Here is a 57671-nt window from a genome sequence, read left to right as displayed (position 1 = left end):
TTGTTTTAAGATACCATCTTTTGACGCTTTAATACTTACATGACCACGTGGTGGTTCGATACCATTTGTTGCGTTAGAAATCTGTGAAGAGGTTTCTGACGGCATTAATGCAGTTAAGGTTGAGTTACGTAAACCGAATTCTTTGATTTCTTGACGTAATGTTTCCCAATCATAATGTAATGGTTCTTGCGTTAAGTTATCGATATCTTTCTTATAGGTATCGATTGGTAAAATACCTTTCGCATAATTGGTTTCATTGAAGTATTCGCATGCACCTAATTCTTTCGCCAAGTTCATGGAGGCTTTCAGTAGATAGTATTGAATCGCTTCAAATGTACGGTGAGTTAAATCGTTCGCTGAACCATCAGAATAACGCACACCATTTTTCGCTAAATAATACGCATAGTTAATCACACCGATACCAAGTGAACGACGTCCTAATGAAGAGCGTTTCGCCGCAGGAACAGGGTAGCCTTGGTAATCAAGTAATGCATCTAATGCACGTACTGCAAGATCTGCCAAGTTATCTAACTCATCTAAATTATCTAATTTACCTAAGTTAAATGCAGAAAGCGTACAAAGGGCAATTTCACCATTTTCATCATGGAAATGTTGTAATGGTTTAGTTGGTAATGCAATTTCTAAACATAAGTTAGATTGACGCACCGGTGCAACAAGCGGATCAAACGGTGAGTGAGTATTACAGTGATCCACGTTTTGGATATAAATACGACCAGTTGATGCACGTTCTTGCATTAATAAAGAGAATAATTCAACGGCTTTTACAGAACGTTTGCGGATATTTGGATCCTGTTCGTATTTCACGTAAAGTTCTTCAAATTTATCTTGATCAGCAAAGAAAGCTTCATAAAGTCCAGGTACGTCTGAAGGGCTGAATAAAGTAATGTCTTCGCCTTTAATTAAGCGTTGATACATTAATTTGTTTAATTGTACGCCATAATCCATATGACGAACACGGTTATCTTCCACACCACGGTTATTTTTCAATACTAATAGGCTTTCAACTTCTAAGTGCCAAATCGGGTAGTAAACTGTAGCCGCACCACCACGTACGCCACCTTGTGAACAAGATTTTACGGCACTTTGGAAGTGTTTATAGAATGGAATACAGCCAGTATGGAATGCTTCACCGCCACGAATCGGGCTACCTAATGCACGGATGGCACCCGCATTTACCCCGATACCTGCACGTTGTGAAACGTATTTCACGATTGCTGCAGAGGTAGCGTTGATAGAGTCTAAGCTGTCACCACATTCAATCAATACACAAGAGCTGAATTGACGCGTAGGCGTACGAACCCCCGCCATGATAGGTGTAGGTAAAGAAATTTTGAAGGTTGATGTCGCATCATAGAAACGACGAATGTAATCCAAACGGGTTTCTTGCGGATATTTTGAGAATAAGCTTGCCGCAACTAATAAATAAAGGAATTGCGCAGATTCATAGATTTCACCGGTTACACGGTTTTGAACTAAGTATTTCCCTTCTAATTGTTTTACTGCGGCATAAGAAAAGGTCATATCACGCCAGTGATCAATAAACCCATCCATTTCATCCCATTCTTCACGAGTATAGTCGGCTAAAAGTGCAGGATCATATTTGCCCATACGCACTAATTTTTTCACATGATCGTATAAACGAGGTGGATCAAAATGGCCATACGCTTTTTTGCGCAAATGGAAAACCGCAAGACGTGCAGCAAGATATTGATAATCAGGGGTATCTTTGCTGATTAGATCTGCTGCTGCTTTAATAATGGTCTCATGAATATCAGAGGTACGAATGCCTTCATAAAATTGAATATGAGAACGCAATTCAACTTGAGAAACAGAAACGTTTTCCAAGCCTTCAGCCGCCCAAGTAATCACTCGGTGAATTTTGTCTAAATTGATTTGTTCAAGCGTACCATCGCGCTTTGTAACCATTAATCCTTTGTTCATGGGAGATAAAACCTGCTAGAGAGATGACTTTTAAAAAAACACAATATATAGTGTTATAAAAAATAACGATACACAAGATAGAGTGTTTTAAAATTGAATTCAAGCGGTAAATTTTTTACTTACATTATTGACAAAAGATAAGTCATTTAAAATAAATGACTTATCTTTCAAGTGATGTTTTTTTAGGCAGGATCTTTTTTGTAAATCTTTTGTAAAGAAAAAAGTGCGGTTAAAAACGAGATGATTTTTGACCGCACTTTAAGAGTTAAAAAATTAATTAATTCAAATATTTAAATACTTTGACAACTTTTTGAACACCAGTAACTTTACTTGCAATTTCTGCAGCTGAGTCACCTTGTGATTGTGTGACGTTTCCGAGTAAGAATACTTCACCATTTTCGGTGATCACTTTCACATCTGTTGCTTTTACATTATCGCCTACAAAGAGTTTAGATTTAATTTGTGTCGTAATCCAACTATCTTTTGTAATTTGCCCAAAAGTAATTTTTGGCCCAATACGTAATTCATTGTATACGTCGTTTACACCTTCTACACCTTTTGCAAGACTAGTTGCGGTTTCTTTTACACTTCCATTAGGAACTTGACCAATTAACAGTACGCGACCACTGTAAGAAACGGCATTTACACGACCTTCAGACTTAATTTGTGCATCTTTATCTAATGCATTTTCAACTTTTATTTCTAGAGTTTCATCATCTACTTGCGTACCCATCGTGCGAGGATCTGTTGCAACTTTTGCGCCCGCAGCAGCGCCACCAACAACCGCAGCAGCACAGCCTTGTAATATAATTGATGTGCCAAGTATGAAGGCTAATTTTTTAAATTGGGTTAGTTTCATATTAATAATCTCCTTATTTATTAAAATGAGTTGGGTCAACTAATTTGTCAATTAGTCTAAGAAACACTCTAGTTAGAAAATCTTTTAATGTCAAGCTGTTGGGAAAAGTGTGCTATCAACAAGCTCACAAAGTGCATTAATCACGAATAAATGATTTTCTAAAATTCGTGTTTCTTTAGTGGCAGGAATGGAGATTTCTAAATCTGTTTCAGCCAATACACCTTGAATAGCATCGTTATTTGAACCCGTTAAAGCAATCACCTGAATTTCTTTATTGACTGCATTAGAAATCGTATTTAGCACCGCTTTTTCTGTCCCTAAAGGGGAAAAAGCGAGCAATAAATCGCCAGGTTTAGCGATAGCGTTAAATTGATGTTGATAAAGTTGATCGGTTGGTTGATCAAAAACCAGTGAAGAACCAACCGCACTTTCAAGGCTAAGTAGTACAGAAGGCAAGCTAGGGCGTTCAAAATCATAGCGATTAAGCAGATTTGATACTAAAAATTGTGCATTAGCGTAAGAGCGAGAGACCCCACAAGCAATGACCTTATTACTACTCAGTAAACATTGCATCACCATTTGTGCGGCAGTAGCAATATTTTCCGACAGCATGCTAGACGCAGCAATTTGAATTTGAATACTTTCGCTATAAATATCTTTTACTTTTTGTAACATTATAAAAAGCCATTAATCGAGAAAATTAGGAATCCATTGAATATCTTGTGGCGTTTTGCCAAAGGCGATTAAATCAAAACGACAATCGGCGTCTTCTAAACTCATGTTTTGTTTCATCAGCCATAAATTTGCCGCATCCAACCATTTTTGTTGTTTTTGCCAATCTACGCTTTCAACAGCGGATCCAAATGTTGAGCTAGATCGTTGACGTACCTCAACAAAAACGATCGTTTGACCGTCTTGCATAATAAGATCCAATTCACCGCATTTGAAATATTGATTCGCAGCGATGAATTTGAGGCCTTTGGTTTCTAAGAAAAGGCGGGCTTGATGTTCAAAGCTCGCCCCTTGTTGACGTTTTAAAGAAAACATTAGTTTGCTACTGGTACAATTGCACCATCTTGATATTGATACCAAGTCATATCTCGTTCAACATTACAATTTGTACCCGCACTTAAAATACCAGTTAAACCACTTAAGCGATATCCTGGTACTTGGCGTAATTCATTAAATTGATTGATGAGTAACCAAGCATCCGCCCCCATTGCATATAAACGCATTAATTGATATTCACCGCCAGTTGTTTTAGCGAGTTTTTGATATTGTGATGAATTGGTTTCTTTAAAAAATGGAATATCACTAAATTGAACACCATTCATTTAATTTTGATATTCCATAGTTCACTAAAAATCCACCAACCACTAGCCATAAATAAATCAGTATCCCTAAAATCAGAGGTTTTAATCCAGCTTTCTTGATTGCGCTTGCTTGCGTAGTTAAGCCAAGGGCAGCCATCGCTGAAATTAATAAGAAAGAATCGATTTCAACTAATAATTTCACGAGTTCTTTTGGTAATAAATCAAAAGAATTAAAAATCGCAACGCCAATAAAAAGTACAGCAAACCAAGGAATTGTAATTTTGTGTGACGTATTTTCTGATACTCCATTACTTCGTGTTAATAACCAAGAAAGCATTAATAAAAATGGTGCAAGCATCATCACTCGGATCATTTTGGAAATGACAGCAGTATTCGCCACGATAGGATCAATATTTTCCCCAATCGCATAAACTTGAGCCACTTCGTGTACACTAGAACCAACATAAATACCAAATTGATGGGCGTTAATTAAATGTTGTGACCACGTGTAGAACAAGGGGTAAGTAAAAATAGCAAGAGTCCCGAAAATGACCACTACGGCAATTGCCACTGAAACTTTATGGGATTCTGCTTTGGTAACAGGCTCTGCCGCCATCACTGCTGCTGCACCGCAAATGCTGCAACCTGCCCCAGTGAGATAAACCAATTGTTTATCCATTTTTAGATAACGAATGCCTAAAAGTGCGGTAAAAAAGAAGGTTGAAATTAGCATGATTGCATCAGTGACGACAGCATTTAATCCGACATCAGCAATATCGCCAAAAGTGAGGCGAAAACCATACAGCACAATGCCAGTGCGAAGAAGCGTGCCTTTCGCAAATAACACGCCTTTTTCCACTTGTGTTGAAAATTGCGGATAAATGGTATTGCCGATTGCCATTCCCAGCAAAATGGCAATAATTAAAGCACTGATATGATAATGATGGGAAAAATCAGTGTTTCCTAAATAGTTAGCAAGTATAGCGATAATCGCGATAAATATAAGTCCGAAATAAAAGGGACGTGTGTTCATTTTTTCTATCCTTAGTGAGTGTTTTTGTCTTTTTACCCAAGCAGTTTCATCTAAAATTTTGCCAAAATAACTTTCCACTAAACGACCAGTTACATCTGTTTGAGGATCGGTAAATAGCGTTTTAGGCGTACCGCTCTTTATCATTTTCCCTTTATCCATCACGATGACTGTGTCTGCAATATGTTTAATCACGCCGAGGTCTTGGCCTACATAAATGTAAGAGATGTCTAAACTTTGCTGCAGATCAAGGGTTAAATTTAGTAATTGAATGCGCACCGAGGCATCTAAATTACCAAGTGCATCATCTATAATAATTATTTCAGGTTCTAAAATCAGCGCGCGTGCCAAAGCGACACGCTGTTTTTGGCTGATAGAAAGATTTTTGAGATTAAATTATTACTAGTTTGAAATTGATTTATTTTGCTGTCAAGCACTTGGGAACAAGGTATGGTCAACTAATTCACAAAGGGCATTGATAACAAAAAGATGGTTTTCTAGGACTCGACTTTCTTTGGTTGCCGGAATCGATATTTCTAAATCACTATCAGCTAAAATTCCTTGAATGGCGTCGTTATTAGAGCCAGTGAGTGCAATGACATTAACTTCTTTATTTACTGCATGAGAAATAGTGTTTAGCACAATTTTCTCTGTTCCCAAAGGTGCAAAAGCGATAAGTAAGTCACCTGGTTTGGCAACAGCATTAAATTGGTGACAATACAATTCTTCAGGCGAGTGTTCAAAAACAAGAGAAGAACCCACCGCACTTTCTAAACTCAAGAGCACAGAGGGAAAACTCGGTCTTGCTAAATCATATCGATTAAGCAAGTTAGATACGAGAAACTGCGCATTGGAATAAGATCGAGAGACGCCACAAGCGATCACTTTATTGCCGCCTAGCAAACATTGCATCACCATTTGGGTAGCGTTAGCAATATTTTCCGACAGCATGCTAGACGCAGCAATTTGAATTTGAATACTTTCGCTATAAATATCTTTTACTTTTTGTAACATTATAAAAAGCCATTAATCGAGAAAATTAGGAATCCATTGAATATCTTGTGGCGTTTTGCCAAAGGCGATTAAATCAAAACGACAATCGGCGTCTTCTAAACTCATGTTTTGTTTCATCAGCCATAAATTTGCCGCATCCAACCATTTTTGTTGTTTTTGCCAATCTACGCTTTCAACAGCGGATCCAAATGTTGAGCTAGATCGTTGACGCACTTCAACAAAAACGATCGTTTGACCGTCTTGCATAATAAGATCCAATTCACCGCATTTGAAATATTGATTCGCCGCGATGAATTTGAGGCCTTTGGCTTCTAAGAAAAGGCGGGCTTGATGTTCAAAGCCCGCCCCTTGTTGACGTTTTAATGAAAACATGGATTAGTTTGCAACCGGCACCACGTTACTATCTTGTACTTGGTACCAAGTCATATCGCGATCCACATTACAGTTTGGACCTGCGCTAAGCTGACCAGTTAAACCGCTTAATGTATAGCCTGGTACTTGGCGTAATTCATTAAAGTGGTTGATGAGCAACCAAGCATCGGCACCCATTGCATATAAACGCATTAATTGGAATTCGCCACCAGTTGAACTTGCCACTTTTTGATATTGTGAAGAATCTGTTTCTTTAAAGAATGGAATATCACTAAATTGAACGCCATTCATTTTTGCATAGTATTCCGCAGTATTGCTTGCCGCATTTGAACGAGAACTTGCATAAATACGAACATTCGGATTGCTTGTATCTAAGTAACCTTTAATTTCCGCTAATTCATCTGGCGATGATACAACATAAAGTCCAGCTGTATCTTGTGAAGCACCTTGGAAGAAGTAGGTAATATCAGCTGGTAAGTTATAGTAGCGAATATTCGCATCTGTACCCGCTAAACTTTGCCAACGTACGTTGAACGCATTCCCCACACGTTGTCCTAAATCATTTTGTGGCATGGCAACGATTGGGTTACGAATACCATCTTTCCACATTTTGTTTGCTGCAGATTCCGCTTCATCTTCAGGTGATAAACCGTAATAGCACACTTGGTTAATCGCTCGTGCATTTGGTGTTGCATTTAAAGCTAACACGTCCATACCTTGCACTTCAGCAGGGTTTGAAATAATGGCATCTACGTTTTGTTTGAGCAATGGTCCTACTAACGCTTTAATACCTGAAGCTTTTGCTTGAGCGATGATCTCGTTAATTGGTGTCGTAGAGGAGTCAAATACTTGTACTGGAATAGTTGAATCGCCTTTTGCTTCATTAAAACCCGATTGAATGGTTGAGCCTAAAATTTGACCATCACCACTTAAAGGTAACACTAAACCAATTTGTGCCACATTAGTTTGTTGGAAATTCAACATACTTTGTAATTCTTTCGGGAATAAGATTGCAGCGGCATGATTTGGATAAGCCGATTTCCAGCTTTGTAACGCTTGGCTTAATTGCACAGGCTGACGAATGTTATCGTTATATGCTTTGATTAAAGCGAGCCAGCCACCTAATGCAACACTGCCTTCATCTGATGTATTATTAATGACACCTGTATTGGCTGAACGCAATAAAGCCCAAGTTTTATCTACATTATCTTGACGGCGTTGTACATCCGTTAAGTTTTCATCCATTTTGATGCGTGCTTTCACTGCTTCAATCACGTCTTTACGATTTTCTGCAGTTTGAGCAAAAGTTTCGTAATAACGAGATTTTTGTGATGGACTTAATTTCGTGAGATCAAGCGCACGTAATTTACTTTCAGCCATTTCATTAGCGCCTTTCGCCGCAGCGATACGTGCTTCAACTAAAGTACGGTCTAATTGTTGCGCTTCGTTTAAGTCAACCAATTCATTTAATAACTCTTCGGCTTGTGGCACTTTATTTTCAGTAATTAATACACGTGCTGCTAAGAGTTTGTAAGTTTGTTGATCTTCTTTATCTTGTGCTTGTCCTAATTTATTCATATAAAATTCAGAACTTGCATTGGCATCACGTTGTAATGTTTGAGTAAAGCTGCTACCAAATAAGTTAGAACAACCCGCTAATGCAATAGACAATAAAATCGGCATTAAACGTTTTTTAAAACGACCGCCTTGTAATAGAATAGACATATTCGCTCCATAATGAATAAATCAATGATGGTCGATCTTACTTATCTCACAATGTAAAAGCAAACAAAAATGAATGATTTAACCGGAATTTTATATATTGTCGCCACGCCAATCGGGAATTTACAAGATATTACACAACGTGCTTTAGAGACCTTTTCACAAGTGGATTTAATTGCTGCAGAAGACACACGCCACAGTGGTTTATTGCTCAGTCATTATGGTATCAAAAAGCCTTTTTTCGCCTTGCATGATCACAATGAACAAGAAAAAGCACATGTGTTGGTAGAAAAGCTAAAACAAGGCACTAATATTGCATTAATTTCTGATGCGGGAACACCCTTAATTAGCGATCCGGGTTTTCATTTAGTGCGTCAATGTCGTGAGGCAGGCATTAAAGTGGTACCGTTACCCGGCGCTTGTGCAGCGATTACTGCATTATGTGCATCGGGCATTGCGTCAGACCGTTTTTGCTTTGAAGGTTTTTTACCTGCGAAAACTAAGGCGCGTAAAGATAAGTTAGAAAACGTCTCAGAAGAAGACCGCACTTTAATCTTCTATGAATCAACCCACCGCATTTTAGATACCCTTGCCGATATGCAAGATGTATTAGGTGGTGAACGCTATGTTGTACTTGCCCGCGAAATTACGAAAACGTGGGAAACTATTGCAGGAGATAAATTAAATGATCTTCGTCAATGGTTAAGTGAAGATCCGAATCGCACGAAAGGTGAGATGGTGTTAATCGTGGAAGGCAAACCCAAATCAGAAGATAGCGAAGAATTTTCTCCGCAAGCGGTTAAAGCCCTCACTCTAATTGCTAAAGAATTACCTTTAAAAAAAGCCGCAGCGATTGTGGCAGAACTTTATGGTTATAAGAAAAATGCCTTATACCAATTTGGATTGGATAATTTAGATTAGTCAAAAAACTACTCCCTCTTTAGCAAAGGGGGGCTAGGGGAGATTTGGCAGAATTAATTTTTATAAATTTCGGAGAACAAATGTTAAAACAGGTTTCAGATACCTTACTTGCACCAAGCAATTTATCTCATCAATCATTGCTTAATATTTTTGATGTGATGTCGCATCGTCATATTGATTATGCGGATCTTTATTTTCAATTAAGCCAAGATGAAAGCTGGGTATTAGAAGACAGTATTATTAAAGAAGGTGGCTTTCATATTGATCGTGGCGTTGGTGTACGCGCAGTTTCTGGAGATAAAACAGGCTTTGCGTATTCCGATCAAATTAACTTAGCGTCATTACAACAATGTGCAGAGGCTGTAAAAGGTATTGCACAAATTAAAGAAGGCAATTTAATTTCGCCTCAAGCATTTAATGCGGTGAATGCAGTTCAGCGTTATGCGGCGATTAACCCGTTAGAAAGTTTAAGTAAAGAGAAAAAGATCGAGTTATTACACTTAGTGGATCGTACAGCGCGATCTGAAGATCCTCGTGTTACACATGTTTCTGCAGCATTAAGTTCGATTTATGAAGAAGTGCTAGTAGTCGCAACAGATGGCACACTTGCCGCAGATATTCGTCCACTTGTGCGTTTATCCATTTCTGTTCTTGTTGAAGAGGGTGGCAAACGTGAGCGCGGTAGTTGCGGTTCAGGTGGACGCTTTGGCTTAGATTGGTTCTTTGAAGTGGTAAATAGGGACATTCGTGCCGTTAATTTTGCCAAAGAAGCGGTTCGCCAAGCCCTTGTGAATTTAAGTGCGGTTGCTGCGCCAGCAGGATTAATGCCTGTGGTATTAGGGGCAGGTTGGCCTGGCGTATTGCTTCATGAAGCAGTGGGGCATGGTTTGGAAGGGGATTTCAATCGCAAAGAAAGTTCCTTATTTACGGGTAAAATTGGTGAGTTAGTGACGTCGCCATTATGTACAATTGTGGATGACGGTACATTACAAAATCGCCGAGGTTCTTTAACCATTGATGATGAAGGTGTGCCTAGTCAATGTAACGTTTTAATCAAAGACGGGATTTTGCAAGGCTATATGCAAGATAAACTCAACGCTCGATTAATGGGTGTGAAACCAACAGGTAATGGTCGCCGTGAGTCTTATGCGCATTTGCCAATGCCACGAATGACGAATACCTATATGTTGGCAGGTCAAAGCAAATTTGAAGATTTAGTAGCCTCTGTGGATCGCGGTATTTATGCACCGCACTTCGGTGGTGGGCAAGTGGATATCACCTCAGGTAAATTTGTGTTCTCGACTTCTGAAGCTTATCTCATTGAAAAAGGTAAAATCACTAAACCCGTTAAAGGCGCGACATTAATTGGCAGCGGTATTGATGTGATGCAAAAAGTTTCGATGGTTGCAGATGAAACTGATTTGGATCTTGGTATCGGTGTATGCGGCAAAGATGGCCAAAGTGTGCCAGTCGGTGTTGGTCAGCCAGCCTTGAAAATAGATGAAATCACCGTTGGTGGAACCAATTAAACATAAGCCCGATAATCATATCGGGCTTTTTATTTCCTTCGTATATAAGTGCGGTCCGTTTTTCATCTATTTTTGATTAGTCAGTTTCTGATGAATAATCATTGCGTTAGGCTAAAAGTTAAACACACCACGCGTTTATCTCGATTCTTTTATGATCCCTATCACAATATCTTGTAAAACCAGTTAAAAAAATTCCCCAAATAACCGTAATAAGTGATACATTTATCGTCGCATGACTTTTTGTCATTTAAGAGACAGGGACAGGCGTGAGTTTGTCTGAAATTTCATCAACCAGAGGGAAACATTTATGTTAATTGGTGTACCTAGAGAACTGCTTGATAGCGAAAATCGTGTGGCGGCGACGCCAAAAACGGTTCAGCAGATCTTAAAACTGGGCTTTGACGTCATCGTAGAACACGATGCAGGATTCAAAGCAAGTTTTGAAGACCAAGCATTTATCGACGCCGGCGCAAAAATTGGCTCAAGTTCAGAAGTGTGGCATTCGGATGTGATTTTTAAAGTGAATCCACCAACGGATGCAGAAATTGATCAAATGAAGGAAGGTGCAACACTTGTGAGCTTCATTTGGCGGGCACAAAATCCGGATTTAATGAAAAAACTCACGTCGAAAAAAATTAATGTATTAGCAATGGATTCTGTGCCACGTATTTCCCGTGCGCAAGCGCTTGATGCATTAAGCTCTATGGCGAATATTTCTGGTTATCGTGCGGTGATTGAAGCGGCTCATGAATTTGGTAGTTTCTTCACCGGACAAATTACTGCAGCAGGTAAAGTACCACCGGCAAAAGTGTTAGTCATTGGTGCGGGTGTTGCAGGTCTAGCGGCGATTGGTGCAGCGAATAGCCTTGGTGCGATTGTACGTGCTTTTGACTCTCGTCCTGAAGTAAAAGAACAAGTACAAAGTATGGGCGCGTCTTTCTTAGAAATTGATTTCAAAGAAGAAGGCGGTAGTGGCGATGGTTACGCGAAAGTAATGTCAGAAGAATTTAACCGTCGTGCGATGGAGCTTTATGCGGAACAAGCTAAAGAAGTGGATATCATTATTACCACTGCAGCGATTCCGGGTAAACCTGCACCTCGCTTAATCACAAAAGAAATGGTTGATTCCATGAAACCAGGTTCTGTGGTGGTGGACTTAGCGGCTGCAACAGGCGGTAACTGTGCTTACACTGAAGCAGGAAAAGTCGTCACCACTGAAAACCAAGTAAAAATCATTGGTTACACCGATTTCCCAAGTCGTTTACCAACACAATCTTCCCAACTTTACGGTACAAACTTAGTTAATTTATTAAAACTACTTTGTAAAGAAAAAGACGGCAAGATCAATATCGATTTTGAAGATGTGGTATTACGCGGTGTGACTGTGGTACGTGATGGAGAAGAAATTCCACCAGCACAAATCCAAGTGTCAGCACAACCAAAACAAGAAGCGAAAGCGGCACAAAGTGCGGTTAAAAAAGAGGAAGAAAAACCAGCTGATCCTCGCATCAAATACGGTGTGATGGCGGGGGTAGGGGTGTTATTCCTCTGGCTTGCATCTGTGGCGCCTGCGGCATTCCTTTCTCACTTCACCGTATTCGTATTGGCTTGTGTAGTCGGTTACTACGTGGTTTGGAACGTCAGCCACGCGTTACACACTCCACTTATGGCGGTAACCAATGCAATTTCAGGTATCATCATTGTGGGTGCATTACTGCAAATTAGACAGCCAACAGGCAACTTCTTTATTGATGCATTAGCCTTTGTGGCAATTTTAGTGGCAAGCATCAACATCTTTGGTGGTTTCCGTGTAACCCAACGTATGTTGGCGATGTTTAGAAAAGGTTAAGGAGAAGACGATGTCTGAAGGTTTAGTACAAGCAGCCTATATTATCGCTGCATTACTTTTCATTATGAGCTTAGCCGGTCTTTCTAAACATGAAACGGCAAAAGCTGGTTGTTGGTATGGTATTGTCGGTATGACAATTGCCCTTATTGCAACCATTTTCGGCCCGCAATCTGAAGGTACATTATGGATCATTATTGCGATGATCGTCGGTGGCGTGATTGGTGTTCAACGTGCATTAAAAGTTGAAATGACTGAAATGCCTGAACTTGTTGCGATCCTTCACAGCTTTGTAGGTTTAGCAGCAGTGCTCGTAGGCTTTAACAGTTACGGTTTAACAAACGAAACTGATCCTGTGTTAATGAATATCCATAACGTTGAAGTATTCTTAGGGATCTTCATCGGTGCGGTAACATTCACGGGTTCTATCGTGGCATTTGGCAAATTAAGCGGCAAAATCAATTCAAAAGCGTTAATGTTGCCACATCGCCATAAATTAAATTTAGCGGCGTTAGTAGTTTCTGCTTTATTGATGGTCGCTTTCTTAAACAACCCAGATAATATCTTCCCAGTGTTACTCATGACCGCGATTGCACTTGCATTCGGCTGGCACTTAGTGGCATCTATCGGTGGTGCGGATATGCCGGTTGTGGTTTCAATGCTTAACTCTTATTCTGGTTGGGCAGCGGCTGCAGCAGGTTTCATGCTAAGCAATGACTTGCTTATCGTCACTGGTGCATTAGTGGGTTCTTCTGGTGCGATTCTTTCTTACATTATGTGTAAAGCGATGAACCGCTCATTTATCAGCGTTATTGCGGGTGGTTTTGGTAATGATGTTCAAGTGTCTTCTGATGAAGAACAAGGTGAACACCGTGAAACAACCGCAGAAGAAGTGGCTGAATTACTTAAAAATGCAAGCTCTGTGATCATCACGCCAGGATATGGTATGGCGGTAGCACAAGCGCAATATCCAGTCGCAGAAATTACGGCGAAATTGCGTGAGCGTGGTATTAACGTTCGTTTTGGTATTCACCCTGTTGCAGGTCGTTTACCGGGTCATATGAACGTACTTTTAGCGGAAGCGAAAGTGCCTTATGACATCGTGCTTGAAATGGATGAAATCAATGATGATTTCGCGGATACCGATGTGGTATTAGTTATCGGTGCAAACGACACCGTAAACCCAGCAGCGATGGAAGATCCAAACAGCCCAATCGCAGGTATGCCGGTGTTAGAAGTATGGAAAGCACAAAACGTTATCGTATTTAAACGCTCTATGGCGGTAGGTTACGCGGGCGTTCAAAACCCATTATTCTTCAAAGAAAACACTCAAATGCTCTTTGGTGATGCAAAAGAACGTGTTGATGACATTCTTACTGCATTAAACAAATAAGCAAAAAACTGAAATAAAACTGACCGCACTTTGAGAGATTAAAGTGCGGTTTTTTATCGATTGAATTTTTCTTGTAATTATTTAGAATCATTCAGTATTTAATTTTTAAAGAGAATTTTATGAATAAATCCTTATTTTTCTTTTTGTTTTTTTCTTTTTCAACTTCTGCTTTCGCATTATTTCCAATTGAGAATGATTGGACAAAGCATCACTTGCAAGGAAAAGTGAAATCAATTAAATCCAAGGATGAAGGTAATTCAGCCTTGCCCGATAATGGGACAGTAAGTTATCTAGATAGCTTTTATAACGAACAAGGCTTTTTGATAAAAGAAAAGGAACAGGGCGTTCTTTTTGATAAAGAAAAGATCACAATTCGTTACTATAAGTATGATGATCAGAATCGATTATTAGAAATTCAAGATGACAATGTAACTGAAACTAATCCAGAGCTCAAAACCTTTAGCAAATTTTATCGTTATTTAGAAAATCAGGATGGTAGTGGTGTGGTGCAGTTTGTGGAATATAAGGACACACCAGATTTTTCATCCTCATATAAAGAACATTTTTATGATAAAGCGGGTACTTTGCTCAAAACTCAAGAGTATGATGTAGAGAATAAAACAACATCAGATATAAAAAAATACGACTATGAGAATGGTAAACTGAGCAAAATATGTCGTATTGAAGATAATGTAGAAAAAGATTGCGATATTTATCATTACGAAAATGATGGTTCATTTACCGAATCTTTAAACGTTTTTATCAATAGTGTGAAAAATTCTTTTGATAAAAATCATCGCTTATTAAAAAGTGAAATGTTTAGCGTTGGAATACGCATCAACTGGATAACCGTATCATACCAATTTGATAAACATGGCAATGTTATTGAAGAGATAATCTATAACAAAGATGGTGTATGGAAAACCAAAAAAACTTATCAATATGAGTATTATGAATAGGATTCAATGTAAGCACTGATAGTAAAATGGAGTTGTTTTTTATCAGATGTGTCTTGCTAAAAAATATAAAAGTGCGGTCAAAATTGACCGCACTTTTTACATTAACGTTGAATCAAATAGCGTAATTTAGTGCCATCTTGTTCCACGCTTAATAGTGTGTAACCGTGGTTTTTAGTATCAACAGGAATGTTGTTGATGGATTGGGCACAGTCACTTAATAGCTCTAAAATTTCGCCTTTTTGTAATTGTGGCATAGTTTCGAGCATCACGATCGCTGGATACGGGCAAGGTTCACCTAGCGTATCTAACGTGTAATCTGGGGTGATGTCTTTTGGATCTTTATCTAATTTTTGAACAACGGTAAATGCCATAATAATGTCCTCTTTTTTTGAATGAATTCGTTAATATTTAATTAGCAACCACAAGCTTGTGGATTTGCTGCAGCGATTTTTGCTTTGGCTTTTTTCAAGAAGTGGTGTTCCCACCAAACAACAGCGATTAAGCAGAGAATAAGCAAGCCGTAATTTACTAATAAACCGCCAACTGGGCCAAAGGATTTCAATAAGTTAAGTTTTTCGTAATCTAACGCAAGGACAGGGGCAAGATCGTCCCAGGCGTAGGCTAAATAGGTTGAACCAACAACATTACCCACACCCACCCACATAAAGTGAACTTGACCTTCCATTGAGCGATACATCCAACCGGTTTCACATCCGCCCGCTAACACAATACCGAAGCCAAATAATAAACCACCGATAATGGCATTTGGACCCGCCCACATGATTTTGGCTGGTACGCCTAATTGAATGTAGCTGAATACGCCAAGCGTACCCACGATAATACCGAAGATGATGGCTTTTGCCATATAAGCACGGCCCGTTACCCATAAATCACGAAAAGCCGATGTAAAGCAGATTTGAGCACGTTCAATTAATAAGCCAAATGCTAAACCACAAAGCATTGCAAAACCCAGTTTGACGGAGTTTGTCATCACATAAAGGGAAGCGATAAGATAGGCAAAAAAGACCACCATGCCAATCCAAAAACGACGATTTGCTTGTTTCGGATCAGTTTCTTGTAATTTTGCTGCGCCTTTTTTCAATTCTAATTTCACGCGGAACATCGGAAGTAAGGTGACTTTTACCCCAGCATAAGTACCTACGGCTGTGGCAATAGTAAAGAACCAGGCGTGAACCGAAAATTGTGGAATACCCGTGAAGAGAGAGGCAAGGTTACAGCCCATTGCTAAACGTGCACCAAAACCGGCTAATGCACCACCAATGAGGGCTTGAACAATGCGACGTTTGTGTGGTTGATTACGCCATTTTACGTTGTTTGCCCAAAGTGCGGCAGAAATACATCCCGCGAACATACCTAAGATCATCACGCCATCAATACGGGTGAAGATCGTGCCTTGCATGCCGATAATTTTATAATAGCTCCAGTCGGACACATCGACGCCAAGTGCTTGCAAAGCATGACCGCCCCAACGGGTAAATTCCCCGGTAACTGCCCAATAAGTGCCAGTTACCCCAAAGTAATAAGCTGAAATGAGCCCTGCAGCAATAACTGCCGCGACAGGATTCCAGTATTTGATCAGATAATTTTGTTTAAATTGCTGCAAAATCTCTTTCATGAGTGAGTAAATCCTTAAAATGAAATGATGATTTGCAAGTGCGGTATAAAATGAAGAGATTTTTGAAGTGTCTGCCATTTTCCTATACACAAAACTTGCGATATAAGACAAATGAATTGTCGAGCAAGATAATAGCATTTGTTTTTTGTTAATGCACGAGGGGAGGGATAATTATTTGTGGGTAATTTTGAATTTTAAGATGATAGAATAAAGTCAATCTATAGCCCTTATTTTTTCCTCAATATCAATTTTTCAATTAAAAAAACGAAGACTAGGGTAATAAGCATCGTAAGTCCACCAGTTAGAATAGCGAATAAACAAATTACCCAAGCAGATTTGTCCATATTAAGGAAAGCAAAGAAATAGAAACCAAATAGTAGGGAAAATACACACCATAATCCCCAACTTAATTTGGAATATTTATTGAATAGGAATTCAAATAATCCTTCAAAAAATAAACGGAAAATACATTCAAAGAGAATATGGCCCATACGTTGTTTCAATGATAAGTCATAATAATGATTCGCTTAGACAAAGTTTCTGCTAGCCTAAATGTTAAGAGAAAACTTAAACAGGCAATTTCATTTCTCGGATACGCATGGTTAATCCATCGATTAACAATAAACGTCCACATAAATTTGAACCGATTTTTAACCGCACTTTGATGGCTTCTAAGGCTTGAATAGAGCCAACAATACCTACAATTGGCGCCAGTACGCCAGCTTCTACGCAGCTTAAAACGTTTTGTCCAAAGAGTTGGCTAAGTTGGCGATAGGTTGGAGTATTGGGTTCGTAAGTAAAGACGGATACTTGTCCTTCTAAACGAATCGCCGCACCTGAAATTAGCGGGATCTTCGCTTTCTCACAACCACTATCGAGCGCATTACGAATATCCACGTTATCGGTACAATCTAATATCACATCAAAGTGCGGTATGATTTCCGCGAGTTTTTCTTCGGAAAGTTGCGCATAGATGGTTTCAATTTCGACATAAGGATTAATCTGTTGTAACGCGATTTTAGCCGATTCCACTTTAGGCATATTTAATCGGCTATCAGTATGTAACACCTGACGTTGCAAATTAGAAAGCGATACAGTGTCAAAATCCAACAAAGTTAAATGACCCACACCAGCGGCGGCAAGATATTGACTTGCCGCACAGCCTAAACCGCCCAGACCGACAATTAACATTCGGCTGTCTTTCAGCTTTTCTTGTCCGTCAAAATCGACTGCTTTTAAGATGATTTGGCGGTTATAGCGTAGTTCTTCTTCGTAGCTTAATTCAGCCATTATTGCCCCAATAGGTGATTAAACGGTTCAATGGTAACGATTTCGCCTGCAGCCACATTGCCGCGATCTTTTTCGAGGCGAATAAAACAGTTACTTTTCACAAAAGAACTGAATAAATGCGAGCCTTGGAAACCCACTGGGTGTACTTCAAGTTGACCATTTTCATTAATTTGATAGAAACCACGTTGGAAATCTAAACGTCCTGGTGATTTCTTTAAATTGGTTTGGGCAATTGCTTGAAAGTGCGGTTGTTTTTTCGGGTGTTTTTTACCGCTTAATTTGGCAATAGCCGGTTGCACTAATTGATAGAATGTCACTAATGCAGAAACGGGATTGCCGGGTAAACCGCAGAACCAAGCATTTTCTAACTTACCGAAAGCAAATGGCTTGCCAGGTTTCATCGCAATTTTCCAGAAATTCACTTGGCCCACTTTTTCTAATACGGTTTTCGTGAAGTCTGCTTCACCCACCGAAACACCACCGCTCGTGATAACAAGATCGGCCTGGGCTTGTGCTTTCACAAAAGCCGCTTCAAATTCTGCTTGGTTATCCGGCAGAATACCGAAATCAAGCACGTCACAATTTAACTTTTCAAGCATTAATTTGACGGTGAAACGGTTGGTATCGTAGATTTGTCCCGCTTCTAATGGTTTGCCAACAGGCACTAATTCATCACCCGTTGAAAGCACGGCTACTTTTAAGCGTGGGAAAGCTTCCACTTCAGCGATGCCTAATGATGCAAGTAAAGGTAAAGAAACGGCATTTAATTCATCCCCTTGATGTAATACCACATCACCTTTTTTCACATCCTCACCAATACGACGGATATTTTGATTGGCTTTTGGTAATGCGGAAAAAGTCACAGAACCATCTTCATTAACGGTGACATCTTCTTGCATAACTACTGCATCAGCACCTTCTGGAATCATCGCACCCGTCATAATTCTGACCGCACTTTGTGCTACCCATTCCCCTTGAAACGGATTACCTGCAAAGGATTTTCCTGCGACAGAAAGCGTCATGGATTGCTGTAAATCGGCTAAACGAACTGCATAGCCATCCATCGCGGAGTTATCAAAAGAAGGCACGTTAATCGGAGAAATCACATCTTCCGCACAGATACGATCAGCAGCTTCAGTTAAAGCCAGTGTTTCAGTTTTTGTTGGGAAGGGAAGTTGGTTGAGCATTTGCGCCAAGGCATCTTCAAGTGGCAACATAATCAATCCTTTGGGTTGAGCGAAATAAAAGTGGATATATTGTAGCCCGAAATACAATATGAAGGAAATTAATAAATTAGGGTGATTTTTCGCATTTTACGAATAATTCATCTTTTGCTAAAATGACGCATTATTTTTTTATAAATGGAAAGTGAATGAACGCTATTTCACCTGATGCGGAAAGTGTCCGCCGCGCCTTGGTAGCCAAAGGCATCGAAACACCAATGATTGATTCGACTCAATGTAAAGATGAGCGCCGTGTGGCGATTGCTTCGCATATGCGTGAAGTGATGAAATTGATTGGATTAGATCTACGTGATGATAGCTTAGAAGAAACGCCAAATCGTTTAGCTAAAATGTTTATTGATGAAATTTTCAGTGGAATGGACTACGCCAATTTCCCGAAAATGACGAAAATCAAAAACCAAATGAAAGTGAGCGAAATGGTGCAAGTGAATGACATCACGTTGACCAGTACTTGCGAACATCATTTTGTGACGATTGATGGTAATGTCGCCGTCGCATATTACCCGAAAGATTGGGTGATTGGCTTGTCTAAAATCAATCGCATTGTGGCGTTTTTTGCGCAACGCCCACAAGTACAAGAGCGTTTAACTGAACAGCTTTTAACGGCATTTCAAACCATTTTAGAAACTGATGATGTGGCAGTTTATGTGAAAGCGACACATTTCTGTGTGAAAGCTCGCGGAGTAAAAGATACCCATAGTTATACCGTGACATCAGCCTATGGAGGGGTCTTTTTAGAAGATCGCGAAACTCGCAAAGAATTTTTATCTTCCATTCAGAAGTAATGAGCAGAAGCACCGAATACTCGGTGCTTTTTTGTTTATTAATTGTACGAATATAATTTAAAATCAGCCTTTTCATTTTTATTTCGATTTTTATTTTTCTTGAGGATTCTCATGATGAAAGCAAATTCAAAACTTTTTCTTGTGTTATTACTCGGTGTCCTTTCAGCCTTTGGTCCGTTTGTGGTGGATCTTTATTTACCTTCTTTGCCACAACTTGCTACCTTTTTTGAAACAAGTGCTTCAATGACACAACTTACGCTCACCACTGCCATGATTGGTCTAGCGGTGGGGCAGTTACTTCTTGGTCCTCTCAGTGACAAATTTGGGCGAAAAATTCCGCTTATTATTTCATTGGTAATTTATATTATCAGCACGATCTTAATCGTTTATGCACCAAATATTGAAGCGATGATTGTCTTGCGTGTGATTCAAGGGCTTTCTTCAGCAGGAAGTGTGGTTATTTCTCGTGCAGTCGCAACGGATCTGTATCGAGGCCGTGAAATGACTCGTTTCTTTGGTTTATTAATGACAATTAACGGACTCGCCCCAATTATTTCACCAATCCTTGGTAGTTTATTGTTGGAATACATCAGTTGGAAAGGCATATTTATTTTCCTTGCATTGATTGGTGTGATTGTTTTGCTTTTCTGCTTCCGTTTAAAAGAAAGCTTAAGTGTTGAAAATCGCTTACAAGGTTCAATATTTTCTACCTTTTTGACGTTTGGTGTGATTATCAAAAATCGCTTATTTATGAGTTACGTAGGAATTCAAAGTTTCTTACTTGGTTCCATGTTCGCCTATATTGCGGCTTCGCCATTTATTTTTCAAAGTTTTTATGGATTGAGTGCATTTGTCTTTAGTTTATGTTTTGGTGCAAATGGCGCAGCGTTAGTCATCGGAGCAAATATTGGCGGTAAATTGCCAAATCGTAAGGCTTTAGCTATTGGCGTATTTACTTTTGTGATGGCTGCACTTTATACCATTGCCGTATTAATTATTCAGCCATACTGGTTGTTTGTTGAAATTGGTTTCTTTGCGATGTTGTTATTAATGGGCATTACTTTCCCGGCTATTTCTTCTTTAGCGATGGAAAGTGAACGTCAATATGCAGGCAGTGCATCAGCTTTATTAGGCTTTACTCCATTCTTTTTAGGTGGAGTGGTTTCACCATTAGTCGGGATAGGCAATATTTTCTATTCAACGGCATTGGTCATTTTGGCTTGTAGTGTATTAGCTTTAGTTATTTATTGGATGGTTCGTCATAAAATTCCAAATTCAGCAGAGTAGTGAAAAGTGCGGTCATTTTTGACGGCGTTTTTGAGAAAGAAAAAGGCAAACTTCAATAGGTTCGCCTTTTGTTATTTTAGCAATTAGTTTCGAATACTTAACTTCTCAAATTCATCGAAGAATGTTGGGAACGTTTTAGCCGTACATTTCGGATCTAAAATCGTGACGGGTGTATCCGATAATGCAATCAATGCAAAGCACATTGCCATACGGTGATCATTATAGGTATCAATTTCGGCATGTTTAAATTGAGAAAGGGCAAGCGGTTGAATGCGAATAAAATCTTCACCTTCTTCAACTTCCGCACCGACTTTTCGTAACTCAGCAGCCATAGCTGAAAGGCGATCAGTTTCTTTCACTCGCCAGTTATAAATATTGCGAATAACGGTTTCACCCTTAGCAAATAAGGCGGTTGTGGCAATCGTCATGGCTGCATCAGGAATTTGGTTCATATCCATATCAATGCCATGGAGTTCAGCTTGTTCTGCTTGAATAAAATCTTCACCCCAAGTGATTTTGGCTCCCATTTTTTCTAGTACATCGGCAAATAGGCGGTCGCCTTGAATTGAATGCTTACCAATTCCTGTCACTTTTACATTGCCTTTAATCGCGGCGGCGGCAAGGAAATAAGAGGCAGATGAAGCATCACCTTCCACCATATATTTGCCAGGTGAGACATAGGATTGGTTACCTTTCACCTTAAACACTTGATAATGTTGATTTTCAACCGAAACACCAAAATCTTTCATCATGGCGAGGGTAATATCAATATAAGGTTTTGAAACTAAATCACCCACAATATGGATATCTAAATCGCCTTCAGCAAGAGGTGCAGCCATTAAAAGTGCGGTCAAAAATTGAGAAGAAATTGAGCCATCAATTTTAACCACGCCACCGTTAATCCCTTGATTACGAATCGCAAGCGGTGGGTAACCGTCATTTTCTAAATAACGAACATTGGCCCCCGCTTGAAGAAGTGCATCAACCAAATGTTTGATTGGGCGTTCTTTCATTCGAGGCTCACCGGTCAAAATGACTTCTCCTTCAGCGTTGCCTTTTAAACAAAGCGCAGCTGTTAAAGGTCGCATGGCGGTGCCGGCATTACCGAGAAACAGTGATAAGCCATTTTCAACCTGAAATGCGCCACCTAAACCTTCAACTTCACAGCAAGTTTTGTCTTCAGAAAGCTGGTAATTTACACCTAAAGCTTTAAGGGCGTTTAGCATATGACGAATGTCATCACTGTCTAACAAGTTAGTGACCGTTGTGGTGCCTTTAGCTAATGCTGCTAATAATAATGCACGGTTTGATAAACTTTTCGAGCCAGGTAAGTTGATCTCACCTTCAATGCGAGAAATTGGCTCTAAAGTGATTGCTTTCATTACAAGACCACCGTTTTATTTTTATACACAAAAATACGATCATGTAAGGCAAGATCAAGCGCACGGCTTAATACTGTTTTTTCCACATCACGGCCTGCACGCATCATGGCATCGGCAGAGTAGGTGTGATCCACATTAATCACATTTTGCATAATGATCGGACCTTGATCCAATTCATTATTAATAAAGTGAGCCGTTGCACCGATGATTTTTACGCCGCGCTCATAGGCTTGTTGATAAGGTTTTGCACCAATAAATGCCGGTAAGAATGAATGGTGAATATTAATCACACGATTTGGATAACGCGCCACGAATTCCGGATTTAGTACACGCATATATTTTGCTAATACAATGTAATCAGGCGCATATTCATCAATTTTTTCAGCGAGCAATTTATCGTGTTCTACACGAGTGAGACCTTCATGGCTGACACAATGGAATGGAATATCAAAGCGTTCAACTAATTCGCGTAAATTATCGTGATTGCCAATTACTGCCGCAATTTCTACGTCTAACGCACCGTAGTAATTTTTCATTAAAATATCACCTATGCAGTGTGCTTCTTTGGTGACTAAAATTACGATACGTTTACGTTTTGCACTGATTAGGCGACAGTTTGTCCCTTTCGGCAAACTATAATCTAAATCAGCCAGCAGGGTTTCTTCATTAAAAATCCCTTCTAATTCTGTACGCATAAAGAAATGCTTTGTTTCAAAATCAACAAACTCATTATTGTGAAGGATATTTAATTGATGTTTGTAACAAATATTGGTGATTTTAGCGATTAAGCCTTTATCGTCTGGACAGTCGGTCAGTAATATTTTCTTTTCTAACATAATGAATATTTTGCAAGGTAAATAAAAAAAGAGAACCCATAAAAATGGGTTCTGCATCGTTGATAATGAAATTAGATTTCGAAAGAAGCTAAAGAGGCACCTTTATCTAAGGCCTTTTGAATCACACGAGGTGTACGGCCTTGGCCAGTCCATGTTCTTTCTTGACCAGTTTCATCAGTATATTTGTATTTTGCTGGACGAGGTTCACGTTTTTTACGAATTGAAGAAGGGGCAATACCGATAATTGCAGTTAATTCTTCCGCAGTGATACCTTCTTGTTTAATTAATTCTTTATATTTGGCAATACGAGCACGACGTTCTTGTTCAGCTTGTTCAATTTCAGCCGCTTGAGCACGTTTTTCTTCAACGGCAGCTTGTAATTTTAAAAGTGAGCTTTCGGCTTGCTCTAATGTTAAATCGCGTACAGCAGCACGTAAACTACGAAGGTTCGTTAAACCTTTTGTTAATTCGTTCATTATTACCCCTTTATATGTGTGAATGCTTAATTATTTTCTAGATATATATAATAGCGAAAATAATATATTTGGTAAATATGAATTAGCCTAAATACGGGAACTAATTGGTCGGATGTCCTCATATTTCACTGTATAAAGTTGATTGTTTTTCCATGTATTGCAAACGTTTGCTTATAAAACAACTTAACAAAGTCTTAACAACCTCATTAGAAACTTTAAATTAAAAAATAGATTTAGGGGAAAGTATAAGATTTTATTGGTAATTTCATTCATTTTAATGTAATCTCTCACCATCCTATACAACAGTAGAGGTGCGATCATTATGAGTATTTTCCTGGAGTGGATAGCGTTGAAGGGAAAGGAAAGGAATGATTGCCGAAATCGAATAGGCGTCATCTTATTCGGTTGGTTACGTCTTCGAAAGGAACGTGACTGTCATAGTTTTTGTGTATTAACTATGGAGCGCTACGGTTCGGTCTGGTCATGCTTGTGTCTTTTCTTGCCGTTGTCTCCATTAAATTATTAGGTATAACTTAATGGAACTAGTCGATTATTCTTCATCTATTTATTCAATTATCCCCGCATTACTTGCGATTATTTTAGCGATTGCAACACGTCGGGTTTTGGTGTCTCTGAGTGCAGGGATTGTTGTCGGTGCATTAATGTTGGTTAATTTCAACCCATTGAATGCATTCATTTATTTAAAAGATAATGTTGTTGCATTAGTTTATAGTAGCGAAGAAGGCATGAATTCAAATATGAATATCGTGTTTTTCCTCGTTTTACTTGGCGTATTGACCGCACTTTTAACCGTGTCAGGCAGCAACCGTGCGTTTGCTGAATGGGCACAAAATAAAATTAAAGGTCGTCGTGGTGCGAAATTATTAGCGGCATCTTTAGTGTTTGTGACATTTATCGATGATTACTTCCACAGTCTTGCTGTCGGTGCTATTGCTCGTCCAGTCACTGATCGTTTTAAAGTTTCTCGTGCAAAATTAGCGTACATTCTTGATTCTACTGCTGCACCAATGTGTGTCATGATGCCAGTATCAAGCTGGGGAGCATATATTATTACTCTCGTAGCAGGTTTATTGGCGACTTACTCTATTACCTCTTATACCCCTATGGGCGCATTCGTTGCCATGAGCTCAATGAACTACTATGCGATCTTCTCATTATTAATGGTGTTCTTTGTTGCTTATTTTTCATTTGATATTGCATCAATGGCTCGTCATGAAAAATTAGCCATGGAACGTGATTATAAAGAAGAAGTCATTGAAGGTGTAAAAGGCAAAGTTCGTAATTTAATTTTACCGATTGTGGTTTTAATTGTTGTGACTGTATTTATGATGATCCACACGGGGAGTGAAGCCTTAGCGGCAGATGGAAAACCATTTAGCATCTTAGGTGCATTTGAAAATACAACCGTTGGTATTTCGCTTGTGATTGGTGGTTCAAGTGCGGTTGCAATGTCAACATTATTGATTATCCTTGAGCGTCAAGTTTCTTTACAAGAATATGGAAAAGCATGGATTGCTGGTATTAAGTCCATGTTAGGTGCAATTGCCATTTTATTCTTTGCTTGGACAATTAATAAAGTAGTAGGTGATGCTCAAACAGGTAAATACTTATCTTCTTTAGTGAGTGGTAGCATTCCTGTTCAATTTTTACCTGTTCTTTTATTTGTACTTGGTGCGGCAATGGCGTTCTCAACAGGGACAAGTTGGGGAACATTCGGGATTATGTTACCAATCGCAGCAGCAATGGCAACCAATTCAGCACCAGAGTTATTACTCCCTTGTCTTTCAGCCGTAATGGCTGGTGCAGTATGTGGAGATCATTGTTCGCCAGTTTCTGATACGACTATTTTGTCATCAACTGGGGCAAAATGTAACCATATGGATCACGTCACCACACAATTACCTTATGCAGCAACAGTTGCTACGGCAAGTGCAGTGGGCTACATTGTGGTTGGTTTTACAGAATCAGGTTTAGCGGGATTTGTTACAACTGCAGCAGTATTAGTTGCTTTAGTGTTTATCGTGAAAAAACGTTAATCGATAAGTGAAATAAAAGAGGGCGTATCATATGATACGCCCTTTTTGTATCGGTTATAAAAATTAGAGTAATGGACTAAACAAGAAAAATAACCGTTCGATAATTCGATGATAGAAAGGTCGATTGATCCATTCTTGCATATTGAGTGCAGAAGAGTTCGCTAAATAATTTTCATGGAGTGTGGCCACTTCATTGGCAAAATTACGATCTTCTACGGCAACAGTGATTTCAAAGTTAAGCAGGAAACTGCGTAAATCCATATTTACCGTACCAACGAGTGCAAGCTTGTTATCGATTAACACACTTTTTGTATGGAGAAGTCCTGCTTCAAAATGATAAATTTTGACACCTGCTTCGAGTAAATCATCAAAGAACGTTCGACTCGCCCAACGAACCATCAAGGAATCATTGTTTTTAGGTAAAATAAGCGTGATATCAACACCACGGAATGCAGCAATACGTAATGCTTCAGCAATACTGTGACTTGGCACAAAATAAGGTGAGGTAATCACAATGCTTTCTCTCGCAGCATAAATCGCGGTGGCAAGGGATTGTGCAATTAAATCATCCGGGAACGCCGGACCACTCGCAATAACTTGCACAGAATGGGTGTCGTTATCGTCAATTTCCACAAGTGGACAATTTGGCAATAAAAGAGGTAATTCTTCCATGGTTTCAATTTCCCAATCCCAAGCATGTAAGCTGTTTAAAATCGGTGAAACAGGACCGTTGATTCGCACCATCACGTCTATCCAATTGCCTACGTTGCTGTCTTGTTTGAAGAAATTTGGGTCCACCATATTCATACTGCCTGTATAGGCAATTTGATTATCAATGATGATGATTTTACGATGTTGACGTAAATCAATTCGGCTGAAGAACATCCGGAATAAATTTACATGTAGCGCTTCGGTAATTTCAATGCCTTTTTCTCGCATTTCTTTACAAACAAGGCTTTTCAAAAAAGCATTACTGCCAACGGAATCGAGTAAAAGACAAACTTTAACTCCACGTTGCACGGCTTCTTCTAAGGCTTGTTTCACTTCATTAATCATGCCATCATTGCTCCAAATATAGAACACCATATTAATGGAATGATGTGCTTGTTGAATATCACGAATGATACTTCGAATGATGCTTTCTGGCGTGTCGAGAATATGTAATTCATTACCTCGAATGTTCGGAATACCTAAGCGGTGGTGGACTAGTTTAAATAAAGCACGATAACGAGGATCCTGGGAATGTGTAACCAGATCTTTTTGTTCTGACAGTTGCTGAAGCCATTGGGTATATTTAGGTTTTAACAATTGAAAGGCTTTGGCTCGGCGCGTACCTAGTTTAATCTCACCAAAAATTAAATAAGCAATGACGCCAATCAGTGGCACAAGGTAGATAATCATCAGCCATGACAACGTAGCAGAAACCGCTTGTTTTTTGACGAGTAAACGCAAGGTGACAGAAATAACTGCTACCCAAATTAACACGGGAATAATATAAACCAGTATAATATGTTCAAAACTCATTAATTTTTGACCGCACTTATGAAATTAGACATTATTTATCAGACCGATGATTTTATCATTATTTATAAGCCTTGTGGGATAAGTGTGCATAAAGATCAGAGTGAAATTGGTTTAACCACTTTGCTTGCTGAGCAGTTTGGCGTGCCACAAGTCTGGCTTGTACATCGGTTAGATAAAGTGACATCTGGTTTGCTCATTTTAGCATTGAATGCTGAAAGTGCGGCTGAATTTTTCCGACTTTTTTCTGAACATCATATCCAAAAGACTTATCTTGCACTCAGCAATCAAAAGCCAAAAAAGAAGCAAGGATTGATTGTCGGCGATATGCAAAAGGCTCGTAATGGGGCTTGGAAACTTTGCCAATCAAAAGAAAATCCCGCAATTACGCGTTTTGAAAGTGTAAGTTGTGAGCCTAATTTACGATTATTTATCTTAAAGCCACAAACAGGTAAAACCCATCAATTGCGTGTGGCGATGAAAAGCTTAGGTAGCCCGATTTTAGGCGATGCGCTTTATGGCAAAAAGATGGAAAAAATTGACCGCACTTATTTACACGCCGCAAGATTGCAATTTGAATTTAAAGGTCAGGCATTTGATGTGTTCATCCCTCCGAAAGAAGGAGAGTGGTGGCATCGTGATGCTGTTCAATCTCAGATTCAAAAATTTGGCTCAGCAAATGCTGAGCCAAAGAAATAAACGTGATTGATTATTTCGCTAATCCGATACCCGTATAGCCACGTTCACGCATAGTAGCTTCTTTTGATTTACGAATTAAGGTCTCAATTGTCATGCCTTGTACGAGAATTGAGAATGCCACTACCGCATATGTCATACCTAAGATAAGATCACGAACATCCATTTCTAATCCTTCAATATAAAATTGGCCACTTGGAATAGAAAGCGCCATAGCGAGCGCTAATCCACCTCGTAATGCGCCCCAAGTGAGTACTTTCATGGTGTAAGGGTTGTATTTACGGTAGCGTTTCATGACTTGGAATGGTAACCAAACACTTGCATAGCGACAGATTAAGCAAACCGGAATAGCGAGGAAAATTAAGATTAAACCTTGCCAAGACACATGAATCAATAAAATTGCTAAGCCTATCAATATGAAAAGTAAGGAGTTGAGGAAGTGATCAATCATTTCCCAAAAGTGATCTAAATAGCGTTGGCTTTGTCGAGAAAATCCAGTGTATCTTGTCCAGTTCCCGATTAAAATCCCTGCGACAACCATAGCTAATGCACCTGAGACGTGCAAGAGATTAGCAAGCATAAAGCCCGCGGTTGGTACAATTAAGGTTAAGAGAATTTCTAGCGAACCATCATCTGTAGCTGAAATCAAATAATGGGCGAATAGGCCTAAAACCAATCCAAATACAATTCCGCCTAAAGCTTCTTTAAAAAATAAATGGAGAATACCGCTTGCTGTCGGTTCATGACCGCCAAATGCGACGGCAAAAACCGTGGTGAAAATTACTAAGCCAATCCCATCATTAAAAAGTGATTCGCCTTCCACCTGCATGGATAAGCGTTTTGGGGCTTTTAAGTTTTTGATAATGGCAAGTACGGCAATAGGGTCATCCGGCGATATCAGTGCACCAAATAAGATGCAGTAAATTAAATCAATATTCCAGCCAAAAAGTAAGGCAATACCATAAAGTAGAAAACCAATAAAAAAGGTTGAAGCGAGCGTTGAGAACAGGGCGAAAGTGGTAATTTCCCATTTTTGATTGTTCAATACAGGGAGTTTAATGCCCAAGGCTCCAGCAAAGAGCAAAAAACCTAAAATTCCATTTAATAAGAAATCTTTAAAATCGATACGTTCAATAACACGTGTTGCAATATCATCTAAATTAAACCAGTTGAAATAACCCAGCAAAACTAGAAACAGTGAGCCCGCCATGGAAGTGGCTGTGATAGCGATCGTATATTGGATCTTATCATTCAGTTTACGAGTGATAAAACTGATTAAAATAGCTATTGTGGTGAGAAAACACAAGTAAGTATAAATATTCATAAAATGATCCGAGTAAGGTAATAAAAATGCGGCCAGTATAAGCAACTTAGTTTTATTTATAAAGTGAGTTTTTAGGAAAAATTTTAATGAGAAAGAAGGATCAAAATTCATTTGATTAAAACTGAAGAGTAATTACATTAATAGGCGTAACTTCTTCCGTTACAAGAGGAAAAGTGCGGTTAAGATTTCAATTATTTTGTATAATAGCCACAATTTTTCACATTAGGAACAAAAATGAAATTTATCTCTTTTAATATTAATGGTTTACGGGCTCGTCCTCATCAACTTGAAGCAATTATTGAAAAATACCAACCGGATGTGATTGGTTTACAAGAAATTAAAGTCGCGGATGAAGATTTTCCTTATGCAATTACAGACAATCTGGGTTATCACGTTTTCCATCATGGGCAAAAAGGGCATTACGGTGTAGCACTGTTAACCAAACAAGAACCAAAAGCGGTGCGTCGTGGTTTTCCAACAGATAATGAAGATGCGCAAAAACGCATAATTATGGCGGATTTAGAAACCCCGTTTGGTTTGTTAACGGTAATTAATGGCTATTTTCCACAAGGCGAAAGCCGTGCTCATGAAACTAAGTTTCCAGCAAAAGAAAAATTTTATGCGGATCTTCAACGCTATTTAGAACAAGATCACGATAAAGCCAATCCAGTTTTAATTATGGGGGATATGAATATTAGTCCAAGCGATTTAGATATTGGCATTGGCGATGAAAACCGCAAACGTTGGTTGCGTACTGGCAAATGCTCATTCTTACCGGAAGAGCGTGAATGGTATCAACGCTTATACGATTATGGATTGGAAGATACGTTCCGTAAATTAAATCCAACAGTCAATGACAAATTCTCGTGGTTTGATTATCGCTCGAAAGGTTTCGATGATAACCGTGGATTACGTATCGATCATATTTTAGTGAATCGTCAATTAGCAGAGCGTTGCGTTGATGTTGGTATTGCATTAGATATTCGTGCAATGGAAAAACCGTCAGATCACGCACCAATCTGGGCAGAGTTTAAATAGGAAAGCAACATGGATATGGCAAATTGGCAGAATTATCGTTCGCAAGTGAATGGCATGCCTGCTGTGTTTACCGCAAATATTGAAGATTTAGATGTTTATCATGGTAAGCATCTTAGTAAAGTTGTGCAATTTACCGTGCCTTATCAGGGAGATGAGGACGGTTTGCCGAATGAAAACGAATATGAAAAATTGATTAACCGCCTTTTTAAAATTCTTGCACAATTGACCGCACTTCCAAATGTTTTTTTTGCAGGGCACTTTATTTGTAACCATCAGGCAAAAATGCATTTCTATTGTGAACATGATGCTTTGCTTAAAGAAACCCTTCAACAACTCGATTTTGTCTCAGAAATCAACGTACAGAATGATCCAAATTGGGATACCTATTTCGATTTCTTGTTGGCTTCACCATTAGAAATGAAATTAAATGCGACAGAAGAGATTTTGAGTATGCTGAATAGCAAAGGGCGTAATTTAAGCGACACTTATTTAATTGAGCATACTTTCCATTTTGATGAAGAAGAGAAGATGTTTCCCTTTATGGATGAATTAACGCTCGGACAAGTGTCTTTTAATACGTTGAAATATTCTAGCCAAGCCATCCAAACAGAAGAAGATGAAGAGCCTTATTTTATGGTGAAATTGGAGCAAGAGCTTTCATTAGACAGTAATGAGATCTTCGAGTGGGTAGAGCGCTTTGAAAAGCTAGCCATGGAGTTTTCTGGCGATTATATCGGCTGGGAATGCGATAATTTAATCGATGATCGTTCAGCATTAAATTAGCCTGATAATTCATTAAATCAGTATAGATTAGATAAAAATAAAGCCCATCAACACGATGGGCTTAAATTCTTTTGGCTACTAATTTAGGATTCGTAAAAGGAGACAAACGAAAGCTAAACCAAAAGAGAAATTTGGCTCCTCCTGCGGGACTCGAACCTGCGACATATGGATTAACAGTCCACCGTTCTACCGACTGAACTAAGGAGGAATAAATTTGGTATCACAAAGAATAGGCGCGCATTTTAATGATCGGACCACTTCTTGTCAAGACCAAAATGAAAAAAATGACAAAAAAATTTACACTTTTTTCTATCCACAAAGCCTGTGGATAACTTTGTGGATTGTTTTTGTTTAAAATGGTCAACCACTGGTACAGACTGGCTTTTCCTTAAATTGTTCATCTATTAGCCACAAGTGAATATTCTTTTAAATATCAATATGTTACGTAAAGTCCAGCAAAAAAAATAAAATATTTTTCAATTTTGAAGTGTTTAAGACTTGACACGCCTAAGTATGTGTAAAACTTGGATTTTTATCACTCAATTTGGAGCAATAAATGTGCTAAAATAGCTCCATTTCTAAAATACCTAAAAAATTGACCGCACTTATGGCAGAGAAAATTAATACTAAGCCTTTTATCCTTCATTCCGATTTTAAGCCTTCTGGTGATCAACCCCAAGCAATCGAAAAATTAGTCGAAAATTTAGAGGATGGTTTGGCCCATCAAACACTTCTAGGGGTAACGGGGTCAGGCAAAACATTTACCATTGCAAATGTCATAGCGACATTAAACCGCCCGGCGATGTTACTCGCTCCAAATAAAACCCTGGCCGCTCAGCTTTATGCTGAAATGAAGGCGTTCTTTCCTGAAAACGCGGTGGAATATTTCGTTTCATACTATGATTATTATCAGCCAGAAGCTTATGTACCGAGTAGTGATACCTTTATCGAGAAAGATGCTTCTATTAATGATCAGATTGAACAGATGCGTCTTTCGGCTACGAAGTCGTTCTTAGAGCGTCGAGATACTATTGTAGTGGCATCCGTATCAGCAATTTATGGTTTGGGTGATCCAGATAGCTATTTGCAGATGATGTTGCATTTACAGCAAGGGGCCATTATCGATCAACGTCAGATTTTAGCGAAGTTAGCGGAGTTACAATATACAAGAAATGATCAAGCCTTTCAGCGCGGTACATTCCGTGTGCGCGGTGAAGTGATTGATATTTTCCCTGCAGAATCTGACGATCGAGCGGTACGAATTGAATTATTTGATGATGAAATTGAACGTTTAAGTTTATTTGATCCTTTAACTGGCACTAGTTTTGGTGCTGTTCCTCGTTTTACGGTGTATCCGAAAACCCACTATGTGACGCCAAGAGAGCGTATTTTAGATGCTATTGAAAAAATCAAAGCAGAGCTTGTGCAACGCCGTGAATATTTCATCAAAGAACATAAGCTGTTGGAAGAGCAGCGTATTACCCAACGCACGCAATTTGACATAGAGATGATGAATGAGCTCGGCTATTGCTCCGGAATCGAAAACTATTCACGCTATCTTTCTGGCCGAAATGAAGGTGAACCGCCTCCGACATTATTTGATTATATGCCGTCTGATGCGATTTTGATTATTGATGAATCACATGTGACTGTGCCGCAAATTGGTGGGATGTATCGTGGTGACCGTTCACGTAAAGAAACCTTGGTGGAATATGGTTTTCGTTTGCCTTCAGCATTGGATAACCGTCCATTACGCTTTGAAGAGTTCGAACGTTTAGCGCCGCAGACGATTTACGTTTCAGCGACACCAGGTCCTTATGAGTTGGAAAAATCGGGTACTGAAATTGTCGATCAGGTGGTGCGTCCAACGGGCTTACTCGATCCGCAAATTGAAATTCGTCCAGTGTCCATTCAAGTGGATGATTTGCTCTCCGAAGCGCGTCAAAGAGCGGACAAAGATGAGCGTGTTTTAGTGACTACGTTGACGAAGAAAATGGCGGAAGATTTAACGGATTACTTAGATGAACATGGCATTCGTGTACGTTACCTGCACTCAGATATTGATACGGTTGAGCGTGTAGAGATTATTCGTGATTTACGTTTAGGTGAATTTGATGTATTGGTTGGTATCAACTTATTACGTGAGGGCTTGGATATTCCAGAAGTTTCTCTTGTGGCGATTTTAGATGCCGATAAAGAAGGTTTCTTGCGTTCTGAACGTTCCTTAATCCAAACCATCGGTCGTGCCGCTCGAAACTTGAATGGTAAAGCGATTTTGTATGCTGATAGCATGACTAAATCTATGGAAAAAGCCATTACCGAGACCAATCGCCGTCGTGAAAAACAAATGAAATACAATGAAGAAAAGGGCATTGTTCCACAGGCATTGAATAAGAAAGTCGGTGAGTTATTAGATATTGGTCAAGGTGCAAATCAAAAAGCCAAATCGAAACAACGTGGAAAAACGGCGGCTGAACCGACCGCACTTTATAATGCGCCTAAATCAGCTAAAGAATTCCAACAACAAATTAAGAAATTGGAACAACAAATGTATAAATTTGCTCAAGATCTCGAGTTTGAAAAAGCCGCCGCAGTACGCGATCAGCTTCATCAATTGAGAGAGCAGTTTATGATGTCAGAGTAAATATGATTAATTCTATGAAGCAATATTAAGGTTTTTAAGAAGTTTTAATAGAATAGGATAAGATAAGAACTGATGTAAGTAGGCTAGTTGTCTTATGTTGAGTTGGATTTAATCTCTGATATTTAAGAAAATAGTTTCTATATATCAGAGATAGTTATATAGGAAAAGTTTATTACGGAGTTAATTATCTACTTCCAATTTTGCCAATAGTTCTTCCATCGTTCTTTGAATATTAACGAGATCAACAAAGTGTAACTTTACACTTGTGCCATCTCCAGATTCAAATTTAATTTCCGGATGATTTCTCATTTCATCATTTAGAGGATATAAAAGCCATATTTCTGATGTTTTATATTTTTTGGAATAAGCATACATTTGATACATATCACTTTGTGAAATACCATAATTTACTCTGCTATTATTAATTAGATTTTTCCATTTAGTATCCATGATTATGATGCGATCGCCTTTTTGACAAACTATATCTGGTCTTAAGGCAAATTGTTCTTTGGGTTCTGTGAATAAAAAGTATCCTTTATCTTGGGTAGAAATTTCCCAATCATTTGGTTCGAATACTTTTTTGATTTGTTGAGCAATGTAACTTTCGAACACACTTTCCATTGGGAATAGTAAGGCTCTAGAATTCTTTCTTCCTGAGAAAGTAGTAAACGACTGATTAAATAAAAATACTTTTGACCACTGTAAGAGCATTTCATAATCTTTAGTATTTCTATCTATTGTAACTTTAGAAAAATCTTTAGTGTAATTTTTTGATGGTTTAATCATTTCAAAAGCAGTGAGTAATTGCTTTATCTCTTTTGAATTTTCTGAACTTGTTGTAAGTTGATGTAATTTTAATAACGTTGCTTTAATTAGCTTATTTTCAGATCTATTGGGATGAAATTCATCATAAGCTACATAGAATCTTTCTTTATGAATTATATTTTTCTTTAAATGCTGAGATATTAGAAGTTTTCCCTTATAATAGCTTAAATTATCTTCTTGTCTAAGGTATGCTGATTTAATCCCTTTCTTTATTAATTGTCTTACTTCTTTCAAATATATATTGATGAAAATTTCATAAAGATTCATTTTATCAACTTTAAGACTAGCATCATTAAATGATTTGCTTGGGAAGTTTTTCATGCTTTTTAGCATTCTAAGAAAGACTTTTTTGGTTTCTTGATTTTCTACGTCATTGTATTCCCCAAAACTAATTTTAGGCAGAACCTGAACTTGATACCCATTTTTTATCTGAATTAAACCTACATAATTTCGAATAGTTATAACATCACCGATATTCCGCTTATATGAAATTCTCATAAAATTAAGAATATCGGCAATTTCATTATCTCCTGAAAATTCACGGATAAATTCGATGAGATTTTGAAAGGCAGCTGCATCCAAATATTTAAAATTTTCATCATTTTCAAAGTCAACATTTCCAGTAATAGAATCAAACTCTTTTACTTCTAAAAGTTTAGCCATGTTTAACTGATTCCTATATGATTTGTTTGTAGCTTTCTATGTTGGAAAATGCGATTTTATTAATCTTGAATTTTGTTTCAGGAAGATCGACTACATCATTAATATTTCCTTTAAATATATTTTGTACTTTTATTTTTTCATCTTGAATAAATTTAAGGTCGTCGTTTGTTTTTCCATTATCACCTAGTACTAATTGTATTTTTTGATAATCTTCATAAAAATATTCTTGTAAAAGAGGAATGATTGTTTTGTCAAAAATTATCTCTAAAGTTTTTATATCTGGACTGTGAGCAAGTTTGGTAAAGAATGCATGACCGATAGTATGCTCTCTGTCATATAGGAATGTAATACGTTCATTGATTTTATCGAGCATTAATGCTACGTCTAAATCATCAACTTTGTCAGCGCCTATTTTTTTTAATATATTTGAATCAGGCATCATTTCTACAAACTGGAAACGTCTACGAAGAGCAGTATCCATTAAAGCGATTGAGCGATCTGCAGTGTTCATTGTTCCTATAATATAAACATTTGATGGGACACTGAATTTATGCCCAGAGTAAGGAAGGATTGCAGAAATCTGCTCAGGCATCCCTTTACGTTTTGTATCTTCAATTAGTGTAATAAGTTCACCAAAAATCTTAGATATATTACCCCGGTTAATTTCATCAATAATAAATACATATGGTTTAGTATTTGATTCAAGTTGTTTCTTACGTAGTTCTGGATTTTTTTGAATTGCGAATTCAATTAATTCAGTAACGTTCATATTGGGTAATTTTGAGACAGTATGTCTAGCCATCATCAGACCTTTATTTAAAGGTGTGATATCCTCATGTATATTACAAGCAAGCCATGTAACATTTCTAGTTGTTTTATTTGACTCTACATCATCCTGTTCATAGGCTTCATCAGAGGTAGCAATAGCAATACCATTTATATATTCTCTACTACCATTAGTCGTTAGGATTATGTCTCCAGTATTAATGTTATTTACGAAACTGATTGCGCCCTTATCTTTAATGTCAAAACCAATTCTAACTTGGTTCTTTTTAAAACATTCATCTATGACCGTATCGTAAACTGTAACTTTCCAAACTTTTGCATCTTTAGCAATTGGAAATGGAAATCCACTACTTTTTATTGTAGCTCTTTCAGCTTTTTCACAAAAATCTTTAAAAACGCCAGATTCTAATTCATATTCTATTATATTAGGATTATCCTCGTTAATATCGTTATCTATTACTGGACGAATGCCTTCAATAAATTCTTCATAACTATATGATTGATGAAATGTAGTAAATGCGATTCGCTCCTCATTTACCAACTCATTATATCGCTGTAGAACTTGTTTATAATCTTTAGCTTTAACAGAAGATAAGTCTTCATTATCGCATAAAGCCACTGCATAGCTTACAGTGTTATATGTTTTCCCTGTTCCAGGAGGTCCATATAAAATAGTATTTAATCCAATTCTTACGTCTTCCATTTTAACTTTTTCCTTATTAGTTCCATTTTTATTTGAGGTGTCTATTCCTCTTTCTTGAAGGATATATTCATAAAATGGAATTAGTTCTTTAGCAGCCTCTAATGAGTCCTGTATGATTTTTGAGGTATTGTTTTTTGTATATGGTCCTATGACATTCCTTACAACCTTTAGTTTTTTTATTATTTTAGATTTTAAAGCTTTTTTTACTTCCTCATATTCTTCAATTCTAAAATTTTTTTGTTCGCCAATATTGAAATCTGCTTGATAATAAATTTTTGTATTTAGGTGGATTGCAAAATTAATTATTTTATTATGAAATTCATAATCTGATGGTTTGGATTTTGTATCTTTAGTTTCTACACTTAAAGATAAAATTATTTGATCGTTGCTATCATTCTTAGAATTGATATAAATAGCAACTGATAGACTATGAGGATATTCTTGAGCAGTATGCTTTTTTAATTCGCCCCAAAAGTATGAATATCCTTTTTGAGCTTGATTAATCCAGTTATTAGATGTGTCTACTATATATCCAGTGTTTGAGGCTATAATTTCAATATATTTTCTAAATTCCTGGACTGCTTTTCTACCATGTTCTTTGAATTCAGCCATTTCAGAACTATTGGCTTGTTGTTTTTGGGGGCCATAATATTGTTCCCCAGCATATTTTTCCAAATAACTTGTAATATATTCAAAGTTTATTGTCTCATTATTTTCGATTTCTTTTTCTTTAAGATTGGGCATTTGGATACTCTCTTTGCATCATGTGTATGTTATTTTCATATTATATTCTGAATTAAAAATAATCCCAATCATCTTTACCTAATTATTCTTATGTCAGTTTTTATAAATAAAAAATGCGGTCAATTTTGACCGCACTTTCATTTTATTGCACTAATAAGTAGAAGTTATTTTTACCACGTAAGATATTGAGTGCAACAGCAGATGGTTTTTCATCTAGCGCTTTGCGTAAGTCTTGCGTGCTTTCAATTGGCTGGCGGTTGATGCCGATGATGATATCACCCGATTTTAAACCGCGTTGTGCTGCCATTGAATTTGGCTGTACTTTGCTAATTTCCACACCTTTCACGCCTTTTGCATCATAGTTGCTTAAGGTTGCACCATCTAATGCTGGAAGTTCCGTTTTGCTCGCAGTTTGAGTGCCATCGTCTGCTTGTAAGGTCACTTTTACGTTTTCAGATTTACCATCACGTAAATAAGTAAGTTCAATTTCTTTGCCCGCACCAGAAGTCGCGATTTTAGCTCGCATTTCGGCAAAGCTGGAGATTTTTTGACCATTCATTGCGGTAATCACATCACCCGCTTTTAAGCCTGCTTTTTCGGCAGCAGAATTTGGAATGACTTCACTCACAAAAGCACCTTGTTGCGCACTGACATTAAAGGCTTTCGCTAAATCTGCATTTAATTCACCACCTTTAATACCGAGTAAACCACGGCGTACTTCACCAAATTCTAAGATTTGTTGCACAAGATTGTTGGCTTGGTTGCTTGGAATTGCAAAGGCAATCCCGGCGTTACCGCCACTTGGAGAAATAATAGCCGTATTGATACCAATTAATTCACCTTGTAAATTCAATAATGCACCGCCAGAGTTACCACGGTTTACCGCAGCATCGGTTTGAATATAGTTTTCATATGCACCACTATCAGAACCGGTAGAGCGACCTAGTGCTGAAACAATACCAGAGGTTACGGTTTGACCTAAACCGAATGGATTACCGATAGCAACGGTAAAATCACCTACGCGTAATTTATCGGAGTCAGCCATTTTGATAGCAGTAAGATTAGTTGGTTTTTCGATTTGTACTAAAGCGATATCAGATTGTTCGTCTTTTCCAACGAGTTTTGCTTTGAATTCACGTCCGTCTTGTAATTTTACGGTAATTTTATCCGCACCATCTACCACGTGATTGTTAGTTAAAACATAGCCTTTATCTGCATTGATGATCACGCCAGAACCTAAACCACGGAAGTCACGTGATGAGCCACGGTTTCCACCAAATTGTTCACCAAATTGATCACCAAAGAAAAATTTAAATTCTTCCGGGATGTCATCAGGTAATGCTGAACGGCTGTTTGCTTTTGCTTTGCCTTCAACTGAAAGAGTCACAACAGCTGCTTGCGCTTTTTCTAACATAGGTGCAAGGCTGCCTTGTTCTACGATTTCATTCGGAATAGCTGCTTGAGCGGATACAGAGGTCGCAAATACGCTTAAACCTAATGCGATGCCGGTTAATACAAAATTTCTTTTCTTCATAGAGTTCTCCAAGTAAAAATAAATGACTGAATAAGTGTTCATTCAGACAAAGAAATGGGGGGAATGTTCAGTAAAAACAAGGGAATTTAAAAAAATATTTAAAAAAGTGCGGTTGGAATTGAAATTGTTTTTTATGACCACACTTTATTCAAATTTATTTATTCATTTTAGAGGATAAAAGAATAATCTATTTTAAATGGAGCAGGTACAACCTATTTTTACACCAAAATCCTTGTCAGCTAAGGCGAAAGGTTGTTTAATAGCGACCTATTTGAATTGCTTAGCTAGTACAAGTTTTATGCAATCATATAAACTTAGTGTAAAAACTCTAATGAACTAGTTTACTAGTGCAAAAAATGGGTGTAGAGTAACGTCATTAGATTTTAAGCACAACATTTAAGATTTAGAGAGTGACATATGGCGACGAAGAAAGAAGATATCGAAATAAAAGTTGCAAATGACGATACCCGAATTGAAAAAGTGGATCAGGTATTGCCTCCCATTGCTTTATTAGAAAAATTCCCTGCAAGTGAAGAAGCGGCAGAGTTAGTTCGTGAAACCCGTTTACATGCCCACAATATTATTCATGGAAAAGATGACCGTTTACTTGTGGTGATTGGTCCTTGTTCGATTCATGATCCTAAAGCGGCATTAGATTACGCAAAACGTTTAAAAGTATTACGTGATGAATATAAAGATACACTTGAAGTGGTGATGCGCGTTTACTTTGAAAAACCGCGTACAACAGTGGGCTGGAAAGGCTTAATTAATGATCCTTATTTAAATGATACGTATCGTTTAAATGATGGTTTACGTATTGCGCGTAAATTATTATCTGATATTAATAACTTAGGTGTGCCATCAGCCGGTGAGTTTTTAGATATGATCACCCCTCAATACGTCGCTGATTTTATGAGTTGGGGCGCAATTGGTGCGAGAACAACGGAATCTCAAGTTCACCGTGAGTTAGCTTCAGGATTATCTTGTGCGGTAGGCTTTAAAAATGGCACAAATGGTGGCGTAAAAGTCGCCTTAGATGCAATGGGGGCGGCAGAAGCTTCGCATTATTTCTTATCTGTGACAAAATTTGGCCATTCGGCTATTGTTTCAACAAAAGGAAATGAAGACTGCCACATCATTTTACGTGGTGGAGATAAAGGTCCTAACTATAAAGCTGAAGACATTGCAAAAGTTTGTGTAGAGATCGAAAAATCTGGTCGTATTCCACATGTTATGGTTGATTTCAGTCATGCAAATAGTAGCAAACAATTCAAAAAACAAATGGAAGTTTGTGAAGATGTTTGCCAGCAAATTGCAGGCGGTTCAAAACAGATCTTCGGTGTCATGGTAGAAAGCCATATTGTTGAAGGTCGTCAAGACTTAGTCGATGGTAAAGCGCAGACTTATGGACAAAGTATTACTGATGCCTGTATCGGTTGGGAAGATACAGAAATCATGTTAAAACAGTTATCTGATGCTGTATTAGCACGTCGCCAAGTTAATGGCTAATCAGTTTAATTTTCAGATGATTAAAAGTGCGGTTAATTTTGACCGCACTTTTTTTATGCGCTTTGAAAAATAGTAGAAAAGGGGTATGCTAGACTCAATGGAATAATAAAGGAGAAGTATAATGCAGGATATGATAAATGGCTTATTAATTGTCTTAATACCGATGGTGTTAGGTTATCTGTTAAAGGTCAATAATAAATCCTATATTGCAAAAATAAATCATATCGTGATGTTTTTGCTTTACATTATTCTTTTCTTAATGGGCTATTTACTTGGTCAGTTAGATGATTTAGAGCATAAACTGCCTATTATTGGCACAACTGCGGTGACGCTATCGGCGATCATTTTGGGATCCAATATGATTGGTTTAATGCTTTATGACCGTTTTAATCCAGCAGAGCCACTTAAATCACAAGGTAAAATTGATTCTCGTTGGCATTCCTTAATTGACTCGCTCAAACTTTCCGGCACTGTGGTAATTGGCACCCTTTGTGGTTTCTTATTCAAATCCTATCTTATGTTACCTACAGGTATTAATCTGTATGTATTGATTGTACTGATTTTCTTTGTAGGGATTCAGCTAAGAAATAACGGTATTTCTTTAAAAGACGCTATTTTCAATAAGCGTGGTTTTCAAACAGGGATGGTGTTTACGTTTACCTCGTTACTAGGGGGCGTGATAGCTGCTTTCGTTTTAGCGATGCCAATTACGCAAGGACTGGCGTTTGCCTCTGGAATGGGGTGGTATTCGTTATCTAGTGTGGTATTAACTAATGCGTGGGGACCGGTGCAGGGTAGTATTGCCTTTTTTAATGATTTATCCCGTGAAATTGTTAGTTTATTTGTCATCCCATTATTTATGCGCCATTTTCGTTCAACCGCGATTGGAATTACGGGGGCAACTGCAATAGATTGTACATTGCCAATTATCCAAAAAGCGGGAGGCATTGAAGTAACGCCAATTGCGATTTCATTCGGCTTTGTTACGAATATTCTGCCACCATTGTTATTGGTCTTCTTTTCCAGTATTCCGCTATAAAAAAGAAATACAAAAACAAAAGAGTTAATCGTTATTTTCGATTAACTCTTTTTCTTATATTTAATATTAGGGATTATCAGTTTCTATGCATGGCAATAACCGCCTGACCTAAACTGAGTCCACCATCACCCATCGGTAGTTTATGCGCACTTAGTACATGGAATTCGCTCAAATTTTCTTTTAATAAACGACGTAGCAGTTGGTTATGCATCACACCGCCGGATAGCACGATGGTACTGCATTGGTGTTTTCGTGCTTGGTTTGTCGCAAGTGCAGCAAAACCTTGGGCGAGAGCATAATGAAAGGCGAAGGCTTTATCTGCGACAGGCGCCTGGTAATTCAACCAACTTTGCCAGAAATAAGCCAAATCCAGTTTATTGCCGATAAGTGGCATTTTTACTGGAATATTGACCGCACTTTGTGCTTGTGTTGCCAAAGATGAGGTATTTGCCAGTGCTTCTAAATGACAGGCAGCTTCGCCCTCCCAAGAAACAATGGTTGGAGCAATACCGAGAGCATAAGCTACGGCATCAAATAAGCGACCCGCAGATGATATAGATGGGCAATTGAGTCCGCGTTCAATGGCATTGACTAATATTTGCCAATTCGGTTCTGTACAGGTTTTGGTGAGAATTTCTTGCCATTGTGGCACAAATTGATGCAGGTGAGCCAACCAGTTACGCCAAGGTTGTTTGGCAGCGAGATCGCCCCCAGGTAGGGCAACAGCAGGCAGACCACCTAAATATTGACTATGTTGATAGTCAACGAGTAGACATTCACCTCCCCAAAGTTGTCCATTTTCGCCCATGCCGATACCGTCTAGTGCAAGACCGATTACAGGTTCATTACAATGATGTTCGGCCATCACGCTGACAATATGAGCATGATGATGCAGTACTTCGATTGGTGTGATTTGTTGCTGTTCAGCAAGTTGTTTTCCGATAGAAGATGAAAAATAGCCAGGGTGAGCATCCACCGCGATGATGTCTGGTTGAAATTGGTAAATCTGCTGAAATAATGCAAGGTTTTCACTTAATTGTGACCGCACTTGCTCATTTGCAGTATCACCAATATGTTGGCTCAGTACGGCTTTATTGTGACGTAGTAAGCAGAATGTATTTTTTAGATCGGAACCTAACGCCAACACATTTTTCGGACTTTGTGTTTCAAGTGGTATTTCATCTGGCACATAGCCACGAGCACGACGTAGCGTTTCTAATCCATCGAAGGCAACACGAACAAGGCTATCATCAGCACGTTGTAGAATATCGCGATTGTGACAAAGATAAAAATCCGCTAAATCAGCTAATTGTTCCACCGCATGTTCATTTTTCAATACAGGAGGTTGACCGCTTGCGTTAGCAGAGGTCATGACTAGCGGACGATTAACCGCACGTAACAACAAATGCTGCAGTGGATTACTTGGAAGCATGACGCCGATTTCTTGCAAGTTAGGTGCGATGTTATCAGCAATATTGGGTACTTTATGTTTTGCTAGCAGTACAATCGGAGCTGCACTGCTGGTTAGCAATTCTGTTTCTTGAGAACTCAAATCCTGTAAAAACTGCAGATCAGGCACCATAATGGCTAATGGTTTTGTGGGACGATGTTTCCGTTGACGTAATAAATCAACCGTCTTTTGATTATTCGCATCACAGGCCAGATGAAAACCGCCTAAACCTTTAACCGCGACAATGTGACCTTGTTGCAATAAAAGTGCGGTCTGTTTTAGCGCGGTTTCATGAGTAGCAAGCGTTTGTTCTCGATCTTGTAACCAGATATGAGGGCCGCAGACCGAACAAGCATTGGGTTGAGCATGAAAACGACGATCAGCGGGATCTTTATATTCTTTTTCACATTGTGGACAAAGCGGAAAAACAGACATCGCCGTGTTTTTTCGGTCGTAAGGAATTGCCTTGATGATGGTAAAACGCGGGCCGCAATGGGTACAATTGGTAAAAGGGTAGTGATAACGTCGATTGTTCGGATCGAATAAGTCAGCTAAACAATGTGGACAGGTTGCTGCATCGGGAATAATTTGCGTGTCCATTTGATTGTTTTCGCTTTCCCGGATAGTAAAACCTGTTATTTCAGTTGCTTCTGGCCAATCAATGGCGCGCTGAGTAATATCCGTAATTTGAGCCAGTGGTGGAAGCTTATTTTGTAGATCGGATAAAAATTGTTCAAGAGAGCCGGATGGTGGAGAGATAAAACGAATTAACACGCCTTGTCCATCATTATTGACATCTCCATTTAATCCATATTGATTTGCCAGAAGCCAGACAAAAGGGCGAAATCCCACGCCCTGAACTTTTCCTTTTATGCGTAATTCGATCCCTTGCATAACGCAATCCTGTTTATTTTTGATTGAGTCCAAGAAAATCGCCGACTTCGTGTTCTAGCTGGCTCATCGCAATTAAGGCTTCTTGCGTCTGTTTGGCTTCTTCTTCATCAATAATTGTCATGGCGAAACCCACATGTACGAGAACCCATTTGCCAACTAGAGGTTTTGGGTCATCCTGACAAATTAATGAAATATTAACTTCTCTTTTTACTCCGCAGACATCGACTACAGCAAGCTGTAATGCGCTGTCAGCTACTTGAATGATCTGTCCCGGAATACCTAAACACATAATCTGTCCTTAGTTTGAATGTTTATGAGATAAATTGTTTATTGTGCACCAATAAACATACTGCGAAGGGTAAATTTTATCACGTAACCACTTAAATTTGTATAGCGATATTTCAAATAGGATGATGTCTATTTGTTGAAAGTTTGTTCACATTTTTAACATAAAATTATTATGTTTCACGGTTATTTAACAGGTGTATCACAGTAATAGAAAAACAATCAAAATCTTTTGATCTTAATCACAATTTTTTGAATTACTTCTTGAGCTTTACTTTTTTATAGGAGTATCCTTATAAGCAGAGTGGTTATTGTAGAAACGTTATTTACATACAAGGAGGGGAATGTATGAATCGTTTTGTAATCGGTGATCCGAAGGATTGCATTGGATGCAACACCTGTATGGCCGCTTGTAGCGAAGTGCATAAAGCTTTCGGATTACAATCTTTTCCACGCTTACAAGTCATGCGTAATGATGATGTAACCGTGCCAATTCTCTGTCGTCATTGTGATGATTCACCATGTGCTACCGTGTGTCCGGTGCACGCAATCACACATATTAATGACACCATTCAACTTAACGAAAGTCTCTGTATCGGTTGTAAACTTTGTGGTATTGCTTGCCCATTCGGTGCAATTACCCAACATGGTTCAGCACCGATTGACGCACCTACTTATTACGAAGGGTTCTCCTTCACCGATGCGGTAAAACGAGATATTCGTACAGCACCAGATAATACAGATTTACACAATATGCTGGCATGGCAACCAGGCGTGAAAGCCATTGCGGTGAAATGCGATCTTTGCTATTTCCGTGAAGATGGTCCGGCTTGTGTACAAACCTGTCCGACCAAAACCTTATTTATTATTAGTGATGAGAGTATCAAGCAGGCTAACGAAAGAAAACGTGAAATGGCAATGGTTTCTTCGCCTGCTATTCCAAGATAATTAGTGTGTTTTAACTTGTAATCAATGGAGTGATATTATGAGTTTACCTATCAATTTACTCATCACGACCCTGTTGATTTATGTCGTAGGTGCGTTTATTTCGCTCGCAGTGAGACGAAACGAACAACTTTCAATCAATATATCCGGCGTGACCGGTGTACTTGCTGGAGTGTTAGGTATTGTTGCCTGCATCCCCGTTCTGATCAGCAGCGACACAGTCGTTGATGTTTTCAAAACCCCATTTGAATTTGCCTCGTTCTCCATCCGTATTGACGGATTGGCGGCGTTTATGGTGTGCGTCATTTCTTTATTAGTGATTGTGACCGCACTTTATTCTTTCTCTTATGTAAAAGAATATAAAGGTAAAGGCGCAGGTTCCATGGGCTTCTTTATGAATTTATTTATCGCTTCCATGGTTGCGTTAGTCACCAGCGATAATGCGTTCTACTTCCTTGTATTCTTTGAAATGATGTCATTGGCATCTTATTTCTTAGTCCTTACCGAACAAGATGACAACGCCGTAAATGCGGGCTTGCTTTATTTCTTTATTGCGCATGCTGGTTCGGTATTAATTATGATCGCTTTCTTCATTTTCTACTGCTATGCCGGTAGTTTTGAATTTAGCGCATTCCGTCAAACCACTTTACCGGCACCGCTTGCCTTTACCGCCTTTATTTTGGCATTTTTAGGTTTTGGCGCCAAAGCAGGGATGATTCCATTACACAGCTGGTTACCGAAAGCTCACCCGGCTGCACCTTCTCATGCATCTGCAATGATGTCTGGTGTGATGGTGAAAATCGGTATCTTCGGGATCATCAAAGTCGGTGTCGATCTTCTCGGTTCTACCAATGTTTGGTATGGTGTTATCGTACTTGGTTTTGGTGCGGTATCCTCCGTACTCGGCGTACTTTATGCCTTGGCAGAACATGACATCAAAAAACTCTTGGCTTATCACACGGTAGAAAATATCGGTATCATTATGATGGGTGTGGGCGTTGGTATGATTGGTATCGCGACACATCATCCAGTGTTGGCAACCGTGGGCTTACTTGGTGGTTTATACCACTTACTTAACCATGCTGTATTCAAAGGCTTGTTATTCTTAGGTGCAGGTTCAGTAATGTATCGCTTGCATACTAAAGACATGGACTTAATGGGCGGCTTAGGCAAACTTATGCCTTACACTGCATTCTGTTTCTTAATCGGTACCATGGCGATTTCGGCATTGCCACCGTTTAACGGTTTTGTCAGTGAATGGTTTACTTATCAATCTTTATTCACCTTAAGCCAAAGTGATGATTTCGTCTTAAAACTTGCTGGTCCGATTGCCATCATTATGTTGGCATTGACGGGTGCGTTAGCGGCACTTTGTTTCGTGAAAGTGTACGGTATCAGCTTCGGTGGTGCACCACGTAGTGAAAAAGCAGCTAATGCACGCGAAGTACCAAAACCAATGGTGATTGCCATGGCGGTATTAGCGTTATGTTGTGTGTTGTTAGGTGTGGGCGCATCAGTGGTGACCCCAATAATTGCGAAAATTTCGACCGCACTTGCTCATAGCGAACCGCTCATGTTGGCTCAAAATGGCGTAGTGGTTGCACAAGCTGAACCGCATACTGCACTTTCAACACCAATGGTGACTATCATGTTATTGGCATTTTTCTTCTTGCCATTTAGTTTCTATGCGTTCACCAAAAATCAACGTTTATCCGATCGTGCAAAAGGCAATCCATGGGCTTGTGGTTATGCTTATGAACAAGATATGGCTGCCTCTGCAGGCAGTTTCACTCGTCCGTTACGTACGATTTTCAAATCGCTTTATACCTTGCGTGAAGTGTTGGATCCTGCACCTTTAGGTGATAAAGGCATCCAAGCGGTAATTAAAGGCGCAACAAAAGCTGAACCTTTCTGGGAAGAAAAAGTGACCATGCCTATCGCTCGTTTTATTCCTTGGTTAGGAACAAAAATCCAATGGTTGCAACAAGGTGACTTCCGTGTGTACTGCGTGTACTTCGTGATTGCCTTGGTGGCAATACTACTTTCCATTGCGTTGATGTAGGAGGTTGAAGATGATTACGTTACCTTCAGAAATTGCAACATCTGCCGGAATGTTTGTTTTTGCCATTGTGCAAGCCTTGGTTTTGCTTGCCCTTGCACCGTTATTTTCCGGTATTTCACGTATGATCCGCGCTCGTATTCAATCTCGTCGCGGTCCTGGCGTGTTACAAGATTATCGCGATATTGCGAAATTAATGAAACGTCAAAATATTTGGCCTGACAATGCGGGTTGGGTTTCTAAAGTGATGCCTTATGTGCTAATTAGCACTGTGATGGTAGTCGCCATGAGCTTGCCTTTATTTACCCGTGTCGCACCGTTTGGCGCAGGCAGTGATTTAATCACTGTGATTTATTTATTCGCCTTGTTCCGTTTCTTCTTCTCAATTGCGGGTTTGGATTCAAACAGCACATTCTCAAGTTTAGGGGCGAGCCGTGAAGTCACATTAGGTGTCTTGGTAGAGCCAATTCTCATGTTGGCATTCCTTGTGATTGCTTTAATTGCTGGTTCAACCAATTTTGCGGTTATCGGTAATGCACTTTCCGAAAACACTTGGCAATATCCAATTGCGACAGTGATTGCTATCGCCGCAGCATTCTTCGCCGTATTTATTGAAATGGGTAAAATCCCATTCGATTTGGCGGAAGCGGAGCAAGAATTACAAGAAGGTCCATTGACAGAATACTCTGGTCCAGCACTCGCCTTATTAAAAGTCGGCTTAAGCTTAAAATCCATGGTTGTAGCATCTATCTTTGTGAGCGTGTTGCTTCCGTTTGGTATCCCAACAGAGATGAGCTTAAGTGCGGTCATTTTAGGCGGTGTTTTATTCTTCGTGAAATTATTAGTGGTATTCGTGTTGGCTTGTGTCTTTGAAAACACACTCTCTCGTACCCGCTTTATGTTAACAGGACGTTTAACCGTGGTCGGCTTCGGCATTTCTGTGTTGGCGTTTGTATTTTACTTCACTGGGTTGTAAGGAGGACAAATATGGAACGTTTAGCTCTGATTACAATCATTTTACCTTTCGTAGGGGCGTTTATTGTCGGTTTGAACAAAAAACATTTTGCTCAAATTGCCACCGTATTTGCTGCGCTTGCTACGCTGGGAACCTTGTTAGTCGCAGGACAATGGTTTGCCGATGGTCATCAAAGCGTCACTTATGACATCGTCGCTTTTGATAAAACCGCGATCTTTGGTGTAACGCTTGATGCAGTCAGTACATTAATTGCCTTTGCCGTTGTGGCCTTAGGTTTCTTAATCTGCTTATATTCTTGTGGTTACTTAACCGATAAAAACCGTGAACACCCACATAATGGGTTACCACGTTTTTATGCATTCTTGCTCATCTTTATCGGTGCCATGGCGGGCTTGGTGTATTCCTCAACTTTAGCAGGACAATTATTGTTCTTCGAAATTACTGGGGGATGTTCTTGGGCATTAATCAGTTATTACCAAACACCAAAAGCTCAAGCCGCCGCAATGAAAGCCTTGATTATCACCCACGTGGGGGCAATTGGGTTATATATTGCCGCAGCCTATTTATTCAGCCAATCAGGTACTTTCTCTATCACTGCGTTAGAACATTTAGATCCGAGTGCGAAAACCATCGTGTTATTCGGTGTGATGTTTGCTGCGTGGGGTAAATCAGCACAATTACCAATGCAAATTTGGTTGCCGAATGCGATGGAAGCACCAACACCGGTGAGTGCGTATTTGCACGCCGCATCAATGGTTAAAGTTGGGGTGTATATCTTCGCTCGTTCAGTAATGTCTGCTGGTGAGATTCCACATATTGTGGGTGAAGTCGGCATCATCATGGCGATGATTACCTTAATTTACGGCTTCTTAATGTACTTGCCACAAACTGACTTAAAACGTTTATTGGCATATTCAACCATTACCCAACTTTCTTATATTTTCATTGGGATTTCTCTTGCTGCATTAGGCTCTAAATTGGCCTTTGTGGCAGCGATTAGCTACATCTTCAACCATGCTTTCGCGAAAAGCTTGTTCTTCTTGGTCGCTGGTTCGTTAAGTTATGCAACAGGAACCCGTTCTATGCCATTGTTACGAGGTATTATGCGTACAATGCCAGTGGTCGGTGCAGGATTTGGCGTAGCCGCGTTAGCTATTGCCGGGGTGCCGCCGTTTAATGGATTCTTCAGTAAATATCCATTATTTGCGGCCGGATTTGAGTTAGGCCAAGAGTACGGTTGGATCACTTGGTTGATGGTGCTTGCTTTAGTTGAATCTACCGCGACATTCGTATGGTTGTTGTATAAATTCGGACAATGTGTCATCGGTAAACCATCAGAAGCAGTGGCTGAAGCACAACCAATTACGTTTTCAATGAGTATCGTATTAGTGATTCTCATGGTGATGTCTGTATGTTCTAGCTTCATTGCTGCATATTGGCTAGGTTTGGCGGGTTAGGTTAAGGAGGAATCTATGTTAATGATAAATGGACTTGCGTGTTTACTCATTATTACCTCTCTTTGCGTAATTATGGTTCGAACCGCCAAAAAAGCTGCGTTATTTTACAGTTTGCAATCATTGGTGTTGGTATTACTGTTTGTTTATCTTGCCAATGAAATGCAAGCCCATGAACTTTATATGTGGTCAATTAGCGCATTTATTACCAAAGTGGTTTTGGTGCCAGCGATTTTAATCTATGCGATGAAAAAAGTTGATGAAAGTCAAACTCCGGCTGGAATAAATGTCGCTTGGTTGATCCCGATCACAGCAGTGATAGTCACATTGTGCTACTTTGTTGTTGTCCCAATCGATTTACCGTTGGTTGCACATCTTAAACCGGCATTATCAGTGTCATTAAGTCACTTCTTATTAGGTTTAGTGTGCATTGTTAGCCAACGCAATATCGTAAAACAAGTATTCGGTTATTGTTTGATGGAAAACGGTTCTCATCTCACATTAGCCTTATTGGCAAATAAAGCACCTGAGTTAGTGGAAATCGGAATTGCCACAGATGCTATCTTTGCCGTCATCATAATGGTGGTGTTGGTAAACAAAATTTACCGTACATTCCATTCATTAGATGCAAAACAACTTATGAGTTTGAAGGGGTAACGCTATGTATGAACAATGGATAATCGCGTTATTAATCGCACCTTTAGCAATATCACTTGCCAGTTTCGCTTGTGGCGTGACAAAAGCACGGACAATTTGTACCGCACTTCATGTTACAGGTTTGATTTTGATGTTAGCATTTGCCTTACAAATTATTAATGGCGTGCTAACTCAGGGGGAAATCAGTGCATTAAATAACTGGGTTTACATCGACAGTCTATCTGCTATTTTCTTAGGTCTTATCGCTATTGTTGGAACGTTAGCCGGTATTTATTCTATCGGTTACATTAGTACTGAATATCGCGAAGGGCATCTTGATTTGAAAACATACTGCAATTATTACGGCTTTTTGCATTTGTTTTTCTTCACCATGATCATTTCTGTGATCACCAATAATGTGATTTTGATGTGGGCAGCCATTGAAGCAACCACATTAAGTTCAGCATTCTTGGTCGGTACATACAAACAAAAAACCTCTCTTGAGGCTGCATGGAAATACATCATTATTTGTTCAGTTGGGGTGGCGTTTGGATTGTATGGCACAATTTTAACGTTCTCTAATGGAACAAATCTTTTAGCTGATCCAAGCCAAGCTATTTTCTGGACAGAAATCAATCAACAGGCAGCAGGTTTAAATCCAATGCTCATGTATCTTGCTTTTGCCTTTATTTTGGTTGGGTTTGGTACTAAGTGCGGTCTATTTCCAATGCATACTTGGTTATCTGATGCACACAGTGAGGCGCCAAGTCCTGTGAGTGCGATTCTATCTGCTGTATTATTGAATTGTGCCATGTTGGTGGTATTGCGTTATTACATCTTAGTTTCTAAAGCAGTCGGTTCTACATACCCGCAAACCTTATTGTTGGTATTTGGTTTACTCTCTGTATTAGTGGCGGCGTTGTTTATTATCGTCCAATTCGACATCAAACGTTTATTGGCATATTCCAGTATTGAAAACATGGGGTTAATTAGCTTTGCCTTTGGTTTAGGTGGCCCAATCGGTGTATTTGCGGGTTTATTACATACCATCAACCATAGTTTAGCGAAAACCTTGTTATTCTGTGCTTCAGGTAACATATTATTAAAATATAAAACCCGTGATATGAACCAAGTACGTGGTTTATGGCGTGTAGCACCAATGACGGCGGTGTTATTTGCCGGTGGTGCGTTAGCACTAGGTGGTATCCCACCATTTAACGTGTTCGTCAGTGAATTCAGTATTGCTGTTGCCGGTATTTACGCAGGTAAAACTTGGTTAATGGTGTTCTGTTTAATTTTACTCACTATCGTGTTAGCTGGATTGTCTTTAATGGTATTAAAAACCGTATTAGGCAAACAACCGGATAATGTTGAAGTGGGGGATGTGAACAAAGTTTCACTCGTGGCGATGGCAATTTTATTGTTATTCATGTTTATTATGGGTATTCATATTGCCGAACCAATTTTGCAGTTATTAAAAAGTGCGGTCGGAATTGTACTCGGATCTGAACAAGTGTCTTTTGGTGAAATGTTAGTTTTACCTTGGCAAAGTTTAGCGCAATGATCGACAGGAGGGATAAATATATGGAATTAACTAAAAATACATCAGTCGATCCAGCCAAAATGATTGGCAAAAATTACATTGAAGCAGTCAATGCAAAATTTCCAAATACCATTTTGGATGAGGAGTGGTCAACACCAAATCAGGTTACACTTACCATTAAAACCAATATGTTACCTGATGTTGTTGAATACCTTTATTATCAACATGAAGGTTGGTTACCGTTGGTATTCGGGAATGATGAGCGTTCAATTCATGGAAACTATGCAGTGTACTACGTGCTTTCCATGGAAGGGGAAGTGAAAACTTTTATCACCATTAAAGCCTTAGTTGATCCTGTGAGCTTAGAATTTCCATCTGTGACACCAAAAGTCAAAGCGGCGGTTTGGGGCGAGCGTGAATTATTCGATATGTATGGTTTGAAAGCCGTCGGTTTGCCTGACCAACGCCGCTTAGTGTTGCCAGATGATTGGCCAGATGATCTTTATCCATTACGTAAAGACTCAATGGATTACCGTTTACGTCCCGATCCGACAACTGCGACAGAAACATACGAATTTATTAACGAAAAAGGCGAAGCACGTATCGTGCCACTTGGCCCGTTACATATCACTTCCGATGAACCTGGACACTTCCGTTTGTTCGTGGATGGGGAAGATATCATTGATGCGGACTATCGTTTGTTCTATGTGCACCGTGGTATGGAAAAATTGGCGGAAACCCGTATGGATTACGACCAAGTTAACTTCCTGGCTGACCGTGTATGTGGGATTTGTGGTTTCACACATAGTGTGGCCTACGCCAATTCTGTGGAAAGCGCTTTAGGGATTCAAATTCCAAAACGCGCTGAATGGATTCGTGCGATTTTATTAGAAGTAGAACGTTTACATAGTCACTTATTAAACTTAGGTCTATCTAGCCACTTTACCGGCTTTGATACTGGCTTTATGCAATTCTTCCGCGTTCGTGAGAAATCTATGACCTTGGCAGAAGTGCTAACCGGTGCACGTAAAACCTATGGTATTAACCTTATCGGTGGTGTGCGTCGCGATATGTTGAAACATCAACGTGAGCAATGTATCAAACTTATCGGCGAAATGCGTGAAGAACTCAAAACCTTGACTGATATTTTATTAAATACACCGAATATGGAACAACGTACGGTAGGTGTCGGTGTATTGGCAAAAGATATCGCTCGTGACTTTAGTCCGGTTGGTCCAATGATTCGTGGTTCTGGCTTTGCTCGTGATGTGCGTAAAGTACATCCGTTCTCCGGTTATGGCGATGTTCCTTTCAATCTCTTCACTGAAGCCAATGGTGACGTATTATCCCGTGTGAAAGTGCGTATTAATGAAGTGTTTGAATCCATGAATATTATTGATTACATGGTGGATAACTTGCCAAGTGGTGAAATCTTAAAAGAAGGTTTCAATTATACGCCTGGACGTTTTGCTTTAGGGATTACCGAAGCTCCACGTGGCGAAGATATTCACTGGTCAATGCTAGGCGACAACCAAAAACTTTTCCGTTGGCGTTGTCGTGCTGCCACTTATGCTAACTGGCCAACCTTACGCTACATGCTGCGTGGCAATACAGTGTCTGATGCACCACTTATTATTGGTAGTCTTGACCCTTGCTATTCTTGTACCGACCGTGTCACTGTGGTGGATGTGCGTAAACGCAAAGCGAAAACCGTGGATTATAAAGAAATTGAACGCTACGGTATTGAACGTAAAAATTCACCATTGAAATAGGGGAGGCGGAAAATGTTTAAATTACTAAAAACGGTATTTAAAGCAGGTGATGTTACCACCAAATATCCGTTCAAACCTTATGAAGTAGATGATGATTTTAGAGGAAAACCGGAACTTAATTCTGATCAATGTATTGTCTGTGCGGCTTGTACCATTGCCTGTCCAGCTAATGCGTTAACCATGAGAACGGATCCGGTGACAGGCGACCGTACATGGTCATTATTCCTTGGTCGTTGTATTTTCTGCGGTCGTTGTGAAGAGGTTTGTCCAACCAAAGCTATTCGCTTGTCACAAGATTTTGAGCTCTCAGTGACCAATAAACAGGATCTTTTTCAAGAAACAACCTTTGCTACAGTGACTTGTCAGGAATGTGGTAAACCGTTTATTTCTTATAAAGAATTGAATTACACCATTGATTTATTCAAACAAACTTTGGATAAACCTGAATTAGTGAAACAAAAATTGGCGGAGTTGCATACTTGTCCGGTTTGTAAACGTCAGCACAGCTTAGAAAAAACCGCGAATATGGAATCCAACATGCGGATGAAATTAATCGACTTTAAAGAGCCGGTTCGCTTGAATTTCAAAAAAGCGCTCGAGCAACGAGAACAAAGTGCGGTTGATTTACCTAACGTTTTAGCAGGAGGCGAAAGACGATGAACACACAAATTCCAATGCCGGTCAATGGCATATCAACACCGTTTAGTATTGATGAAAATATTGCCAAAATGAAACAAACGTTACTGAAAGATATTCAACGTTCAGCTTACGTTTATCGTGTGGACTGCGGCGGTTGTAATGGGTGTGAAATCGAAATTTTTAGTACCATTACGCCAACATTCGATGCGGAACGTTTTGGTATTAAAGTGGTGGCTTCACCTCGTCACGCGGACATTTTATTGTTCACTGGTGCGGTTACCCGTGCGATGCGTACGCCAGCAATGCGTGCTTACCAAGCTGCGCCCGATCCTAAAATCTGTATTTCTTACGGGGCCTGTGGTTGTGGTGGCGGTATTTTCCATGATCTTTATTGTGTTTGGGGGGGGAGTGATCAAATTGTACCAATCGATGTGTACATCCCAGGCTGTCCTCCAACTCCAGCAGCGACCATTTATGGATTCGCGGTAGCACTTGGTTTGCTTGATCAAAAGCTCAAAGGTAAACAAGAAAAAGCTGATCCTAACGCAGAAGCTAAATTACGTTTCCCAACTATTCCGTTGGATTTGCGTATTAGTCTTGAACGTGAAGCGCGTCGTCTTGCCGGTTATCGTCAAGGCGGTAACATCGCTAACCAATTTATGGCAATGATGACAGAAAATGACAAAGTGCCATTTGGTGTACGTTTAGGTGAATACCTAGAACGCGAAGCCGATCCGCGTTTAAGCGAAATCGTCAATCGTTTGCATGCGATTAGTCTGCCGTTTTCGGGATAATTAATTATGGGGCAAGTGATTGCCCCTATAAAAATGGGAATGTTATGACAACGAAAGTCTTTTTCTATTTATTAAACGAACGTTTCGTCGAAAACGATGAACAAGTGCCAGAGCAAGCAAAACAGGTAATGTATTACTCTTTGGCGATTGGTCACCATGTTGGCGTAATTGATTGTTTTAAAAAATTACTGGTTTGTGACTACGATGCTTATCAACGTTTTGTAGATAGCTTTCCAGAAGGGGATGCTAAACGTAAATTTGCCGGCTTAATGCGATTCGGTGAAATAGTGATTGATTCTAGCCATGTCAATTTATTAGCGAGAGCGATGGATGAAAATAAAGCCAATTTCACCCCAGAACATCAAGAGTGGGTCGAAATCCTAATGGATACGTTAGCGTCGATTCAGCGTGAACCTGTGATGTATATAATGGTGAAACGTCGTGACGAATAATGTGATCTTAACTGTTGGCAACAGCATGATGGGGGATGACGGTGCGGGCCCTTATCTCTATCAGCTATTGAATGAAAATCCATTGCCAAATTGGACCGCACTTGACGGCGGCTCAGCACCGGAAAATGTTGCACATATTGTGCGAGACATGAAACCTGATTTGCTTTTAATTTTCGATGCGGCTGATATGGAATTAGCACCGGGCAAAATCCGAATCATTGAAAAAGAGAGCATTGCGGAAATGTTTTTCATGAGTACGCATAATATGCCGCTCAATTACCTCATCGAGCAACTGGAACAAGATATTAAACAAATTGTTTTTGTTGGGCTCCAACCCGATCTGGTTTCCTTTGGTTTTCCGATGACAGAAAGCGTAAAAGAGTCTGTGCAATTTATGTATGATTTTTTAAAAGAGGGAAGATCGCTTGAAGAGATTCCTGTTTTGTAAAAAAGTGAGGGTGATTTTCTAAACATATTTTAAAAATATTACGAAAACCTGTTTTATATCAATAAATCCATGTTTTTTGTAATACTATAAACTGATTTTGGGTGTAATATATACCCAGAATTAATTATTCTAATTCTATCTCTAACCTCGTGTTGTACTAAAATAAGGACGTTACTATGGCTATTAAAAAAGTAATTACCGTATGTCCGTATTGTGCCTCAGGTTGTAAAATCCATCTTTTGGTGGAAAACAACAAAATTGTGGGAGCTGAAGGTGCAAACGGCAAGACAAACGAAGGGGAGTTATGCCTAAAAGGATATTATGGCTGGGATTTTGTGCATGATACAAAAATCCTGACTCCTCGCCTAACTCAACCGATGATCCGCTACAAACGTGGCGAACCATTCACACCAGTGAGCTGGGAAGAAGCGATTTCTTACACAGCAAGACGTCTCAGTGAAATCAAAGAAAAGTACGGTAACGAATCTATTATGGTAACGGGCTCTTCCCGTGGACCAGGTAACGAAGTGAACTTCGTTATGCAAAAATTCGCCCGTGCGGTATTAGGAAATAACAACATTGACTGTTGTGCGCGCGTGTGACACGGCCCTTCTGTAACAGGTCTGCTCAAATCGGTCGGTAACGGCGCAATGTCCAACTCAATTGTTGAAATTGAAGATACCAAATGCGTATTCATTTTTGGCTATAATGCCTCCACTTCACATCCTATTGTGGCGCGTCGGATTAACCACGCCAAAGCAAAAGGGGCGAAAATCATTGTTTGTGACCCTCGTAAAATCGAAACAGCCCGTATTGCGGATATTTATGCACCGCTTGCTAACGGGTCTAACGTCGCATTCTTGAATGCGATGATGAATGTGATTTTGGAAGAAGGGTTACAAGATCAAAAATTTATTGATGAACACACCGAAAACTTCGATGCGTTCTATGAAACCGTGAAAGCTTACACACCGGAATCCACTCAATATATCACAGGTATTGAGCCTGAAATGTTGCGTGAAATTGCCCGCACTTATGCGAAAGCGGAAACTGCTACTATCTTATGGGGTATGGGCGTTTGCCAATTCCGTCAAGGTGTAGAAACCGTACGTGCATTAGCAAGCTTGGCAATGCTTACCGGTAACTTAGGTAAACCAAATGTTGGGGTGAACCCAGTACGTGGTCAAAACAACGTACAGGGCGCATGCGATATGGGTGCGTTATTCAACACATTACCTGGCTATCAAAGTTTTGCTAATCCAGAGATTAATGCAAAATTTGCGAAAGCTTGGGGCGTGCCATCTATTCCAACTAAACCAGGTGTGCCGTTGAGTGAAGTGCCTGAAGCGATCATGGAAGATAAAATTAAAGCATTCTATATCATGGGTGAAGATACATTACAAACTGAGCCTGATATTAATGCTGTTAAAAAAGCCTTCGAGAAAGTTGAGCTTCTTATTGTTCAAGATATCTTCATGACTCAAACCGCAGCAGAAGCAGATATTTTATTACCTGCGACTTCTTGTGCTGAACATGAAGGGGTGTATAGTGCCGCCGACCGTGGTTTCCAACGTTTCTATAAAGCGGTTGAGCCAACCGGCG

Annotated in this window: 48 protein-coding genes, 1 tRNA gene, 2 pseudogenes and 1 riboswitch (2 of these 52 only partly in view); of the genes and pseudogenes, 26 read left to right on the top strand and 25 right to left on the bottom strand. The window is 39.2% G+C overall.

Annotation, left to right across the window (positions count from 1 at the left end):
• The 10 genes and pseudogenes from nrdA to INQ00_RS08525 form a co-directional block, all read right to left on the bottom strand.
• Positions 1–1962, bottom strand: partial view of a class 1a ribonucleoside-diphosphate reductase subunit alpha gene (gene nrdA / locus INQ00_RS08570; RefSeq protein WP_178162328.1) — the 5' portion only. It extends 309 nt beyond the left edge of the window; the window shows 1962 of its 2271 coding nt (coding positions 1–1962); it begins with the start codon at positions 1960–1962; its stop codon lies off the left edge, out of view.
• Positions 1963–2239: 277 nt separating this feature from the next.
• A complete protein-coding gene (gene dolP / locus INQ00_RS08565) occupies positions 2240–2821 on the bottom strand; it encodes a division/outer membrane stress-associated lipid-binding lipoprotein (protein ID WP_054418806.1) in 582 nt (193 codons plus the stop codon).
• A 90-nt stretch (positions 2822–2911) separates the two neighbouring features.
• Positions 2912–3496 carry a D-sedoheptulose-7-phosphate isomerase gene (locus tag INQ00_RS08560; RefSeq protein WP_197546789.1) on the bottom strand — a complete coding sequence of 195 codons (585 nt, stop codon included), beginning with the start codon at positions 3494–3496 and terminating at the stop codon, positions 2912–2914.
• Positions 3497–3508: 12 nt separating this feature from the next.
• Complete coding sequence (locus INQ00_RS08555) at positions 3509–3868, bottom strand: YraN family protein (RefSeq protein WP_197546788.1); 360 nt, start codon at positions 3866–3868, stop codon at positions 3509–3511.
• Positions 3868–4155 (bottom strand): annotated as a pseudogene (locus INQ00_RS08550) (penicillin-binding protein activator); the annotation flags it as partial. The pseudogene INQ00_RS08550 and the gene INQ00_RS08555, both read right to left, overlap by 1 nt.
• Positions 4136–5167 (bottom strand): YeiH family protein, encoded by a 1032-nt coding sequence (locus INQ00_RS08545; protein ID WP_049385178.1) that lies wholly within the window; start codon positions 5165–5167, stop codon positions 4136–4138. The gene INQ00_RS08545 and the pseudogene INQ00_RS08550, both read right to left, overlap by 20 nt.
• Positions 5168–5178: 11 nt before the next feature.
• Positions 5179–5557 (bottom strand): annotated as a pseudogene (locus tag INQ00_RS08540) (ATP-binding cassette domain-containing protein); the annotation flags it as partial.
• Positions 5558–5593: 36 nt separating this feature from the next.
• Positions 5594–6178 carry a D-sedoheptulose-7-phosphate isomerase gene (locus INQ00_RS08535; RefSeq protein WP_178410462.1) on the bottom strand — a complete coding sequence of 195 codons (585 nt, stop codon included), beginning with the start codon at positions 6176–6178 and terminating at the stop codon, positions 5594–5596.
• Positions 6179–6190: 12 nt separating this feature from the next.
• Positions 6191–6550 carry a YraN family protein gene (locus INQ00_RS08530; protein WP_197546787.1) on the bottom strand — a complete coding sequence of 120 codons (360 nt, stop codon included), beginning with the start codon at positions 6548–6550 and terminating at the stop codon, positions 6191–6193.
• Positions 6551–6553: 3 nt separating this feature from the next.
• Positions 6554–8275 (bottom strand): penicillin-binding protein activator, encoded by a 1722-nt coding sequence (locus INQ00_RS08525; protein WP_197546786.1) that lies wholly within the window; start codon positions 8273–8275, stop codon positions 6554–6556.
• A gap of 69 nt (positions 8276–8344) precedes the next feature.
• Between INQ00_RS08525 and rsmI the strand changes: the two genes are divergently transcribed.
• The 5 genes from rsmI (at position 8345) to INQ00_RS08500 (ending at position 14920) form a co-directional block, all read left to right on the top strand.
• Entirely contained in the window at positions 8345–9193 is an 849-nt protein-coding gene (rsmI, locus tag INQ00_RS08520) for a 16S rRNA (cytidine(1402)-2'-O)-methyltransferase (protein WP_054418815.1), read from the top strand.
• Between the two features lie 80 nt (positions 9194–9273).
• Positions 9274–10722 carry a metalloprotease TldD gene (tldD, locus tag INQ00_RS08515; protein ID WP_054418817.1) on the top strand — a complete coding sequence of 483 codons (1449 nt, stop codon included), beginning with the start codon at positions 9274–9276 and terminating at the stop codon, positions 10720–10722.
• Positions 10723–11029: 307 nt separating this feature from the next.
• Positions 11030–12571: a Re/Si-specific NAD(P)(+) transhydrogenase subunit alpha gene (pntA, locus tag INQ00_RS08510; RefSeq protein ID WP_054418819.1), complete on the top strand. Its 1542-nt coding sequence runs from the start codon at positions 11030–11032 to the stop codon at positions 12569–12571.
• A 10-nt stretch (positions 12572–12581) separates the two neighbouring features.
• Positions 12582–13961, top strand: a complete 1380-nt coding sequence (gene pntB / locus INQ00_RS08505; RefSeq protein WP_054418821.1) for a Re/Si-specific NAD(P)(+) transhydrogenase subunit beta — start codon at positions 12582–12584, stop codon at positions 13959–13961.
• Positions 13962–14080: 119 nt separating this feature from the next.
• The gene (locus INQ00_RS08500; protein WP_054418823.1) at positions 14081–14920 is read left to right on the top strand and encodes a hypothetical protein; all 840 of its coding nucleotides are present in this window, start codon (positions 14081–14083) and stop codon (positions 14918–14920) included.
• 101 nt (positions 14921–15021) lie between these two features.
• Here the strand turns inward: INQ00_RS08500 and yedF are convergent, their stop codons facing one another.
• The 4 genes from yedF to moeA form a co-directional block, all read right to left on the bottom strand.
• Positions 15022–15291 (bottom strand): sulfurtransferase-like selenium metabolism protein YedF, encoded by a 270-nt coding sequence (gene yedF / locus INQ00_RS08495; RefSeq protein WP_005696304.1) that lies wholly within the window; start codon positions 15289–15291, stop codon positions 15022–15024.
• 41 nt (positions 15292–15332) lie between these two features.
• Positions 15333–16556, bottom strand: a complete 1224-nt coding sequence (gene yedE / locus INQ00_RS08490) for a selenium metabolism membrane protein YedE/FdhT (protein WP_054418961.1) — start codon at positions 16554–16556, stop codon at positions 15333–15335.
• 567 nt (positions 16557–17123) lie between these two features.
• Entirely contained in the window at positions 17124–17846 is a 723-nt protein-coding gene (moeB, locus tag INQ00_RS08485; protein ID WP_054418827.1) for a molybdopterin-synthase adenylyltransferase MoeB, read from the bottom strand.
• A complete protein-coding gene (gene moeA, locus INQ00_RS08480; protein WP_054418829.1) occupies positions 17846–19063 on the bottom strand; it encodes a molybdopterin molybdotransferase MoeA in 1218 nt (405 codons plus the stop codon). The genes moeB and moeA overlap by 1 nt, the downstream gene beginning before the upstream one ends.
• A 155-nt stretch (positions 19064–19218) precedes the next feature.
• On the opposite strand from moeA, the gene folE reads away from it, so the two are divergent.
• Both folE and INQ00_RS08470 read left to right on the top strand, forming a co-directional pair.
• Positions 19219–19875, top strand: a complete 657-nt coding sequence (gene folE, locus INQ00_RS08475) for a GTP cyclohydrolase I FolE (RefSeq protein WP_054418832.1) — start codon at positions 19219–19221, stop codon at positions 19873–19875.
• A 111-nt stretch (positions 19876–19986) separates the two neighbouring features.
• Complete coding sequence (locus INQ00_RS08470; protein WP_197546785.1) at positions 19987–21162, top strand: multidrug effflux MFS transporter; 1176 nt, start codon at positions 19987–19989, stop codon at positions 21160–21162.
• Positions 21163–21245: 83 nt separating this feature from the next.
• On the opposite strand, the gene aroA is transcribed toward INQ00_RS08470, so the two are convergent.
• The 3 genes from aroA to INQ00_RS08455 form a co-directional block, all read right to left on the bottom strand.
• Positions 21246–22544 carry a 3-phosphoshikimate 1-carboxyvinyltransferase gene (gene aroA, locus INQ00_RS08465; RefSeq protein WP_054418836.1) on the bottom strand — a complete coding sequence of 433 codons (1299 nt, stop codon included), beginning with the start codon at positions 22542–22544 and terminating at the stop codon, positions 21246–21248.
• The gene (gene purU, locus INQ00_RS08460; protein WP_014065519.1) at positions 22544–23380 is read right to left on the bottom strand and encodes a formyltetrahydrofolate deformylase; all 837 of its coding nucleotides are present in this window, start codon (positions 23378–23380) and stop codon (positions 22544–22546) included. The genes aroA and purU overlap by 1 nt, the downstream gene beginning before the upstream one ends.
• A gap of 71 nt (positions 23381–23451) precedes the next feature.
• Complete coding sequence (locus INQ00_RS08455) at positions 23452–23856, bottom strand: H-NS family histone-like protein (RefSeq protein ID WP_049365820.1); 405 nt, start codon at positions 23854–23856, stop codon at positions 23452–23454.
• Between the two features lie 298 nt (positions 23857–24154).
• Positions 24155–24332: riboswitch (Lysine riboswitch) on the top strand.
• A 60-nt stretch (positions 24333–24392) separates the two neighbouring features.
• On the opposite strand from INQ00_RS08455, the gene INQ00_RS08450 reads away from it, so the two are divergent.
• Complete coding sequence (locus tag INQ00_RS08450) at positions 24393–25913, top strand: Na+/H+ antiporter NhaC family protein (protein ID WP_054418838.1); 1521 nt, start codon at positions 24393–24395, stop codon at positions 25911–25913.
• 63 nt (positions 25914–25976) lie between these two features.
• Here the strand turns inward: INQ00_RS08450 and cls are convergent, their stop codons facing one another.
• Positions 25977–27437, bottom strand: coding sequence for a cardiolipin synthase (gene cls, locus INQ00_RS08445; RefSeq protein WP_054418840.1), 1461 nt, complete (start codon positions 27435–27437; stop codon positions 25977–25979).
• Positions 27438–27455: 18 nt separating this feature from the next.
• Between cls and INQ00_RS08440 the strand changes: the two genes are divergently transcribed.
• Positions 27456–28133, top strand: coding sequence for a TIGR01621 family pseudouridine synthase (locus INQ00_RS08440; RefSeq protein WP_054418843.1), 678 nt, complete (start codon positions 27456–27458; stop codon positions 28131–28133).
• 10 nt (positions 28134–28143) lie between these two features.
• Here the strand turns inward: INQ00_RS08440 and INQ00_RS08435 are convergent, their stop codons facing one another.
• Positions 28144–29454 carry a cation:proton antiporter gene (locus INQ00_RS08435; RefSeq protein WP_197542129.1) on the bottom strand — a complete coding sequence of 437 codons (1311 nt, stop codon included), beginning with the start codon at positions 29452–29454 and terminating at the stop codon, positions 28144–28146.
• Positions 29455–29688: 234 nt separating this feature from the next.
• Between INQ00_RS08435 and xthA the strand changes: the two genes are divergently transcribed.
• Both xthA and INQ00_RS08425 read left to right on the top strand, forming a co-directional pair.
• Entirely contained in the window at positions 29689–30492 is an 804-nt protein-coding gene (gene xthA, locus INQ00_RS08430) for an exodeoxyribonuclease III (RefSeq protein ID WP_054418848.1), read from the top strand.
• Between the two features lie 9 nt (positions 30493–30501).
• Positions 30502–31275, top strand: coding sequence for a TIGR01619 family protein (locus tag INQ00_RS08425; RefSeq protein ID WP_197546784.1), 774 nt, complete (start codon positions 30502–30504; stop codon positions 31273–31275).
• Positions 31276–31407: 132 nt separating this feature from the next.
• Here INQ00_RS08425 and INQ00_RS08420 read toward each other — a convergent pair.
• Positions 31408–31483: transfer RNA gene (locus tag INQ00_RS08420), tRNA-Asn, on the bottom strand.
• Between the two features lie 399 nt (positions 31484–31882).
• Here INQ00_RS08420 and uvrB point away from each other — a divergent pair.
• Entirely contained in the window at positions 31883–33919 is a 2037-nt protein-coding gene (gene uvrB / locus INQ00_RS08415; protein WP_197546783.1) for an excinuclease ABC subunit UvrB, read from the top strand.
• Positions 33920–34099: 180 nt separating this feature from the next.
• Here the strand turns inward: uvrB and INQ00_RS08410 are convergent, their stop codons facing one another.
• The 3 genes from INQ00_RS08410 to INQ00_RS08400 all read right to left on the bottom strand — a co-directional run bounded on the left by INQ00_RS08410 (position 34100) and on the right by INQ00_RS08400 (position 39174).
• A complete protein-coding gene (locus INQ00_RS08410; RefSeq protein WP_197546782.1) occupies positions 34100–35407 on the bottom strand; it encodes an McrC family protein in 1308 nt (435 codons plus the stop codon).
• A gap of 13 nt (positions 35408–35420) precedes the next feature.
• A complete protein-coding gene (locus INQ00_RS09825; RefSeq protein ID WP_269473881.1) occupies positions 35421–37640 on the bottom strand; it encodes an AAA family ATPase in 2220 nt (739 codons plus the stop codon).
• Positions 37641–37782: 142 nt separating this feature from the next.
• Positions 37783–39174, bottom strand: coding sequence for a DegQ family serine endoprotease (locus INQ00_RS08400; protein ID WP_197546781.1), 1392 nt, complete (start codon positions 39172–39174; stop codon positions 37783–37785).
• Positions 39175–39591: 417 nt separating this feature from the next.
• On the opposite strand from INQ00_RS08400, the gene aroG reads away from it, so the two are divergent.
• Together aroG and INQ00_RS08390 are read left to right on the top strand one after the other, a co-directional pair.
• Positions 39592–40683: a 3-deoxy-7-phosphoheptulonate synthase AroG gene (gene aroG / locus INQ00_RS08395; protein ID WP_269473880.1), complete on the top strand. Its 1092-nt coding sequence runs from the start codon at positions 39592–39594 to the stop codon at positions 40681–40683.
• 121 nt (positions 40684–40804) lie between these two features.
• Entirely contained in the window at positions 40805–41722 is a 918-nt protein-coding gene (locus tag INQ00_RS08390) for a LysO family transporter (RefSeq protein WP_197546780.1), read from the top strand.
• A gap of 76 nt (positions 41723–41798) precedes the next feature.
• Here INQ00_RS08390 and hypF read toward each other — a convergent pair whose 3' ends face one another.
• Both hypF and hybG read right to left on the bottom strand, forming a co-directional pair.
• Positions 41799–44066: a carbamoyltransferase HypF gene (gene hypF / locus INQ00_RS08385; protein ID WP_197546779.1), complete on the bottom strand. Its 2268-nt coding sequence runs from the start codon at positions 44064–44066 to the stop codon at positions 41799–41801.
• 13 nt (positions 44067–44079) lie between these two features.
• On the bottom strand, positions 44080–44355 hold the full coding sequence (hybG, locus tag INQ00_RS08380) for a hydrogenase maturation factor HybG (RefSeq protein WP_005696275.1): 276 nt from the start codon (positions 44353–44355) through the stop codon (positions 44080–44082).
• Positions 44356–44699: 344 nt separating this feature from the next.
• Here hybG and INQ00_RS08375 point away from each other — a divergent pair, with 344 nt between their 5' ends.
• The 12 genes from INQ00_RS08375 to fdhF all read left to right on the top strand — a co-directional run.
• The gene (locus INQ00_RS08375) at positions 44700–45299 is read left to right on the top strand and encodes a 4Fe-4S dicluster domain-containing protein (protein ID WP_014065505.1); all 600 of its coding nucleotides are present in this window, start codon (positions 44700–44702) and stop codon (positions 45297–45299) included.
• A 37-nt stretch (positions 45300–45336) separates the two neighbouring features.
• Complete coding sequence (gene hyfB, locus INQ00_RS08370) at positions 45337–47358, top strand: hydrogenase 4 subunit B (RefSeq protein WP_197546778.1); 2022 nt, start codon at positions 45337–45339, stop codon at positions 47356–47358.
• Between the two features lie 10 nt (positions 47359–47368).
• The gene (locus tag INQ00_RS08365; protein WP_197546777.1) at positions 47369–48331 is read left to right on the top strand and encodes a respiratory chain complex I subunit 1 family protein; all 963 of its coding nucleotides are present in this window, start codon (positions 47369–47371) and stop codon (positions 48329–48331) included.
• 11 nt (positions 48332–48342) lie between these two features.
• Positions 48343–49788, top strand: a complete 1446-nt coding sequence (locus INQ00_RS08360) for a hydrogenase 4 subunit D (protein WP_197546776.1) — start codon at positions 48343–48345, stop codon at positions 49786–49788.
• Positions 49789–49803: 15 nt separating this feature from the next.
• Positions 49804–50442, top strand: a complete 639-nt coding sequence (gene hyfE / locus INQ00_RS08355; RefSeq protein WP_005697594.1) for a hydrogenase 4 membrane subunit — start codon at positions 49804–49806, stop codon at positions 50440–50442.
• 4 nt (positions 50443–50446) lie between these two features.
• Positions 50447–51985: a hydrogenase 4 subunit F gene (locus tag INQ00_RS08350; RefSeq protein WP_193451657.1), complete on the top strand. Its 1539-nt coding sequence runs from the start codon at positions 50447–50449 to the stop codon at positions 51983–51985.
• Between the two features lie 20 nt (positions 51986–52005).
• On the top strand, positions 52006–53736 hold the full coding sequence (locus INQ00_RS08345) for a hydrogenase large subunit (RefSeq protein WP_111387854.1): 1731 nt from the start codon (positions 52006–52008) through the stop codon (positions 53734–53736).
• A gap of 12 nt (positions 53737–53748) precedes the next feature.
• Positions 53749–54396, top strand: coding sequence for a formate hydrogenlyase complex iron-sulfur subunit (locus INQ00_RS08340; protein ID WP_197546775.1), 648 nt, complete (start codon positions 53749–53751; stop codon positions 54394–54396).
• The gene (locus INQ00_RS08335; protein WP_049365602.1) at positions 54393–55169 is read left to right on the top strand and encodes an NADH-quinone oxidoreductase subunit B family protein; all 777 of its coding nucleotides are present in this window, start codon (positions 54393–54395) and stop codon (positions 55167–55169) included. The genes INQ00_RS08340 and INQ00_RS08335 overlap by 4 nt, the downstream gene beginning before the upstream one ends.
• Positions 55170–55213: 44 nt before the next feature.
• Entirely contained in the window at positions 55214–55621 is a 408-nt protein-coding gene (locus INQ00_RS08330; protein ID WP_197546774.1) for a formate hydrogenlyase maturation HycH family protein, read from the top strand.
• The gene (gene hycI / locus INQ00_RS08325; RefSeq protein ID WP_005697644.1) at positions 55611–56069 is read left to right on the top strand and encodes a hydrogenase maturation peptidase HycI; all 459 of its coding nucleotides are present in this window, start codon (positions 55611–55613) and stop codon (positions 56067–56069) included. Before INQ00_RS08330 ends, hycI begins: the two co-directional genes overlap by 11 nt.
• A 176-nt stretch (positions 56070–56245) precedes the next feature.
• Positions 56246–57671, top strand: partial view of a formate dehydrogenase subunit alpha gene (gene fdhF / locus INQ00_RS08320; RefSeq protein WP_232086623.1) — the 5' portion only. It continues 734 nt past the right edge of the window; only the first 1426 of its 2160 coding nucleotides appear in the window; it begins with the start codon at positions 56246–56248; its stop codon lies beyond the right edge, outside the window.

The organism is Haemophilus parainfluenzae, from assembly GCF_014931275.1.
Lineage (GTDB): Bacteria > Pseudomonadota > Gammaproteobacteria > Enterobacterales > Pasteurellaceae > Haemophilus_D.
Note: the sequence above shows the minus strand (reverse complement) of the source record. Positions and strands in the feature narration are given on the sequence as shown.

What these genes read in the sequence shown, in the direction of transcription:
- rsmI (WP_054418815.1), top strand. Translation starts at nt 8,345, where the DNA reads ATGAATGATTTAACCGGAATTTTATATATTGTCGCCACGCCAATCGGG.
- purU (WP_014065519.1), bottom strand. Translation starts at nt 23,380, where the DNA reads ATGTTAGAAAAGAAAATATTACTGACCGACTGTCCAGACGATAAAGGC.
- INQ00_RS08560 (WP_197546789.1), bottom strand. Translation starts at nt 3,496, where the DNA reads ATGTTACAAAAAGTAAAAGATATTTATAGCGAAAGTATTCAAATTCAA.
- INQ00_RS09825 (WP_269473881.1), bottom strand. Translation starts at nt 37,640, where the DNA reads ATGCCCAATCTTAAAGAAAAAGAAATCGAAAATAATGAGACAATAAAC.
- INQ00_RS08410 (WP_197546782.1), bottom strand. Translation starts at nt 35,407, where the DNA reads ATGGCTAAACTTTTAGAAGTAAAAGAGTTTGATTCTATTACTGGAAAT.
- pntA (WP_054418819.1), top strand. Translation starts at nt 11,030, where the DNA reads ATGTTAATTGGTGTACCTAGAGAACTGCTTGATAGCGAAAATCGTGTG.
- uvrB (WP_197546783.1), top strand. Translation starts at nt 31,883, where the DNA reads ATGGCAGAGAAAATTAATACTAAGCCTTTTATCCTTCATTCCGATTTT.
- INQ00_RS08340 (WP_197546775.1), top strand. Translation starts at nt 53,749, where the DNA reads ATGTTTAAATTACTAAAAACGGTATTTAAAGCAGGTGATGTTACCACC.
- folE (WP_054418832.1), top strand. Translation starts at nt 19,219, where the DNA reads ATGAACGCTATTTCACCTGATGCGGAAAGTGTCCGCCGCGCCTTGGTA.
- INQ00_RS08435 (WP_197542129.1), bottom strand. Translation starts at nt 29,454, where the DNA reads ATGAATATTTATACTTACTTGTGTTTTCTCACCACAATAGCTATTTTA.
- moeA (WP_054418829.1), bottom strand. Translation starts at nt 19,063, where the DNA reads ATGTTGCCACTTGAAGATGCCTTGGCGCAAATGCTCAACCAACTTCCC.
- INQ00_RS08365 (WP_197546777.1), top strand. Translation starts at nt 47,369, where the DNA reads ATGATTACGTTACCTTCAGAAATTGCAACATCTGCCGGAATGTTTGTT.
- hypF (WP_197546779.1), bottom strand. Translation starts at nt 44,066, where the DNA reads ATGCAAGGGATCGAATTACGCATAAAAGGAAAAGTTCAGGGCGTGGGA.
- INQ00_RS08530 (WP_197546787.1), bottom strand. Translation starts at nt 6,550, where the DNA reads ATGTTTTCATTAAAACGTCAACAAGGGGCGGGCTTTGAACATCAAGCC.
- INQ00_RS08360 (WP_197546776.1), top strand. Translation starts at nt 48,343, where the DNA reads ATGGAACGTTTAGCTCTGATTACAATCATTTTACCTTTCGTAGGGGCG.
- INQ00_RS08535 (WP_178410462.1), bottom strand. Translation starts at nt 6,178, where the DNA reads ATGTTACAAAAAGTAAAAGATATTTATAGCGAAAGTATTCAAATTCAA.
- INQ00_RS08450 (WP_054418838.1), top strand. Translation starts at nt 24,393, where the DNA reads ATGGAACTAGTCGATTATTCTTCATCTATTTATTCAATTATCCCCGCA.
- yedE (WP_054418961.1), bottom strand. Translation starts at nt 16,556, where the DNA reads ATGAAAGAGATTTTGCAGCAATTTAAACAAAATTATCTGATCAAATAC.
- hyfE (WP_005697594.1), top strand. Translation starts at nt 49,804, where the DNA reads ATGTTAATGATAAATGGACTTGCGTGTTTACTCATTATTACCTCTCTT.
- pntB (WP_054418821.1), top strand. Translation starts at nt 12,582, where the DNA reads ATGTCTGAAGGTTTAGTACAAGCAGCCTATATTATCGCTGCATTACTT.
- INQ00_RS08555 (WP_197546788.1), bottom strand. Translation starts at nt 3,868, where the DNA reads ATGTTTTCTTTAAAACGTCAACAAGGGGCGAGCTTTGAACATCAAGCC.
- xthA (WP_054418848.1), top strand. Translation starts at nt 29,689, where the DNA reads ATGAAATTTATCTCTTTTAATATTAATGGTTTACGGGCTCGTCCTCAT.
- INQ00_RS08470 (WP_197546785.1), top strand. Translation starts at nt 19,987, where the DNA reads ATGATGAAAGCAAATTCAAAACTTTTTCTTGTGTTATTACTCGGTGTC.
- INQ00_RS08345 (WP_111387854.1), top strand. Translation starts at nt 52,006, where the DNA reads ATGGAATTAACTAAAAATACATCAGTCGATCCAGCCAAAATGATTGGC.
- INQ00_RS08335 (WP_049365602.1), top strand. Translation starts at nt 54,393, where the DNA reads ATGAACACACAAATTCCAATGCCGGTCAATGGCATATCAACACCGTTT.
- INQ00_RS08390 (WP_197546780.1), top strand. Translation starts at nt 40,805, where the DNA reads ATGCAGGATATGATAAATGGCTTATTAATTGTCTTAATACCGATGGTG.
- hybG (WP_005696275.1), bottom strand. Translation starts at nt 44,355, where the DNA reads ATGTGTTTAGGTATTCCGGGACAGATCATTCAAGTAGCTGACAGCGCA.
- INQ00_RS08425 (WP_197546784.1), top strand. Translation starts at nt 30,502, where the DNA reads ATGGATATGGCAAATTGGCAGAATTATCGTTCGCAAGTGAATGGCATG.
- INQ00_RS08375 (WP_014065505.1), top strand. Translation starts at nt 44,700, where the DNA reads ATGAATCGTTTTGTAATCGGTGATCCGAAGGATTGCATTGGATGCAAC.
- INQ00_RS08545 (WP_049385178.1), bottom strand. Translation starts at nt 5,167, where the DNA reads ATGAACACACGTCCCTTTTATTTCGGACTTATATTTATCGCGATTATC.
- INQ00_RS08400 (WP_197546781.1), bottom strand. Translation starts at nt 39,174, where the DNA reads ATGAAGAAAAGAAATTTTGTATTAACCGGCATCGCATTAGGTTTAAGC.
- tldD (WP_054418817.1), top strand. Translation starts at nt 9,274, where the DNA reads ATGTTAAAACAGGTTTCAGATACCTTACTTGCACCAAGCAATTTATCT.
- INQ00_RS08500 (WP_054418823.1), top strand. Translation starts at nt 14,081, where the DNA reads ATGAATAAATCCTTATTTTTCTTTTTGTTTTTTTCTTTTTCAACTTCT.
- aroA (WP_054418836.1), bottom strand. Translation starts at nt 22,544, where the DNA reads ATGAAAGCAATCACTTTAGAGCCAATTTCTCGCATTGAAGGTGAGATC.
- moeB (WP_054418827.1), bottom strand. Translation starts at nt 17,846, where the DNA reads ATGGCTGAATTAAGCTACGAAGAAGAACTACGCTATAACCGCCAAATC.
- cls (WP_054418840.1), bottom strand. Translation starts at nt 27,437, where the DNA reads ATGAGTTTTGAACATATTATACTGGTTTATATTATTCCCGTGTTAATT.
- dolP (WP_054418806.1), bottom strand. Translation starts at nt 2,821, where the DNA reads ATGAAACTAACCCAATTTAAAAAATTAGCCTTCATACTTGGCACATCA.
- yedF (WP_005696304.1), bottom strand. Translation starts at nt 15,291, where the DNA reads ATGGCATTTACCGTTGTTCAAAAATTAGATAAAGATCCAAAAGACATC.
- INQ00_RS08525 (WP_197546786.1), bottom strand. Translation starts at nt 8,275, where the DNA reads ATGTCTATTCTATTACAAGGCGGTCGTTTTAAAAAACGTTTAATGCCG.
- aroG (WP_269473880.1), top strand. Translation starts at nt 39,592, where the DNA reads ATGGCGACGAAGAAAGAAGATATCGAAATAAAAGTTGCAAATGACGAT.
- INQ00_RS08330 (WP_197546774.1), top strand. Translation starts at nt 55,214, where the DNA reads ATGACAACGAAAGTCTTTTTCTATTTATTAAACGAACGTTTCGTCGAA.
- INQ00_RS08440 (WP_054418843.1), top strand. Translation starts at nt 27,456, where the DNA reads ATGAAATTAGACATTATTTATCAGACCGATGATTTTATCATTATTTAT.
- hyfB (WP_197546778.1), top strand. Translation starts at nt 45,337, where the DNA reads ATGAGTTTACCTATCAATTTACTCATCACGACCCTGTTGATTTATGTC.
- INQ00_RS08455 (WP_049365820.1), bottom strand. Translation starts at nt 23,856, where the DNA reads ATGAACGAATTAACAAAAGGTTTAACGAACCTTCGTAGTTTACGTGCT.
- INQ00_RS08350 (WP_193451657.1), top strand. Translation starts at nt 50,447, where the DNA reads ATGTATGAACAATGGATAATCGCGTTATTAATCGCACCTTTAGCAATA.